The sequence below is a fragment of the Streptomyces caniscabiei genome (genome assembly GCF_014930365.1).
Classification (GTDB): Bacteria; Actinomycetota; Actinomycetes; order Streptomycetales; family Streptomycetaceae; genus Streptomyces; species Streptomyces caniscabiei.
In genome coordinates this window covers 435375-493045 of record NZ_JABXWI010000001.1, presented here as the reverse complement: position 1 = coordinate 493045, position 57671 = coordinate 435375, and the positions used below count along the sequence as shown (strand labels likewise).

The 57671-nt window shown below is 72.5% G+C and carries 48 protein-coding genes; 18 read left to right on the top strand and 30 right to left on the bottom strand.

From position 1 onward, the window contains the following. Positions 1–198 precede the first annotated feature (198 nt). Entirely contained in the window at positions 199–1779 is a 1581-nt protein-coding gene (locus HW837_RS02505; protein WP_177261993.1) for a carbohydrate-binding protein, read from the top strand. On the opposite strand, the gene HW837_RS02500 is transcribed toward HW837_RS02505, so the two are convergent. The 4 genes from HW837_RS02500 to HW837_RS02485 all read right to left on the bottom strand — a co-directional run bounded on the left by HW837_RS02500 (position 1766) and on the right by HW837_RS02485 (position 4481). Next, a complete protein-coding gene (locus HW837_RS02500) occupies positions 1766–2608 on the bottom strand; it encodes an alpha/beta fold hydrolase (protein ID WP_193379418.1) in 843 nt (280 codons plus the stop codon). The genes HW837_RS02505 and HW837_RS02500 overlap by 14 nt on opposite strands. Before the next feature lie 123 nt (positions 2609–2731). Beyond that, a complete protein-coding gene (locus tag HW837_RS02495) occupies positions 2732–3145 on the bottom strand; it encodes a VOC family protein (protein WP_045558700.1) in 414 nt (137 codons plus the stop codon). Between the two features lie 110 nt (positions 3146–3255). After that, entirely contained in the window at positions 3256–3603 is a 348-nt protein-coding gene (locus HW837_RS02490; RefSeq protein WP_234442590.1) for a substrate-binding periplasmic protein, read from the bottom strand. 632 nt (positions 3604–4235) lie between these two features. Next, positions 4236–4481 carry a type II toxin-antitoxin system antitoxin gene (locus tag HW837_RS02485; protein ID WP_093790735.1) on the bottom strand — a complete coding sequence of 82 codons (246 nt, stop codon included), beginning with the start codon at positions 4479–4481 and terminating at the stop codon, positions 4236–4238. Between the two features lie 20 nt (positions 4482–4501). Between HW837_RS02485 and HW837_RS02480 the strand changes: the two genes are divergently transcribed. The 5 genes from HW837_RS02480 (at position 4502) to HW837_RS02460 (ending at position 10012) form a co-directional block, all read left to right on the top strand. Beyond that, on the top strand, positions 4502–5806 hold the full coding sequence (locus HW837_RS02480) for an RNA-guided endonuclease InsQ/TnpB family protein (RefSeq protein WP_093790734.1): 1305 nt from the start codon (positions 4502–4504) through the stop codon (positions 5804–5806). Between the two features lie 26 nt (positions 5807–5832). Then, positions 5833–6234, top strand: coding sequence for an ArsR/SmtB family transcription factor (locus HW837_RS02475; RefSeq protein WP_234442591.1), 402 nt, complete (start codon positions 5833–5835; stop codon positions 6232–6234). Positions 6235–6543: 309 nt separating this feature from the next. Continuing rightward, entirely contained in the window at positions 6544–8943 is a 2400-nt protein-coding gene (locus tag HW837_RS02470) for a sensor histidine kinase (protein ID WP_237269834.1), read from the top strand. After that, positions 8940–9623, top strand: a complete 684-nt coding sequence (locus tag HW837_RS02465) for a response regulator (protein ID WP_045558702.1) — start codon at positions 8940–8942, stop codon at positions 9621–9623. Before HW837_RS02470 ends, HW837_RS02465 begins: the two co-directional genes overlap by 4 nt. Before the next feature lie 47 nt (positions 9624–9670). Beyond that, positions 9671–10012: an SCO4225 family membrane protein gene (locus HW837_RS02460; RefSeq protein ID WP_196788727.1), complete on the top strand. Its 342-nt coding sequence runs from the start codon at positions 9671–9673 to the stop codon at positions 10010–10012. A gap of 18 nt (positions 10013–10030) precedes the next feature. Here the strand turns inward: HW837_RS02460 and HW837_RS02455 are convergent, their stop codons facing one another. The 4 genes from HW837_RS02455 to HW837_RS02440 form a co-directional block, all read right to left on the bottom strand. After that, positions 10031–10627 carry a tellurite resistance TerB family protein gene (locus tag HW837_RS02455; RefSeq protein WP_045558704.1) on the bottom strand — a complete coding sequence of 199 codons (597 nt, stop codon included), beginning with the start codon at positions 10625–10627 and terminating at the stop codon, positions 10031–10033. Positions 10628–10761: 134 nt separating this feature from the next. Then, the gene (locus tag HW837_RS02450; protein WP_045558705.1) at positions 10762–12453 is read right to left on the bottom strand and encodes a DEAD/DEAH box helicase; all 1692 of its coding nucleotides are present in this window, start codon (positions 12451–12453) and stop codon (positions 10762–10764) included. A 96-nt stretch (positions 12454–12549) separates the two neighbouring features. Continuing rightward, positions 12550–12753, bottom strand: coding sequence for a cold-shock protein (locus HW837_RS02445; protein ID WP_005483357.1), 204 nt, complete (start codon positions 12751–12753; stop codon positions 12550–12552). 315 nt (positions 12754–13068) lie between these two features. Continuing rightward, a complete protein-coding gene (locus HW837_RS02440) occupies positions 13069–13887 on the bottom strand; it encodes a hypothetical protein (protein WP_045558706.1) in 819 nt (272 codons plus the stop codon). A gap of 165 nt (positions 13888–14052) precedes the next feature. Between HW837_RS02440 and HW837_RS02435 the strand changes: the two genes are divergently transcribed. Continuing rightward, positions 14053–15000 carry a hypothetical protein gene (locus tag HW837_RS02435; protein ID WP_193379419.1) on the top strand — a complete coding sequence of 316 codons (948 nt, stop codon included), beginning with the start codon at positions 14053–14055 and terminating at the stop codon, positions 14998–15000. Positions 15001–15210: 210 nt separating this feature from the next. Here the strand turns inward: HW837_RS02435 and HW837_RS02430 are convergent, their stop codons facing one another. Both HW837_RS02430 and HW837_RS02425 read right to left on the bottom strand, forming a co-directional pair. After that, the gene (locus HW837_RS02430; protein WP_193379554.1) at positions 15211–16647 is read right to left on the bottom strand and encodes an APC family permease; all 1437 of its coding nucleotides are present in this window, start codon (positions 16645–16647) and stop codon (positions 15211–15213) included. A gap of 345 nt (positions 16648–16992) precedes the next feature. After that, positions 16993–17508, bottom strand: coding sequence for a TetR/AcrR family transcriptional regulator (locus HW837_RS02425; protein WP_237269922.1), 516 nt, complete (start codon positions 17506–17508; stop codon positions 16993–16995). Positions 17509–17767: 259 nt separating this feature from the next. Here HW837_RS02425 and HW837_RS02420 point away from each other — a divergent pair, with 259 nt between their 5' ends. Together HW837_RS02420 and HW837_RS02415 are read left to right on the top strand one after the other, a co-directional pair. Beyond that, positions 17768–18790 (top strand): aldo/keto reductase, encoded by a 1023-nt coding sequence (locus tag HW837_RS02420; RefSeq protein ID WP_193379420.1) that lies wholly within the window; start codon positions 17768–17770, stop codon positions 18788–18790. 155 nt (positions 18791–18945) lie between these two features. After that, positions 18946–21555: a SpoIIE family protein phosphatase gene (locus tag HW837_RS02415; protein WP_045558711.1), complete on the top strand. Its 2610-nt coding sequence runs from the start codon at positions 18946–18948 to the stop codon at positions 21553–21555. Positions 21556–21597: 42 nt separating this feature from the next. Here HW837_RS02415 and HW837_RS02410 read toward each other — a convergent pair whose 3' ends face one another. Then, positions 21598–22260 carry a DUF2637 domain-containing protein gene (locus tag HW837_RS02410; protein WP_234442593.1) on the bottom strand — a complete coding sequence of 221 codons (663 nt, stop codon included), beginning with the start codon at positions 22258–22260 and terminating at the stop codon, positions 21598–21600. Positions 22261–22545: 285 nt separating this feature from the next. On the opposite strand from HW837_RS02410, the gene HW837_RS02405 reads away from it, so the two are divergent. The 4 genes from HW837_RS02405 (at position 22546) to HW837_RS02390 (ending at position 27375) form a co-directional block, all read left to right on the top strand. After that, positions 22546–23796, top strand: coding sequence for a serine hydrolase domain-containing protein (locus HW837_RS02405; protein WP_045558713.1), 1251 nt, complete (start codon positions 22546–22548; stop codon positions 23794–23796). A gap of 317 nt (positions 23797–24113) precedes the next feature. Next, entirely contained in the window at positions 24114–25073 is a 960-nt protein-coding gene (locus HW837_RS02400; RefSeq protein WP_045558845.1) for a YihY/virulence factor BrkB family protein, read from the top strand. An 85-nt stretch (positions 25074–25158) separates the two neighbouring features. Further along, positions 25159–26223 carry a right-handed parallel beta-helix repeat-containing protein gene (locus HW837_RS02395; RefSeq protein ID WP_045558714.1) on the top strand — a complete coding sequence of 355 codons (1065 nt, stop codon included), beginning with the start codon at positions 25159–25161 and terminating at the stop codon, positions 26221–26223. A 156-nt stretch (positions 26224–26379) separates the two neighbouring features. Then, positions 26380–27375, top strand: a complete 996-nt coding sequence (locus HW837_RS02390; protein ID WP_045558846.1) for a methyltransferase — start codon at positions 26380–26382, stop codon at positions 27373–27375. Positions 27376–27442: 67 nt separating this feature from the next. Here the strand turns inward: HW837_RS02390 and HW837_RS02385 are convergent, their stop codons facing one another. The 9 genes from HW837_RS02385 to HW837_RS02345 all read right to left on the bottom strand — a co-directional run bounded on the left by HW837_RS02385 (position 27443) and on the right by HW837_RS02345 (position 35423). Continuing rightward, complete coding sequence (locus HW837_RS02385; protein WP_045558715.1) at positions 27443–27775, bottom strand: TcmI family type II polyketide cyclase; 333 nt, start codon at positions 27773–27775, stop codon at positions 27443–27445. Between the two features lie 19 nt (positions 27776–27794). Further along, positions 27795–28274: an SRPBCC family protein gene (locus HW837_RS02380; protein WP_045558716.1), complete on the bottom strand. Its 480-nt coding sequence runs from the start codon at positions 28272–28274 to the stop codon at positions 27795–27797. A 1-nt stretch (position 28275) separates the two neighbouring features. Next, positions 28276–28533, bottom strand: coding sequence for an acyl carrier protein (locus tag HW837_RS02375; RefSeq protein WP_045558717.1), 258 nt, complete (start codon positions 28531–28533; stop codon positions 28276–28278). A 99-nt stretch (positions 28534–28632) separates the two neighbouring features. After that, positions 28633–29892 (bottom strand): beta-ketoacyl synthase N-terminal-like domain-containing protein, encoded by a 1260-nt coding sequence (locus tag HW837_RS02370; protein WP_045558718.1) that lies wholly within the window; start codon positions 29890–29892, stop codon positions 28633–28635. After that, complete coding sequence (locus HW837_RS02365; protein WP_193379421.1) at positions 29889–31157, bottom strand: beta-ketoacyl-[acyl-carrier-protein] synthase family protein; 1269 nt, start codon at positions 31155–31157, stop codon at positions 29889–29891. Before HW837_RS02365 ends, HW837_RS02370 begins: the two co-directional genes overlap by 4 nt. Then, a complete protein-coding gene (locus HW837_RS02360) occupies positions 31154–31609 on the bottom strand; it encodes a cupin domain-containing protein (RefSeq protein WP_045558720.1) in 456 nt (151 codons plus the stop codon). Before HW837_RS02360 ends, HW837_RS02365 begins: the two co-directional genes overlap by 4 nt. Positions 31610–31650: 41 nt before the next feature. Further along, positions 31651–32805, bottom strand: coding sequence for a SchA/CurD-like domain-containing protein (locus tag HW837_RS02355; RefSeq protein WP_045558721.1), 1155 nt, complete (start codon positions 32803–32805; stop codon positions 31651–31653). 279 nt (positions 32806–33084) lie between these two features. Further along, positions 33085–33501, bottom strand: a complete 417-nt coding sequence (locus tag HW837_RS02350) for a hypothetical protein (RefSeq protein ID WP_093790724.1) — start codon at positions 33499–33501, stop codon at positions 33085–33087. 191 nt (positions 33502–33692) lie between these two features. After that, on the bottom strand, positions 33693–35423 hold the full coding sequence (locus tag HW837_RS02345) for an FAD-dependent oxidoreductase (protein WP_390623557.1): 1731 nt from the start codon (positions 35421–35423) through the stop codon (positions 33693–33695). Between the two features lie 218 nt (positions 35424–35641). Here HW837_RS02345 and HW837_RS02340 point away from each other — a divergent pair, with 218 nt between their 5' ends. Beyond that, positions 35642–36055 (top strand): hypothetical protein, encoded by a 414-nt coding sequence (locus HW837_RS02340; protein ID WP_193379423.1) that lies wholly within the window; start codon positions 35642–35644, stop codon positions 36053–36055. Here HW837_RS02340 and HW837_RS02335 read toward each other — a convergent pair. Next, entirely contained in the window at positions 36028–36303 is a 276-nt protein-coding gene (locus HW837_RS02335; RefSeq protein WP_237269832.1) for a hypothetical protein, read from the bottom strand. The two genes, HW837_RS02340 and HW837_RS02335, sit on opposite strands and share 28 nt — an antisense overlap. Before the next feature lie 376 nt (positions 36304–36679). Between HW837_RS02335 and HW837_RS02330 the strand changes: the two genes are divergently transcribed. Continuing rightward, complete coding sequence (locus tag HW837_RS02330) at positions 36680–38311, top strand: transposase (protein ID WP_193379424.1); 1632 nt, start codon at positions 36680–36682, stop codon at positions 38309–38311. Positions 38312–38813: 502 nt separating this feature from the next. Here HW837_RS02330 and HW837_RS02325 read toward each other — a convergent pair. The 3 genes from HW837_RS02325 to HW837_RS02315 all read right to left on the bottom strand — a co-directional run bounded on the left by HW837_RS02325 (position 38814) and on the right by HW837_RS02315 (position 42155). Further along, positions 38814–40118 (bottom strand): sugar ABC transporter permease, encoded by a 1305-nt coding sequence (locus HW837_RS02325; RefSeq protein ID WP_371271459.1) that lies wholly within the window; start codon positions 40116–40118, stop codon positions 38814–38816. Continuing rightward, positions 40109–40885, bottom strand: a complete 777-nt coding sequence (locus tag HW837_RS02320) for an ATP-binding cassette domain-containing protein (RefSeq protein WP_234379487.1) — start codon at positions 40883–40885, stop codon at positions 40109–40111. Before HW837_RS02320 ends, HW837_RS02325 begins: the two co-directional genes overlap by 10 nt. Positions 40886–41033: 148 nt before the next feature. After that, positions 41034–42155 carry a sugar ABC transporter substrate-binding protein gene (locus HW837_RS02315; protein WP_193379425.1) on the bottom strand — a complete coding sequence of 374 codons (1122 nt, stop codon included), beginning with the start codon at positions 42153–42155 and terminating at the stop codon, positions 41034–41036. 138 nt (positions 42156–42293) lie between these two features. On the opposite strand from HW837_RS02315, the gene HW837_RS02310 reads away from it, so the two are divergent. Together HW837_RS02310 and HW837_RS02305 are read left to right on the top strand one after the other, a co-directional pair. Next, positions 42294–42542 (top strand): hypothetical protein, encoded by a 249-nt coding sequence (locus HW837_RS02310; RefSeq protein WP_045558728.1) that lies wholly within the window; start codon positions 42294–42296, stop codon positions 42540–42542. A 135-nt stretch (positions 42543–42677) separates the two neighbouring features. Next, positions 42678–44210 (top strand): SDR family oxidoreductase, encoded by a 1533-nt coding sequence (locus HW837_RS02305; protein WP_093790723.1) that lies wholly within the window; start codon positions 42678–42680, stop codon positions 44208–44210. A gap of 37 nt (positions 44211–44247) precedes the next feature. Here the strand turns inward: HW837_RS02305 and HW837_RS02300 are convergent, their stop codons facing one another. After that, entirely contained in the window at positions 44248–45180 is a 933-nt protein-coding gene (locus HW837_RS02300) for a nuclear transport factor 2 family protein (protein ID WP_193379426.1), read from the bottom strand. Between the two features lie 312 nt (positions 45181–45492). Next, a complete protein-coding gene (locus tag HW837_RS02295) occupies positions 45493–46263 on the bottom strand; it encodes a DeoR/GlpR family DNA-binding transcription regulator (protein ID WP_045558731.1) in 771 nt (256 codons plus the stop codon). Positions 46264–46776: 513 nt separating this feature from the next. Between HW837_RS02295 and HW837_RS02290 the strand changes: the two genes are divergently transcribed. Next, positions 46777–47400: a hypothetical protein gene (locus HW837_RS02290; RefSeq protein ID WP_045558732.1), complete on the top strand. Its 624-nt coding sequence runs from the start codon at positions 46777–46779 to the stop codon at positions 47398–47400. Between the two features lie 44 nt (positions 47401–47444). Here the strand turns inward: HW837_RS02290 and HW837_RS02285 are convergent, their stop codons facing one another. From HW837_RS02285 to HW837_RS02270, 4 genes are all read right to left on the bottom strand, one after another. Continuing rightward, the gene (locus tag HW837_RS02285; protein WP_193379428.1) at positions 47445–48350 is read right to left on the bottom strand and encodes a ChuX/HutX family heme-like substrate-binding protein; all 906 of its coding nucleotides are present in this window, start codon (positions 48348–48350) and stop codon (positions 47445–47447) included. A gap of 2 nt (positions 48351–48352) precedes the next feature. Further along, a complete protein-coding gene (locus HW837_RS02280) occupies positions 48353–50128 on the bottom strand; it encodes a diflavin oxidoreductase (RefSeq protein ID WP_234442596.1) in 1776 nt (591 codons plus the stop codon). Continuing rightward, a complete protein-coding gene (locus HW837_RS02275) occupies positions 50125–55641 on the bottom strand; it encodes a glutamate synthase-related protein (protein ID WP_193379429.1) in 5517 nt (1838 codons plus the stop codon). The genes HW837_RS02280 and HW837_RS02275 overlap by 4 nt, the downstream gene beginning before the upstream one ends. Positions 55642–55873: 232 nt before the next feature. Beyond that, positions 55874–57391, bottom strand: a complete 1518-nt coding sequence (locus HW837_RS02270) for a hypothetical protein (RefSeq protein WP_193379430.1) — start codon at positions 57389–57391, stop codon at positions 55874–55876. Between the last annotated feature and the right edge of the window lie 280 nt (positions 57392–57671).

The window sequence follows — 57671 nt, the reverse complement described above, 5'->3', positions numbered from 1 at the left end:
TCCGCTCCCTGAGGCGGCTACCCGCAGGTCAAGACGTTCTGCGGCAGCCCCGCCGTCCACCTTCAGTTCATCCATGTGAACAAAAGTCTGCGCGTTCTCTTGACGTGCTCAGTTCACCCCCGGACACTCCCTCCAGGGAAAGCGCTTTCTGCATGCACTTCGGACCACATTCTGGATCTCATCCCTGGAGACCGAACGATGCAATCGACGCACGTGAGAACCGTCATGGCGACGGCGAGCGCAGGCCTGGTGGCAGGGCTGCTGGTCGCGCTGTCCGGCACGGCGGCGCAGGCCGCGACCACCCGGTACGAGGCCGAGTCGGCACCCGCCGTCTGCACCGGGACCATCGACTCCGACTGGGCCGGATACTCGGGCAGCGGATTCTGCAACGGCACCAACGCCGCCGGCGCCTACGCGCAGTTCACCGTGACCGCACCCGCATCGGGCACGGCGACCCTGTCCGTCCGGTTCGCCAACGGCACCACGGCCGTACGGGCCGCGAGCGTCACCGTCAACGGGACGACCGCCGCGACCACGTCCTTCGAGAGCACCGGCACCTGGACGGCGTGGACCACCAAGACGCTGACCGTGCCGGTCACATCGGGCACCAACGTCATCCGGATCAACCCGACGTCCGCCACCGGGCTCCCCAACATCGACTATCTCGACGCGAACGTGCCCGAGGGCGGCGGCACCACCCCGCCGCCGTCGAGTTCCGCCCTCTACGTCGCGCCGAACGGCACCGACGGCGCGGCCGGCACCGTCTCCGCCCCCACCACCCTCACCTCGGCCATCAGCCGGATCACGGCCGGCGGCACGATCTACCTGCGCGGCGGCACCTACGCCCAGGCGTCGACCGTCACGATCCCGGTCGGCAGCTCCGGCACCTCCGCCGCCCGGACCACCCTGACCGCCTACCCGGGCGAGACGCCGGTCCTCAACTTCTCGGCGCAGAGCGAGAGTTCGTCGAACCGGGGGCTCCAGCTCAACGCCTCGTACTGGCACGTCAAGGGCCTCGTCGTCGAGCGGGCCGGGGACAACGGCATCTACGTCGGTGGCAGCAACAACGTCATCGAGCGCACCGTGACCCGCTTCAACCGTGACACGGGCCTCCAGCTCGGCCGTATCGCCTCCACCTCGCCCAGCAGCGAGTGGCCCGCCAACAACCTCATCCTGAGCGCCGAGTCGCACGACAACGCCGACTCCGACGGCGAGGACGCGGACGGGTTCGCGGCGAAGCTGACGACCGGGCCCGGGAACGTGTTCCGGTACGCCGTCGCCCACAACAACATCGACGACGGCTGGGACCTCTACACCAAGACCGACACCGGGCCCATCGGGCCGGTGACCATCGAGGACTCCCTCGCCTACGAGAACGGCACGCTCAGCGACGGCTCGCAGGCCGGCAACGGCGACCGCAACGGCTACAAGCTCGGCGGCGACGACATCGCGGTCAACCACATCGTCCGGCGCAGCATCGCCTACGACAACGGCAAGCACGGTTTCACGTGGAACAGCAACCCGGGATCCATGGCGGTCTCGGGCAACGTGAGCATCGACAACACCGAACGGAACTTCAACTTCGACGGCGGTACGTCGGTGTTCCGTGACAACACCTCGTGCCGGAGCGGGAGCGGGACGAACGACCGGATCATCGGCAGCTCCGACAGCTCCAACCAGTTCTGGTCCGGGACGAACGGCTCCCGGTGCTCCTCGTACTCCGGCGGGCTGCACTGGTCCTTCGGCAGCGACGGCAAGCTGAACGTCAGCTTCGGCTGAGGGACGCGCGTGCCGTGCCGGTCGTCTCGACGAAGGCCGTCACGGCACGCGCGTACGTCTCCGGGTGGGTCACCTGGGGGATGTGGCCCGCGCCGTGGAAGGTGTGGGTGACCGCCCGCGGAAGGGCCTCGGCGAGCCGCGCGGTCACCTCGGCGAACCACGGCGGGCCGGTCGTGCCGCCGGTGAGGAGGACCGGGCCCGTGAACGCGGAGAGGCGGGGGAGGTCCAGGTCCGCCCCATGCGGGTCGCCGTGTTCGTCGAGGAAGGTGGGGGCGTTGGCCAGGAAGGTCTGCCGGACCATGGGAGGGAGCCGGTCCCAGGTGCCGGGGCCGACGGCGATCTCGTCCGTGAACCGGCGGGCCGCCGCGAGGCGTTCGTCGGCGCGGAGGTGGGCGAGGACCGACGCGAACCGCTCGGCGACGTCCTTCAGCGGCGGTGGGGTGGCGGGCCCGTCGGACACGATGCCCGTCAGCGGCGGGTCGTGGGCGATCAGGCCCCGGAGGAGACCGGGGCGGCGGGCGGCCAGGCCCAGGGCGGTGGAGGCCCCGAAGGAGTTGCCCGCGACGTACGCCGGGGCGAGGTCCAGGGTCTCCATCAGGGCGGCGAGGTCCTCCTCGTCCTCACGTCGGCTCCCCTGTCCCGGTGGACGTTCGCTGCGGCTGTGGCCGCGGCGGTCGTAGACCAGGACACGGAAGCGTGCGGTGAGGGAGGGGAGGACCGGGAGCCAGGTGTGGTGGTCGCCCCAGGAGCCGTGCACCAGGACCAACGGGTCGCCGGACCCGGCCAGTTCGTAGAAGAGTTCGACGCCGTTCGCCTCGACCCTGGGCACCTTCGGTCTCCTCGTCCGTCGGGTCCGCGTGCTCCACCGGACGGTGGTGCCGTGGACTCAACGAGACGCCGCACCCGTGGGTTGTGCGCGCGGACGCGCTCAGCTCCCGCGACCCGTCGGCGCTCAGCCCCGCGGCTCGCTGATGTTGACCATCCACGGAACGCCGAAGCGGTCCGTGCACATGCCGAAGACGTCGCCCCACATCTGCTTGTCGAGCGGGACGGAGACGGTGCCGCCCGCGGAGATCTTCTCCCAGTAGCCGCGCAGCTCGGTCTCGTCCTCGCCGCTGAGGCTGACGGAGAAGCCGCCGCCGCCCTGGTACTCCATGCCGGGCGGGGTGTCGGCGCCCATCAGGGTGAAGCCGTTCGGCGCCTCCAGCATGCCGTGCATGATCTTGTCGGACTCCGGGGCGTCGGGCTGGCCGAAGCTGCCGAAGGTGTGCAGCGTCAGCTCGCCGCCGAAGACCTCCTTGTAGAACTCCATCGCCTGCCGGGCGTCGCCGTCGAAACTGAGGTAGGGGTTGAGCCGCGAGACCATGAGGACCTCCCTGAAACGGACAAACGGGCATACGGTCGGTTGTCCGGAGACTAGCCCCCGGCACTGACAACGGCATGCCGGGAGCGGTGGCGGGGGAGGCCTGGGCGAGGTCAGACCTTCGTCGGTTCCAGGTCCGTGCCGGCGATCTGGGAGGCCAGTTTCGGGCGGACCGTGAGGAGGTCGGCGGCGATCGGGTCGTGGAAGTACTTCCGGTAGAGCTTGACGTAGGTGCCGTCGTCGATCATCGCGTCGATCTGCGTGTCGAGGTCCTTCACGAGCCGCGGGTCCCCGTTCTTGCGGAGCGGGAAGGCGCTGCCCTGGAGGCTGTCGAGTTCCACGGCGACCCGTACCGGATGCTGCTTGGCGTACTCGTCCGCGTCGGCGCCGCCGAGGACGACCGCGTCGATGCCGCCGGAGAGGAGCTGGGTGATCAGGGCGGTCTGGTCCTTGAACTTCACGAGCTCCGCCTTCCCCATTTCCCGGTAGGCCACCGGCGGCGATGAGGTTGTGGCCGCAGCCGTGGCCGATGCCGGGGAGGGCGTCGTACTCGAGGATGAGGGCGATGGTGGGGGCGCCGGGTGCGGTGCCGGTCCCGGCGTCTCCGCTCGCGGCTCCCCGGTGGGTGGCGATGAACGCCGTGGGGAAGCCCACCCTTGTCGACCTCGAAACCGGCGGTGGCGAGACGGCCGGCCAGTTGCTCGACGGCGTAGTGCTCCTCGAAGCGGGTCTCCGGGATGCCCTTGGACCGGGTGCTGGAAGAACAGGCCCAGCGGGAAGGGCTGTTTGAGGCGGCGGAGCGGCGGTCGACGGCCTGGTCGGAGCTGGCGCGCAGGCTGCTGCACGCGCCGGAGTCACTGCGGACGGATCTGCTGGATCTGCTGGACCGAGCCGCGCGGGCACTGGAACCCGACCTGGCGCGGGCCGCCCGGGCGATCTCGGGTCTACTGCCGGGGCTGCGCAGGGCCGTCGCGCACGACGGCCCCGGCCGGGCGCTCGCCGCCCTGGACCCGGCGGGGCCTCGTACCGGGACGGACCGCCACGCGTGGTTTTCCACAAGTTCTACCGGGTTTCCGGGCAGGGGCCCGGTCCTTCAGGGCTGGGGGGAATGCCCGCTCCCGCGGAGCGGGGCAGGGGTAGCCGGGTCGCCGTCAGGGCGATCCGGCGTACCGGAGGACTCAACCGCTTGCCGCAGGTACCACAGCATCTGTCCGTGGGCGGAGCGTCCGTCACGCTCGGCTGCGGCCTTGATGGCGGCGTGCAGGTCATCGGGGAGACGGAGATTGAAGTTCACCATGCACCCAGAGTAGACCCGGAACGGGTTTTGACTTGGACCCAAAGTGCACCCATAATGGGTGCATGAGTCGTTTTCGGATGTACCCGACGCCCGCGCAGGCAGAGCAGTTGCTCTTGCACTGTGCGCACGCCCGGTATGTCTGGAACCTCGCCGTTGAGCAGCACTCGCACTGGAAGCGTGGCAGGAAGGCGGCGCCCGGTTTCGCCGAGCAATGCCGTCAGCTCACCGAAGCCCGGCGTGAGAACGAGTGGCTGGGCGCCGGAAACGCTGACGTGCAGCAGCAGGCGCTGAAGGACTTCGCCAAGGCCAAGAACGCACGCTTCACCTCGGGGTTCGGTGAGCCGAGCTGGCGCAAGAAGTTCGTGCACGAGGGCTTCCGCGTCATCGGTACCGACCGTGTACCCGAATACGACACCAACGGCTCGCCGAAGCTGAACGCCAAGGGCAAGCAGGTCATGGGTCGCTCGGTCGTCGTGCAGAAGCTCAACCGCCGCTGGGCGCAGGTGAAGGTGCCCGGTTGCGGATGGGTCCGCTTCCGCCTCACCCGCCCCGAACTGGCGTCCGCGAAGACGTTCCGCGTCACTCTTCGCAACGGCCAGTGGCACATCGCCTTCGCAGTCATCCCCGAGCCCGTCGACGCGCCCAGTACAGGTGAGGTCATCGGCATCGACCGGGGCGTGAAGGTCACCGCCGCCCTCTCCGACGGGCGCACCCTCAACTGCCCTCAGCTCACCGTCAGGGAACGTGCCCAGGTCCGCAAGCACCAGAGGCGCGCCGCCCGCGCGAGGAAGGGCAGTCCCGAGAAGACCGCCGAGTACGCGAAGGTCGCCCGCCTCAAGGCCCGCGAAGCCGACCGCCGCAAGGACTGGTGCGAGAAGACCAGCACCATGCTCGCCCGCACCTACGACCTGGTCCGGTTCGAAAAGCTGAACATCAAGACGATGACGGCCAAGGCCAGGGCCAGGCCGGACCCCGACCAGCCCGGCCAATACCTCAAGAACGGCCGGGCAGCCAAAGCCGGACTGAACCGGGTGATCCTCGCCCAAGGGTGGGGGCTGCTGCGGCAGCGCACCGAGCACAAGGCCCCCGGCCGGGTCGAGGACGTACCCGCCCCCTACACCAGCCTGCGGTGCAGTGCCTGCGGATGGATCGACAAGAACTCACGCAAGAGCCAAGCCGAGTTCGTCTGCTCGTCCTGCGGCTTCACTTGTAACGCGGACACCAACGCGAGTATCAACGTCGCGGCAGGACAGGGCGGGATCCCCCGCCCCAGGCGCTCAGCCTGTGCCGGAGGGACGACACTGCCCACCAAGCGGTCGAGCGTCCGTGAACCTCAACCCCGATGGGTTGGAATCCCCCTCTTTTAAGAGGGGGAGGATGTCAACACGGCATCGTGAACGTCGCCACGACCCCCGTCCTGGTCGTGCCGTCGGTCTTCGGCGGCCCGCACCTGCTGGTCAAGCACGAGCCGGGGTTCGCGGCGGTCGTGCAGTACCCGCTGCTGCCGGAGAGCGACGACCAGCCCGGGTACGCGACCGTGCACCGGCGGCTGGAGGTGCTGCGGGACCCCGGCCGGCAGCGCATCGCCCGGGCCATCGCCCGCGAGCCGCTCACGCCGTCCGAGCTGGCCACCCGGAGCGGGATGTCCCTGCCGCAGGTCTCCCGGCACCTGGCCCGGCTGCGCGAGGCCGGACTCGTCACGGTCGAGCGCGACGGCCGCCGCGCCTACTACCAACTCCACCTGGAACGCGTACGCCGCCTCGGCGACGACCTCCTCACGGCCCTCTTCCACTGACCGCCGCCCACGACTCCGGCTACTCCCACGACTCCCTCGGCGTCGGCAACTCCCTTACGGACACGCGCAGTTGAGACCGCCACCACGGCGCCCGACCGCCACGCGCAGGCCACGGCGCCCGACGCGTGCAGGGGACGGCATCCATCGCGCGGCCACAGCACCCGCGATCCGTCCACAGCCTGTGGACGACGCCCGCCCCCTCCCGCACACCCCAGGCACCCCCGTCCCGCCTATAACCCAGGTACGACGCGGACCTCGGTCTTCAGCCGGACTCGGGGCGGGCGGGGTCCGGCCTAGCCTGGTGGGGCCATGATGCGGACAGAGGACGACCGGCTGCTCCCGGTCCTGCTGATCGTCGCCCAGGCCGTGGTGTGGCCCGGGGCGGCGCTGGTGCGCGGGGCCGTCCCGAACGGGTCGGACCTGCTGGTGGCGACCCTGGTCGCCGGAGTCGTGACGGCCGCGCTGACGCTGCGCCGCAGCCGCCCGGTGGTCGCGCTCGTCGTGGTCGCCGTCGCGTGCGCGCTGGGCGCCGGCCCGCTGCCCGTCGGCGCGACGGCCGTGCTCGGCACGGCGGGCGTCGCGCTGGCCCTGTACACCGCGGCGGCCGAACGCGACACGTTCACCGCCGTGTTGTGCGTGGTGGCGCTCGCCGCCTGGCAGTTCCTGCAACAGATCAGCCTGCACGGCCTCAGCGACCCCGCCGGCCTCGATCTCGTCCTCACCGCCCTGCTGTACGCCACCGCCTGCGGCACCGGTCTCCTCGTACGACGGTCCCGGCGCGCGCGGTGGGCGGCCGAACAGCGGCTGAAACGCGCCGAGACGGAGCGGCATCGGCTGCCGGCGGTCGAACGGCGGCGTATGGAGCGGGAGTTGCACGACGTCAGCGCCCACCACCTGACGGCGGTCGTCGTCACGGCGGGTGCCGCGCTCGGCCTGCGCGCACAGCGGCCCGAACTGGCCGGAGAGGCACTGGAGTTCGCCGTCGAGACGGGACAGGAGGTCACCCGCGCACTCGGTGCCGTACGGGCACCGGCGCCCTCCCGGGAGGACCTGCCGTCGCCGGAGGAACGGCTGCTGGACCTGGTCGCCGGGTTCCGCCGGCTGGACCAGCGGATCGACTGCGAGATCGACCCCCTGCCGGACGGTGCCGTCGCGGACGCGGCGTACGGCATCGTGCGCGAGGGCCTGACCAACGTGGCCCGGCACGCGCCGGGCGCGCACACCCGGGTGCGGGTGCGCTACGGCGACAGCCGCACGGACGTCGTGGTCACGAGCGCGGCCCCGCCCGCCGGGACGACGGCCCACGCCTCGGGCCTCGGGGGCGGACGCGGCCAGGGTTTCCTGCGCTCCCGGGCGCGCGAGGCGGGCGGCACGCTGACCAGCGGGCCGACGGGGGAGGGCGGCTGGGAGATCCGCGCGGCGCTGCCCGGCCGGACCGCCGCGCCCGTGGAGGCGACGTTCCCGCGCGGCTACCGGGCGGCGCAGCTGGTGGCCGCGGCCGGCCTCGTCCTGCAGCCCCTGCTCCCGGCGCTGGTCATCCGCCCGGACACCGTGACGACCTCCTCGCAGGCCTCGCCCGGCACCCTCTTCGCCCTGCTCGCCGCGGCCCAGGCGCTCACCCTGCTCTGGCTGCCCCGGGCTCCCCGGACGGCCCTCACCACCCTCCTCGCCCTGCCCCTCCTGTGGCCCCTGGCCATGACCACGGCCCACTACACCGGCCCGGCCCTCCTCCCCCCGGCCCTGAGTCTCCTCGCCACCTGCGCGGCCCTCACGACCCGAACGGCCCGCAGGGTCGCGGAGGCAGGGGGACTCACTGCGGACGGGACCGGCCCGGAGGGGCGGACCGTGCGGCGTCCCCCGGCCTGGACGCGCGAGTCGGTGGTGCTCCCCGTCGCGGCCGTCCTCGTGCACAGCCTCGCCGGGGTCGTCGCCGTGCTCGGGCGGGGAACGGCGGTCTCCGGATGGGTGGTCGGGGCCGGGGTGAGCGCCGGGGCTGCGCTGGTGGTGGCGGCCGCCGTCCGGGGCGGGGTGCTGCGTGGACGGCGGGAGAGGGGCGACCGGGGGCTGCGGGACGAGCGCGTCGCCGTGTGGACCGAGGAGGCCGTGCGGGACGCGTGGGCCGAGCGGCGGCGGATCGCGGCGGGGCTGGAGACGACCGTGCTGTCCCGGACCGCCGACATGGTCGTGGAGGCACGGGCGGGCCGGCTCGACGCGGTCGCGGACCGTGCCCGCGAGGCCCTCGCCGCGATGCGCGCCCTGCTCGACACCGTCCGCGACGGCGAACACGACGCGGGCCCCGGACGCCGTCCGCAGCCCACCCTCCAGGCCCTCGACCTGCTCGCCCACCAGTCCCGGGCCACCGGCCGCGACGTGCGCATCCGGCTGACCGACCGGGTGCCCGAACGTCTCCCCACCGCCGTCGACCTGGCCGCCTACCACGCCGCCGAGACGATCCTCGCCGTCGGCGGCGACCACCCCGCGATGCTCGAATTCGACGCGGACGACGGTACGTTGACGCTCACCGCCACCGGGGTGCCGCGCGCAGCGCGCACCGCCGTACGGGAGCGGCTGACGGCCCGCGTCGCGCCGCTCGGCGGCACCCTGACCACCGGCGGCCCGGACACGGTCCACCTCCGACTGCCGCTCGCGGCGGTACCGGTTCCGCAGCAGGGCGACGCGACAGAGGACGAAGAGGGAAGTGACGGATGAGCCTCAGGGTGCTGGTCGTCGACGACCAGGGCATCGTACGGGCGGGGTTCGCCGCCGTGATCGACGCGGAGGAGGACATGACGGTCGTCGGTGAGGCCGCCGACGGCGCCGAAGCGGTGCGGCTCGCCGAGGAGTTGGCACCGGACGTCGTCGTCATGGACGTACGGATGCCGCAACTGGACGGCATCGCCGCGACCCGCATCATCACCGGCCGGGACGACGCGCCCCGTGTCCTGGTCCTGACCACCTTCGACCTCGACGCGTATGTCTTCGACGCCCTGCGCGCGGGCGCCTCCGGCTTCCTGCTGAAGGACGTGCACGCCGCCGAACTGCTGGCCGGGATCCGGGTGGTGGCCGCCGGCGAGAGCGTGCTCGCCCCGTCCGCGACGCGTCGCCTCATCGGCCACTACGCCTCCGGCACCGGGCCGGGGACGACGGACAGCGGCGCCCTCCGCGCCCTCGACGCCCTCACCGGCAGCCAGCGGGGCGTTCTCTCCCTGCTCGCCACCGGGCTCACCAACGCGGAGATCGCCGAGGAACTCGGCATCACCGTCGGCACCGTGAAGTCCCACGTCAACGCGCTGCTCCGCAAACTCGGCCTGCGCGACCGCGTCCAGGCCACGATCCTCGCCTACGACCTGGGCCTGGCCCGCCCGAACCCCCCGGGCCCCCACCTCTGAGGCCCACCGCCCCGAGACAACACCCCCGAGACGACCAGGACCACCCCATGACCACCGAGGAACCCACGCCTCCCGCGCCGCGGCGGGCCGCACCGCCCCGCCGCCGGCCCGGCCCCGGCGATCTCCTCGCCCTCGCCTACCTCGTGCTCTGCGTGGGCCTGTTGGTCTGGGCGACCGCGCAGAGCTCCGCCGACGGCTCGGGCGGGTCCATGGCGATGGTCGTCCCCGTCCTCGCCACGGCCCCGGTCAGCTTCGTGTGGCTCGCCCTGCCGGACGGGGCCGCGATGGCCGTCGTCGCCGTACTGCTCGGCGCGCCGGCCAACGCGGCCGTCATCGTCTGGTGCGGCCGCGCCCTGCGCCGGGGCAGGCGGGCGAACCCGCTGCCCTGAGCCAGCGCACCGCCGGTGTCAGAGGCCGAACTCCTGCGGGGACAGGCCGAGCGTGGCGCAGGCCTCGCGGAGGACCTGCTCCTCGGTCTGGGCGATGTACCCGTCGGCGCCCGCCACCACGAAGCCGGTCTGGACGACGGCCCGCGCCTCGGTCGGCTTCTTCGCGGCCTTGGCGATCTCCGTGAGAGCCTCGGCCTTGCCCTGCTGGAAGTTGCGGGAGAGCTGGTCGACGTGCCGGTTGAAGCGCTGGCGCAGCTGGTCCGCCGGGAAGTTCTGCAGGACGTCGTTGTTCAGGATCAGCGACTCCACGTGCTGCCGCTCGGCCGGGTCCACGTTCCCGTCGGCGGCGGCGACCAGGGCGCACATGGCCATGCTGGCGTCCCGGTAGGCACCGCTCTTCAGCTCCGTCTTCAGGGAGGTGAGCTGGGACTTGAGCGCGCTCACCAGCTGGGCCTTGGAGCCGCCGGAGGACCGCCCGGACCCATGGGACCCCGCGGCTCCCGCGGAGCCCATGGGCCCCGCCCCCGGCTGCCCGTGCCCGCTGCCGCCCCGCGCGCCCTGCGCCTGCTGCTGCAGACCCTTGGCCTGGTCCTTGATCCGATCCCACATCGCCATGCGTGCCACCTCGGCTTCAGCCCGTGTCGTGCCGGTCGTTCCGGTCGTCCGCGTGCGTTCCGCACGTCTCCCTGTGAACGCCCGTCACCCCCGTCGGAGTTCCTCGACCCCGGACATCGGCCGTACCGGCGGGCTCAGCGGCCGTTCCCCTTCGCCGGGGCGCGGCGGCGGCCCTGGGACGGGCGGCTGCGGCGGCCGCGTGACGACGAGGAGGGGCGGGCGGGCGCCTGCTGGGTGACCGGCGGGGTGAGGACGACCGGGACACCGGAGGGTGCCTGCGCGCCGGTGATGCGGTTCAGTTCGGCACCGCCCGAGCGGACCGTCGTGGTGGTCGGGGTGATGCCGGCGACCGCCATCAGCCGGGTGACGTCACGGCGCTGGTGCGGCAGGACGAGCGTGACGACCGTGCCGGACTCGCCCGCGCGGGCCGTACGGCCGCCCCGGTGCAGATAGTCCTTGTGGTCGCCCGGCGGGTCGACGTTGACGACGAGGTCGAGGTCGTCGACGTGGATGCCGCGCGCCGCGACGTTCGTGGCGACCAGGGCGGTCACGTCCCCGTCCTTGAACTGGCTGAGGGCCCGGTTGCGCTGCGACTGGGACTTGCCGCCGTGCAGGGCGGCGGCCCGCACGCCGACCGCCAGCAACTTCTTCACCAGCCGGTCCGTCGCGTGCTTGCTGTCCAGGAACATGATCACGCGCCCCTCGCGGGCGGCGATCTCGGTCGTGGTGGCGTGCTTGTCGTCGTCCTCGATGTGCAGCACGTGGTGGTCCATCGTGGTGACCGCGCCCGCGGACGGGTCGACGGAGTGGACGACGGGGTCGTGCAGGTAGTCGCGGACCAGCCGGTCGACGTTGCGGTCCAGGGTGGCGGAGAACAGCAGCCGCTGGCCGTCGGGGCGCACCTGGTCGAGCAGCGCGGTGACCTGTGGCATGAAGCCCATGTCGGCCATCTGGTCGGCCTCGTCCAGGACGGTGATCGCGACCTGGTCGAGCCGGCAGTCGTCGCGGTCTATGAGGTCCTTGAGCCGGCCGGGGGTCGCGACGACCACCTCGGCGCCGCCGCGCAGCACGCTCGCCTGCCGTCCGAGGGACATGCCGCCGACCACGGTGGCCAGCCGCAGCCTGAGGGCGCGGGCGTACGGGGTGAGGGCGTCGGTGACCTGCTGGGCCAGTTCGCGGGTGGGGACGAGGACGAGGGCCAGCGGCTGCCGGGGCTCGGCGCGCTGTCCGGCCGTACGGGCCAGCAGGGCGAGGCCGAAGGCGAGGGTCTTGCCGGAGCCGGTGCGCCCCCGGCCGAGGACGTCACGGCCGGCCAGCGAGTTCGGCAGCGTCGCGGCCTGGATGGGGAACGGCGCGGTCACCCCTTCGGTCCGCAGCGTCTCCAACACCTGCGTGGGAAGCTTCAGTTCGGCGAACGTCTCTACCGCGGGCAACGCCGGCGTGATGGTGACGGGCAGCGCGAACTCGCCGCCGGCGGCGGGCGCCGTGACGGTCCGCCCGCCACCCCGCCGACCACGGCCGCTCTTCGCCGCACCGGACCTGGCGGAGCCGCTGCGGCCCGCGCCGCCCTTGTTGGTGCCGCCCTTGCCCGCGCCACCCCTGCCCTGGCCGCCCTTGGCGGCGTCCCCGCGGCTCGCGGTGTTCTTCGCGGCCTCGCCACGGCTCGTGGTCTTCTTCGCGGCGTCCCCACGGGAAGGAGCCCCCTGGTCGCCTGCTCCCGTGCCCTGCGCGCGGGCGCGGTTGCCCCGGGACGCGCCCGTGCGGGCGGAGCCCTCCGTACGGGGACGGGCGGAGGAGGAGCTGTTCGTACGAGCCGTGCGGTTCATGGGGACCTTTTTCTCGATGCGGCGGCGCCTGTCGCACACGAGCCGGGGCCCGCACCTTTCGGGCGCGGGCCCCGGCTCATGCGTTACGCGTCAGCGTCAGGCGGGAACGATGTTCTCGGCCTGGGGGCCCTTCTGGCCCTGCGTGACGTCGAAGGTCACCTTCTGGCCCTCCTGAAGCTCACGGAAGCCGGAGGTGGCGATGTTCGAGTAGTGGGCGAAGACGTCGGGGCCGCCACCCTCCTGCTCGATGAAGCCGAAGCCCTTTTCCGAGTTGAACCACTTCACGGTGCCGGATGCCATGCTGAAACTCCCTTGATGCAGTGCCCGGAGCCCACACTTTGCGGACCCGGTGTCGCAGCAACGGTTCGACCCGACGGGAAATGAGAAAGTCCCGGAAAGCCCCGGAAACAACAAAGAGTGCTCGTCGACGGAAGGTCGAAGAGCACTCAGAAGCCTCTGGTAACCAAAACTGCCACTTCATGTCAAGGTAGCACAGGCGAGGGGTGCCCGCAGCGTGACACGCGTCGCGTTTCCGCCGCGTCGTGTCCGCTCCGTCGTGTTCCGTGGGTCTTCGTCGGGCACCGCTCGACCTGAGGCCGCACCCCGAGGGGCGGGTCAGCCCTGGGGTGCCGTCGGCGGAGCCGGGGGCTGGGCCGGCGGGAACGCCTGGGCGGCGGGCGGGGCGGGCGCGGCGGGAGCGCCTCCGGGCGGGGTCTGCCAGGGCTGCGGGGTCTGCCAGGGCTGTGGGGTCTGCGCGGGCCCGGGGTGGGCGCCGGCGGGGTGGCGGCCGGCGAGGACGGTGGTCACGGTCGCGCCGAGGGCCAGCAGGAAGGCGACGGCCAGCAGATAGAAGCCGGCGCCGAAGGTGGTGGTCCGGCCGTCCCCGTCCCACTGGGTGTCGTTGAACGCCTCCGTCAGCACCGACAGCGTCGTGCCGAGGAGCAGGACCGCGCCCCCGACGGTGAGCCCGGCGCCCAGCGGGAGCCTGCGGCCGCGGCCGGTCAGGAGGAGCACGGCGGCGGCGACGGCGACCAGGGCACCGAAGAGCAGCAGGAGCCCGGAGAACTGCGTGACCGACTCCGTCTTCCCGCCGATGTCCCCGCTGGTGTACGACCACGCCTTCGCGACGGTCTCGTAGACCGGCTGCTCCTCGGCCTCGTCGACGTACTGGACCGACTTGTCCAGGGTGGCGAACGAGGAGCCGACGGCGAGGACGGCGCCGAGTATCAGCAGCGCGCCCGAGGTGCGGTCGGCGGTCGCGGCCGGGTCGCCCGGCGGCGTGGCGGGTCTGCCGTGACCGGCGGGCGGTGTGGCCGCGTACGGGTAGGGGGCTCCCTGCCGCGGGGGCGGGGCCCAGCCGGGTGCGGGAGCCGTCGGCTGGTGCTGAGGCGTGGGCGGGCCCGTGTACGGGCCGGACTGTGTCGGTTCCGTCATCTTCCGATACTAGGGAGTGGAGATCGTGTGCATAAGGTGAAGTGCCCCTCGAAGTAGGCGAGTTGGGGCTACAGTGCTGGCCTTCCTCTGCCGGTCGGGATATCGGATCGGCATACGTCCATCTCGAATCATCACTGTGCGACCAAAATTCGTTACTCTCCGGCCATGGCTCTCCTCGGTCGCCGGCGCGGCACGACCAGAATCGCCCCCGAACTCGACGACGCGGACCTCGGGAAGGTACGCAAACGTCTGGTGGACAGGGGCAGTTCGGGTGGCCGCAGTCTCGCGGTCGCCATGATCGAGCAGCTGCTGCGCGACACCGGCCGTGACTGGGACCGCAGGGCCCACCGGTTGAGCGTCCTCGCGGAGTCGTCCTCACCCGCCCTGCAGCGTTCCTGGGCGGAGGAGCAGGCCCAGGACCCGGACGCCCAGCTGCTGTTCGCGTGGGGAGTCCTGCTGCGGGCGCGCTACGAGGAACAGCCGGTGCCGGGGGAGACCCGGGAGGCGCTCGACGCCTGCGAGCACGCCGCCGCGCTGCGGCCGGAGGACCCCACCCCCTGGGTGGTGCGTCTGGGTCTGCTGCGGCTGTGGCGCCGGCCGAGCCAAGAGGTCTTCCCGCTCTGGGACGAGATCGTCCGGCGTGATCCCTGGCACCGCGAGGCGCACTTCCAGATGCTCGGGTATCTCTCCCCGTGGGAGTGCGGCTCGCACGCGCAGACCGTCGACTTCCTGGACCGGGTGCGCGCGGGGGCGGCGCCCACCGCGCCGACGGCGGGTCTGGAGATCGCCGCGCTCGTCGACCTCTACCAGGGCACGCTCGACCAGGGCGGTCTGGAGGCCCTCACCGCCGTGCACCTGTGGAGCCGGCCGAACGCGGTGGCTGCGCTGGGCCGGGCGATGGCGGACTGGCCGCGCGCCGGGTATCTGACCCACGCGGCGGCCGTCGCCGACCTCAACCTGCTGGCGTACGCGCTGGTGCAGGCGAAGCGGGCCGGGGAGGCGGGGGAGGTGTTCCGGGCGATCGGGGGGCTGGTGACGGCGTATCCGTGGGCGCTGGAGAGCGGGGACCCGGTGGCGACGTTCGGGGCGTGGCAGCAGCGGGCGGTTGGGTGACCGGTGCGCATAGTGGGGTGGGGGGTGCGGGTGCGTCGGCGGGTGCGGGTCCGGTGGGGCTTCTCGCGCAGTTCCCCGCGCCCCTGAAAGACCAGGCCCCTGCGGGCCTGAAAAGCAGGGGGCGCAGCCCCTGCTTTTCAGGGGCGCGGGGAACTGCGCGACCAGCCCCCACGCACCCGCACCCCGCAACGCACCCGAGCCCGCCCCTGCCTACCTGCCTCTCGGTGATCCCGCCAGCCGCGGCATCGCCATGCCGGCCAGCAGTGCCCCCGGCACCGCCAGGGCCAGCCACACCGCCGTGGTGGTGTCGCCGCCGATCAGGGTGGTGAAGTTGGCGATGATCAGCCAGATCGCACAGGCGATGCCCGCGGCGCCCAGGGCGGGGGCGATCAGCGTGTTCCAGAGCCGGGTGTCGCCGGACCGCTCGTGGCGGAAGTACACGATGACCGACACGGACGTCAGCAGGTACAGCAGCATGATCGCCAGCACGGCGAGACCGCTGAGCCAGGAGAACAGGGTGAGGACGGGGTCCTCGCCGGCCAGGGCGAAGGGGAAGACGAGCAGCGCCGCGATACCGGTCTGCACGACACCCGCGAGCCACGGCGACTGGCGGCCGTTGAGCGTGCTCAGCCCACGCGGCAGCAGCCCCTCCCGGCCGAGGGAGAACAGGTAGCGGTTGGCGGAGTTGTGGAACGCCAGGATGCTGGCGAAGAGCGAGGTGGCCAGCAGGATCGGCAGCGCGTCGCCCGCCCACGCGCCGAGTTCGGCGGCGACCGGCGCGGCGACGAAGCCCGCGCCGTCCCCGGCCTCCAGCGCCTTGCCCGCGGCGGCCGCGCTGGCGGAGGGGCCGTGCGCCGAGATCAGCATCCAGGACGTGAAGGCGAAGAACACGGTGACCAGGACGACCGCGAGATAGGTCGCCCGGGGGACGGTGCGGTGCGGCTCGCGCGCCTCCTCGCCGTAGATCGCGGTCGCCTCGAAACCGAACATCGACGCCACGGCGAACATCAGCGCCACCCCGGGCGCGCCGTCGAGCGCCGCCGACAGGGAGAAGGAGGAGCCGGGGGCCAGCCCCTGGGGACCGCCGCCCTTGAAGAGCATCACCACGCCGAAGACCAGCAGCAGACTGATCTCGGCGAGCACGAACACGGCGAGCACCTTGGCGCCCACGTCGACACCGGTCGCGCCGAGCCCCTGCACGATCACCATCGTGAGGAGCGCGAACAGCCACCAGGGGACGTCCGTGTCCAGGTACTGCAGCGCCAGCCCGTTCATCACGGCCCCGAACAGCCCGTACACCGCCGCCTGGATGGCGTGGTACGCCAGCAGCGCCACCCCGGCGCTCCCGGCGGCGGCCGTACCGCCGAGGCCCTTGCCGACGTACGAGTAGAAGGCGCCCGCGTCGACGACGTGGCGGCCCATGGCGACGTAGCCGACGGAGAAGAGCAGGACGACCACCCCGGCCACCACGTACATCGCGGGGACGCCCGGGCCGTTGCCGATTGCTATCGCCACGGGGGCCGCTCCGGCGACACCGGTCAGCGGTGCCTGTGCGGAGAGCACGAAGAAGAGGATGCCCAGGACGCCGAGCGCGTTCTGTTTGAGGGAGCCGGTGGACGCGTAACCGTCTCCGGCCGCGTGCCGCATTCTGGACGCACTTGTAGACATGCCTCACCTGTCGTGCGGAGGGGAAGAAATTGGTTTCGGCTCAAACGAGCTGCCCCATGTTTGCCCCAACGCGCCGGGCTGGCAAGGGAGTGACACGTGTAGGGCCACAGATTGTTCGGGTACTTACGACGTTCCGTGTGCGCCGGGCGGCCGGACGTCTCGGGGCGCGGTGAGGGTCTGTCGGGCGCCTGCTCCGTGGTGCGGTGGGCGCGGTGGATCGTCTGCCTCCTGGAAGGACAGCTCACGGGCGGTCCTGTTGGAGGAGCGAGGGCACCGGCCGGGGAGGTCACAACTACGTTCGCCCGTAATGGAGTTGACCGGCCGTCACTCCGTGCGCCGCAGGCCCGCCACGAGGACGGCGACCAGGCGGCCGGCGTCGTAGTCCGGATCGTTCTCGGCGCCGATGCACAGGTTGCCGACGCCCCGCATGAGTTCGAGGGCCGTGAGGTCGGACCGGATCTCGCCGGACGCGGCGGCGGCGTCGAGCAGCTGGGCGCAGACGGGGACGAGCCGGTCGAGGAAGTGGGCGTGCAGGCTCTGGAACCCGGCTTCGTCGGACTGGAGCGCGGCGGCGAGGCCGTGCTTGGTGACCAGGAACCGCACGAAGTGGTCGATCCAGTGGCCGAGGGCGGCGTACGGCGTGGGCCCGGCCGCCAGTAGCGCGGGACCGGCCTCGGCGCAGGCCTCCACCTGGTGCCGGTAGACGGCGACGACGAGGTCCGCGCGGGTGGGGAAGTGCCGGTAGATCGTGGCCGTGCCGACGCCCGCCCGGGCCGCGATGTCGCGCACCGGCGCTTCCACGCCCGCCTCGACGAACGCGGCGGCGGCCGCGTCGAGCAGCGTCGCCTGGTTGCGCCGGGCGTCGGCCCGCTTGGGCCTGACGGCCTGCCGGCCCTGCCCCGTGCCGCCCTCGCTGCCGTGGTGCCCGGCCTTGCCGCCCTCGACGTCCCCGCTGCCGTCCGTCACTTCGCCTCCTCCGCCGTCTGGCGTGCCAAACCTACCGGGCTTGTTAAACGGGACAGTGTTCCGTATCGTCGAGCCCAGGAAGCGGGACAGCGTCCCGTTTATCGTGGCACGGAGACGTGGAGGGAACACGGTCATGCAGTACCGCACCTTGGGCCGCACCGGTGTACGGGTCGGCTCGCTCGCGCTCGGCGCGATGAACTTCGGCCGGATCGGACACACCACCCAGGACGAGGCCACCGCCCTCGTCGACGCCGCCCTGGAGGCGGGGGTCAACCTCGTCGACACGGCCGACATGTACGGCGACGGGGAGTCGGAGGAGATGGTCGGCAAGGCCATCGCCGGCCGCCGCGACGACATCGTGCTGGCCACGAAGGCGGGCATGCCGATGGGCGAGGAGCTCAACCACCGGGGCGGTTCCCGCCGTTGGCTGGTCAGCGCGCTCGACGACAGCCTGCGTAGGCTCGGCGTCGACCACGTCGACCTCTACCAGCTCCACCGCTGGGACCCGGACACCGACGACGAGGAGACCCTGTCGGCCCTCACCGACCTGCAACGCGCGGGAAAGATCCGCTACTTCGGCTCCTCGACCTTCCCCGCCCACCGCATGGTCCAGGCCCAGTGGTCCGCCCGCGAGCACCGCCTCGGCCGCTACGTCACCGAGCAGCCCAGCTACTCGGTCCTCCAGCGGGGCGTCGAGGCCCATGTCCTGCCCGTGGCCGAGGAGTACGGGCTCGGTGTCCTGGTGTGGAGCCCGCTGGCCTCGGGCTGGCTGTCGGGCGCGGTCCGCGAGGGCAGGGCCGTCGCCACGAGCCGGTCCGCGTTCCTGCCGGACCGCTTCGACCTGGCCCTCCCGTACAACCGGACCCGGCTCGCCGCGGTGGAGCGGCTCGCCGTGATCGCCGACGAGGCCGGCCTGACCCTGATCCAGCTCGCCCTCGGGTTCGTGACCGCCCACCCGGCCGTGACCGCCGCGCTCATCGGCCCTCGCACCCTGGAGCACCTGCACGCGCAGCTCGCGGCCGCCGACACGGTTCTCTCCGCCGACGTGCTCGACGCGATCGACGCCGTCGTCGCCCCCGGCACCGACCTGGCCCCGCACGAGAAGTACGACACGCCGCCCTCGCTCCTCGATGCGTCCCTGCGCCGCCGCCGCTGACCGCCCGGGGGCCGGAGCCGATGTCCATGCCCACCCGGCGGTCACGGAAGAGTGTGAAAGGGGCGCAATGGGACATACCGAAAGATAGGGGTGCGGGCCTCGGTGGGGAGCGGCCTTGCCGGGTGCGAGTCTCGGTGAGAGCGAGATGAGCGGACATGGAGCGGCGTGTCGTCGACGCAGCGGGAGCGGGCCCCGGCCCGGAGACCCTCGGTGAGGCGCTCACCGCGCGGGCCACCGTCGACGAACAGGGCACCGTCACCGGCTGGAGCGCCGGTGCCGAGCGCCTCCTCGGCTACACCCCGGCGCAGGTCCTGGGCCTGCCCGCGGCCTCCCTGCTCGCCGGGGAACCCCCGGCGGGGGACCTCCCGGACCTCGCCGGCCTGCCACGCTGGCACGGCACCCTCGTCCTCAGGCACCGCGACGGCCGCCGTCTGGAGGTCAAGGTCCTGGCCCACCACCGCACCTCCTACGGCGGGGTCCGCGACTGGTTCCTGGTCTCCGCCCTGACGGGGGCACGGCCCCGCCCGGGCGACGCCACCCTCACGCTGCACGGTCTCCTCGACTCCCCGTGCTGCTCGACCTCGGTGCACGACACCTCCCTGCGGTTCCGCGCGTCCAACCGGGGCTCGCGCGAAGCGCTGGGCCTGGACGACGAGGACCTGCGCGGGCTGCGCATGTCGGAGGCGCTGGACGATCCCGCCGCCGGGGAGGTCGAGCGGCTGATGCGGCTCGCCCTGGAGACGGGCGAACCGCAGCACCTGGAGAACCACGCGCGGGCCCCCGGGGAGACCCGCGAGCACGCCTGGTCGGTCGACCTCTACCGGCTGCAGGACGAGAGCGGCCGGGTCCTCGGCGTGGCGACCACCGGGCACGACATGACCGAGCAGTACTGGGCCCGCAGACGCCTCCAGCTGATCGCCGAGGCGGGCCGGCGCATCGGCACCACCCTCGACGTGACGCGGACGGCCCAGGAACTGGCCGACGTCGCGGTCCCCGACCTCGCCGACTTCATCAGCGTCGACCTGCTGGCCTCCCTCGACGACGGCACCTCCCCCGTCCTCGCGGCGGCGGGGGAGTACGGCCAGGTCCCACGGCTGCCCGCTGCGGGCCGCCCCCTGGCCCTCAGGCGGATCGCCCACCGGTCCGTCCACCCGGGGACGCCCGAGGCGGTCGTCGCGCCCGGCGAGGTCGACGAGTACCCGGACGGCTCCCCGCCCGTGGAGAGCCTGCGGTCGGGGCGTGCCGTGCTGTTCCAGGTGACCGAGCCCGCGATCGCCGACTGGGTGGCCGAGGACCCGCAGCGGGCCGCCACCATCCGGGACTTCGGGTTCCACTCGGCGATGACCGTGCCGCTCTCCGCGCGCGGCACCACCCTGGGCGTCGCCGTCTTCGCCCGCCACCGGCACCCCGACCCCTTCGAGCAGGACGACCTCGTCCTCGCCGAGGAACTGTCGGCCCGGGCGGCGGTCAGCATCGACAACGCCCTGCGCTACACCCGCGAACGCGGCACCGCCGTCACCCTCCAGCGCAGCCTGCTGCCGCAGAGCCTGCCCGAGCAGGCCGGTGTCGAGGTCGCCTCCCGCTACCTCCCGGCCGGCGCCCGCGCCGGGGTGGGCGGCGACTGGTTCGACGTGATCCCGCTCTCCGGGGCCCGGGTCGCGCTGGTCGTCGGCGACGTCGTCGGCCACGGCATCCACGCCTCCGCGACCATGGGCCGGCTGCGCACCGCCGTCCGCACCCTCGCCGACATCGACCTGCCCCCCGACGAACTCCTCACCCACCTCGACGACCTGGTCGCCCGCCTGGCCACCGAGGCGGAGGCGGCGGAAGGGTCCGCCGAGGCGGCCGACCGCGCGCGGGGCCGGTTCACCGGCGGCGGCACGGCCGGCACGGGCTCATCCATGGGCGCATCCATGGGCTCCGGCATGGGCTCCGGCCTGGGCTCAGGAGGCGTGGCCGGTATGACCCCCGGGATCGTCGGAGCGACGTGTCTGTACGCCGTCCACGACCCCGTGTCGCGGCGGTGCACCCTCGCGCGGGCCGGGCATCCGCCGCCGGTCGTGGTGGGTCCGGACGGCACCGCCGCCCTGCTCGACCTCCCGGCGGGGCCCCCGCTGGGCCTGGGCGGGCTGCCCTTCGAGTCGCTGGAGACCGAGCTGCCCGAGGGCGCCCTGCTCGCCCTCTACACCGACGGCCTGATCGGATCCCGCAGCGGTGAGGACGACGGCGTCCGCGTCGACATCGACGACGGCATCGCCCGCCTCTGCGAGGCCCTGGACAGCCCCGCCGCCACCTCCCTGGACGCGCTGTGCGACCGGGTCCTGGGCTCCGTACTGCCCGAGCGGCCCACCGACGACGTGGCCCTGCTCCTCGCGCGCCCCCGTGCGCTGGACCCCGGCCGGGTCGCCACCTGGGACGTGGCCCCCGACCCCTCGGCCGTCGCGGAGGCCCGCAAGAACGCGCTCGGCCGGCTGGAGGCCTGGGGTCTGAACGACGCTGCCTTCGTCACCGAGCTGGTCGTCAGCGAGCTGGTCACCAACGCCATCCGGCACGCCGAGCCGCCCGTCCGGCTGCGGCTCATCCACGACGAGAGCCTCATCTGCGAGGTGTCGGACGGCAGCAGCACCGCGCCCCACATGCGCCGCGCCCGCAGCTACGACGAGGGCGGCCGGGGTCTGCTCCTGGTCGCCCAGCTCACCCAGCGGTGGGGCACCCGCCCGACCGCGACGGGCAAGACGATCTGGACGGAACAAACCCTCGGCTGACCGCACTCGGCGCCCCACCGCCCACCACCTACCGCCTGCCGCCTAGTGCCGGCCCTGCTTGGGGGTGGCGAGGGCGTCGGCGGCGTGCCGGGGGCCGGGCGAGGACGAGAACTGGCCGACGAGTTCACGGAAACAGACCAGCGCGGTGATCGGTGGAATGCCGACGATCGCCATGGCCAGCACGGAACTCGCGGACTGGCCGATGCACAACGCCACCGCCGTGCCGGACGAGATCAGCATCACCGCCCAGGACCGCCGGGCGGTGCGCTGTTGCACCGCGGCCCGGACAATCGACAGACCCGCCAGAAGCCACGGCCCGTACACGGTGAGCGGCCACCAGCGCGCGAGATGCTCCGACACCACCAGCAGCGCGATGTCGCGCAACTGAATGTATGAATAGGAGACCGACCAATAAAGCATGGTCAGTGCGCACACGGCGATGGTCGTAATCAAGAACGCGACGGGGACGAACCGCGGGTTCCTGGCGAGGAACTGGGTCCCCGGGCGGGGCCGCCGCCTGCTGACCGGGCGGCGCGGCAGGTCACGGACCTGGGCGAGCCTCGGGTCGGGGGCCAGGCTGTGCGCGGCGTACGCCATCTGGATCAGCTCGGCGTCCGGGTCCCACACGTCGGAGGAGGCACGCGGGCCGGGGAGCCAGATGGGCTGCGTGTCGATCTGCTGAACCCCGTCAGGGTTTTGATCCACCGAATCATAATCGGTTCTCATTTTGAATCCTGCTCCATGGGGGGATCAGCTTTTCCGATCGGCACGAGGGAGGTCGAGCCCGATTTTTGGCATTCGGGAGAATAGCGATCGGCGATGATTTTCGCGAGGAGCGAACCGCGATGGATGGTCTTTGAAATGGTGAGCTCCGGCCCGGCTCCGAACGAGTGGAATCGCCGGAACGTGTACGGGGCAGAGGCCTTTGCCCAGAGCTCGGGCGGTGACGCTTGCCCCTTCGAGACCCTGCTCCCGTGAAGGCGCCCCGACATGCGACGCACCCCCTCCCGCCGTCCGCTCGCCGCCGCACTGCTGGTGGCGTCCGTACTGGCGCCGATCGCGACGGCTCCCGTGACGGCCGTGCACGCGGCGGCCGGCCGGTATGACGAAGACCGGTACGACAAAGGCAGGTACGACAAGGACCGGTACGACAAGAACGACTGTCCGCGCGGCGGTATCGGCCCCGAACTGACCGCCCGTCTGGACGAAGCCGTCGAGGGCGTCCGCCGGGAGGCCGGCATCCCCGGGGTCACCGTCGGCCTGTGGATGCCGGACCGGGGCTGCTACGTCCGGTCGGCCGGGGTCGCCGACACCGTCACCCGCCGGCCGATGACGCCCGACCTGTTCATGCGGATCGGCAGCGAGACGAAGACCTTCACGGCCACCGCGCTGCTCCGGCTCGTCGACGACCGCCGGGTCCGCCTGGACGACCCGATCTCCCGCTACGTCAGGGGCGTGCCGAACGGCCACCGGATCACGTTGCGTCATCTCGCGCAGATGCGCAGCGGCCTCTTCCCGTACAGCGCCGATCCGGGCTTCGTGCACGACCTGTTGAGCGACCCGAGCCGCTCGTTCACGCCCCGTGAGCTGCTCGCGTACGCCTTCCGGCACCCGAACGTGTTCGCGCCGGGTGAAGAGTTCCAGTACTCCAACACCAACTTCGTCCTGCTCGGTCTGGTGGTCGAGAAGGTCGGCGGCAAGCGCTTCGCCGATTTCCTGCGCGAGCGGGTGCTCCGCCCGGCCGGGCTGCGCCGCACGCTGTTCCCCGAGGGGGCCGGGAGCCGCCGGTTCCCCGAGCCGCACGCGCGCGGCTACACCGACCAGACGCTCAGCGGTGAGATCGAGGACGCCACGGACTGGAACCCCAGCTGGGCCTGGGCGGCCGGCGCGATGATCTCGGAGCTGCGCGATCTGCGCCGCTGGGCCGAGGTCGTCGCCACGGGGACCCTGCTCAGCCCGCGGGCCCAGCGCGAACGGCTGATGACGCTGCCGACGGGCTTCCCCGGCACCTCCTACGGCCTCGGCATCCTCGAGACCGGCGGCTGGATCGGGCACAACGGCTCCATCCCGGGCTACCAGAGCGTGACCGTCCATCTGCCCGCCCGGAAGGCGACCCTGGTGCTGCTGCTCAACACCGACGTGCCCCACGAGGGCCAGGAGCCGTCCTCGCTGCTCGCCCGTGCGATCACGGAGATCGTCACCCCGGACAACGTCTACGACCGCCCGGCGTCCCCACGCTGAACGATTTGCCGTGAATGCGGATGTATGAGCCGTGCCTGGCCGGTTACCCGCCCGGCATGATGCGAACGCTGAAACGGCACAGAGGGCAGGGAAGGCACGGTGTGCCCCCCGGCGACGGCGGGCACACCGACCGGTTCGAGCGCGACGAGGAGGTCGAGCGCGAGGTCGGGCGGGACGAGGAGACCGGCCGCCACGGCGAGCCGGACCGCCACGGAGAGACCGACCGCTACGAGGAGGGTGGGCGGTACGAGGAGGCCGGGCGCGGTGACGAGGGCGGGGCCGCGCGGGCGGCGCCGGCGGTCGGGCCGGACGAGGACGTGGAGCGGCGGGCCCCCGACAGCCCCACCGATCTGCCGAGAAGCTCCTGGTGGGCGGTGCTGAAGGGCACCCTGAAGGAGTTCAAGAGGGACGAGCTGACCGACCGGGCGGCGGCGCTGACGTACTACGGGATCCTCGCCCTGTTCCCGGCCCTGCTGGCGCTCGTCTCCCTGCTGGGGATCGTCGGGCGCTCGGCGACGCAGCAGGTGCTGGACAACATCCAGCAGCTCGCCCCCGGCGCCGCGCGGGACATCCTCACCAACGCCGTCCGGCAGATGCAGGGCAACGCAGGGCTCGGCTCGATCATGGCGATCGTGGGTCTGGTGCTGGCGGTGTGGTCGGCCTCCGGCTATGTCGCGGCGTTCATCAGGAGCGCGAACGCGGTGTACGACGTCCCCGAGGGCCGTCCGGTGTGGAAGGTGCTGCCGGTCCGGGTCGGGGTGACGGTGGTGCTGATGGTGATGGCCGTGATCAGCGCGCTGATCGTGGTGTTCACCGGCGCCCTCGCCAAGGAGGTGGGCACCGCCCTCGGCGTCGGCGACACGGCGCTGACCGTGTGGTCGATCGCGAAGTGGCCGGTGCTGGTCCTGCTGGTCACGATCATGATCGCGGTCCTGTACTGGGCCACCCCGAACGCCAAGGTGCGTGGCTTCCGCTGGATCACCCCCGGCAGTCTGCTCGCCCTGCTGATCTGGCTGGTGGCCTCGGCGGGCTTCGCGTTCTACGTGGCCAACTTCGGCTCGTACAACCGGACCTACGGCGCCATCGCCGGCGTGATCATCTTCCTGGTGTGGCTGTGGATCACCAATCTGGCGATCCTTCTCGGCCTGGAGTTCGACGCCGAACTGGCGCGTCAGCGGGCCCTGGCGGGTGGCCACCCGCCGCACGAGGAGCCGTACGTCGAACCGCGCGACACCCGTGCGTGGGACGAGGAGGACCGACGGCGCCTCGGCGGCTGAGAGGGACCGGCGGGCGCGGCGGGGACACGCCGTCGGATGGACCATCGGACCGGTTTGCACGGTTCATGGTCATATCTTGCGGAATATGAAGAAATGGCATATTGGTCATCTGGCATGCGTCGCGGCGGTCATCGGGGTGGGGCTCGGGGCCGCCCCGCAGGCCGTCGCCCACCACCCGACCCATGTGGTCTTCCCCGGCGAGTCCATCCAGCAGGCGGTCGACGCGGCGGCGCCCGGGGACACGGTGCTCGTGGCCTCCGGCACCTACCGCGAGAGCGTCAAGGTCAGCACCCACGGCATCACCCTGCGCGGCATGGGCCCCCGTACCGTCGTCGAACCGGCCGTGACGAAGGCCGCCGACGGGTGCGGCGACGCCGGCAACGGCATCTGTGTGACCGGGACGAAGGACCACAAGGTCGAGGACGTCACCGTCGCCAACCTGACCGTGACCGGGTTCACCGGCTCCGGGGTCTTCGCGCAGGACACCGACCGGCTGACCGTGCGGCACGTGACCGCCGTGAAGAACGGCGTGTGGGGCATCGCCCAGGAGCGTTCGGTGCGCGGCGTGTTCCGCAAGAACACCGCACGGGACAACGGCGACGCCGGACTGTTCCTCGCGAACACCGTCAAGGCCGAGCAGGGCGCCACGGACAGCGGCGGCACCGTCGTCGCCCACAACCGCCTGGAGGGCAACCGGATCGGCCTGACCGTCCGGCGCCTGCGCAACCTCACCGTCGCGGACAACCACGTCACCGGCAACTGCGCGGGCGTCTTCGTCGTCGGCGACGAGAACAAGCCGAGGGCCGGCGCCCTGACCGTGCGCGACAACCTGATCGACCGCAACAACAAGTCCTGCCCGAAGACCGCGCGACTGGACGCCCTCCAGGGCACCGGCATCGTGCTGACCGGCGCCGAGGACACCCTGGTCACCCGGAACCGGATCACCGGCAACGCCGGCGCCTCCCCGCTGTCGGGCGGCATCGTCGTGTGGAAGAGCTTCGTGGGCACCACCAGCGAGCGGAACCGGATCACCGAGAACGTGCTGGAGAACAACGCCCCGGCGGACATCGTCAACACGGACACCGCCGGCAAGGGCAACACCTTCTCGGGCAACACCTGCGCGGCGTCCAAGCCCGCCGGACTGTGCTGACCGGCCCAGGTCGTCCATGAACTCGACAAAGGAGGGCGTCGTATGACGACCGCTCAGACCAGACCGGCGGGGGAGCCGTCACCCACCGCCCGCACCACGCGCACCCAGGCCGTCCACACGGTCGGCCAGGAGAGCCGCACCGCCCCGCCGCCGCCCATGCGGTTCAGGGAGCTGGTGTTCGGCGCGGCCGTCGCCGGCGCCCTGCGCGCCGCCGCCCGGCTCGGCGTCGCCGACGTCCTCGGCGACACCCCGCTGCCGGTGGAGGACCTCGCGGCCGCCGTGCGGGCCGAACCCGGGCCGCTGCGACGGCTGTTGCGGGCCCTGTCCTGCCACGGAGTGTTCACCGAACGGCCCGACGGGACGTTCGCGCACACCGACATGTCCCGGCTGCTGCGCGAGGACGACCCGCACAGCCTGCGCGCCATCGCCCTGTGGTGCACCGAACCGTGGACCTGGGACGCCTGGCCGAAGCTGGACGAGGCCGTGCGCTCCGGCCACAACGTCGTCGAGGACCTGTACGGCAAGGAGTTCTTCGTCTACCTCAACGAGGACGCCCCGGAGTCCGCCGACGTCTTCAACCGGGCCATGACGACCTCCAGCACCCAGTCCGCGCGGGACGTCGCCGACTTCCTCGACCTGTCGGGGAGCGCGTCCGTCGCCGACATCGGCGGCGGGCAGGGCCACGTCGTGGCGAGCCTGTTGGAGAAGTACCCCTCGCTGCACGGCACCCTGCTCGACCTGCCGCGCGTGGTGGACAACGCCGACCCCCGGCTGCGGCCGGGCGGCGCGCTCGCCGAGCGCACCCGCGTCGTCCCCGGCGACTGCCGTGAGGCCGTCCCGGTCCGGGCCGACACCTACGTCATCAAGAACATCCTGGAGTGGGACGACGACAGCACCGCCCGGCTGCTGCGCAACGTCATCGGGGCGGGCGGCCCCGGCACCCGGGTCGTCGTCATCGAGAACCTCGTCGACGACTCGCCGTCGATGCGGTTCAGCACCGCCATGGACCTGCTGCTGCTCCTCAACGTCGGCGGGGCCAAGCACACCACCGCGAGCATGACCTCCCGGCTTTCGGCCGCGGGGCTGGTCATCGACGACGTACGGCCGGTCAACGCCTATCTGCACGCGTTCGACTGCCACGTGCCCGGGTGACACACGGGTGAGACGGACAGGCCGCCGGGCACGCGCGACGCGCGTGCCCGGCGGCCTGTGGTCGCGGTCAGGAGCCGCTGTCCCGCTCCCAGCGGTAGAAGCAGTTCGCCATCGCGTCCTTCGGCGAGCGCCAGGTCGCCGGGTCGTACGCGCTGACGTATGCCGACAGCCGTTCGCTGATGGACCGGAACTCGGGGTGCCCGGCCAGCTTCATGATGGCGGGCGTGGGGTCCCGCTCGGCCTCGACGAGGTGCATGTACACGTCGTCGAACTGGAAGAGGCTGCGCCGGGAGACCCCGATGAGGTGCGGCAGCTCCCCCCGGTCGGACTCCTCGAAGATCTTGGCGATGTCCGGGGCGGCGCCCGGGGCCATCCGGGCGACGATCAGGGACTGGTGCATGGGGGGTTCTCCGTCCGGCTCAGTCGGTCAGGCCCGGCGCGGCGCCCTGTTCGGCGGCGGCCTTCTCGATGCGGTCCCGGATCAGGGCCATCTGGACCTTGGAGTTGCGGTTGATGTTGTCGGTCATCCAGTCGTCGTCGACCGGCGCGTCCGGCTTCATGGAGAAGTCCTGCGTCCACGCCATCCGGGTGCCGCCCGGGACCTTCTCGTACTCCCACAGGATGTTCATGTAGGCGAAGGGGCCGGTCTCCACGCGGCGGGCCTCGACGGTGAGCGTCTCGCGGTCCGTCTCCCGCTCCGAGACCCAGCTCCAGACCTTGCCGTTCTCGTCGGGGTGCATGGTCAGCCGGAACGTCACCCGGTCCCCCTCCTCGGAGAGGATCTCGGCGCTGGCGTACTCGCTGAACAGCCGGGGCCAGTTCGCGACGTCGTTGGTCATGTCCCAGACCAGGTCGACGGGCGCGGCGATGGTGATCTCGTTGTGCGTGTGTCCGGCCATGTCAGGCTCCTGCCATCAGCGCGCCGTTGACCTGCGCGAGGAACTGCTTCGGGCTCTTGCACTTCTCCGCGTCCGGCGGCATCGGCGTGCCGTACCGGTTCTCCAGCTCGCCGACGATGCCGAGCAGGCCGAGCGAGTCGATGCCGAGGACGTCGAAGCCCGACTCGTAGCGCTGGCGCAGCTCCTCCGGGGTGACGGTGACCCCGGCGGCCTTCTTCATCAGCTCGGACAGTTCTTCCACGGTGATGCGGTCACTCATGCGGTTCTCTCCTTGATGCGTCGGGGGTGCGTTCGTGCGGGTGGTCGGGGGCGGCGGTCGGAGGGCGGTCGTCAGGTGGGTGGTGTCGGGCGGGTGTGGTCAGGAGGTGTCGCCGGGGCCGAGCCGCAGCACCAGCGCCGAGTTCGACCCCATGAGGCCCCGGCTGAGGACCAGCGCCGTGCGCGGCTCGGCGGCGCGGGCGCGGACGGTGACGAGGTCGAGGTCGTGGCAGACGTCGAAGACGTTCGGGGTGGGCGGGATGACGCCGTGCTCCATCGCGAGCACCGCCGCCGCCACGTCCAGCACGGCCGCCGCGCCGTTGCCCCGGCCGACGGCGGTCTTCGGCGCCGTGACGGGGACCCGGGTGCCGTGCGCGCCGAGGGCGTCCGTGATCGCCAGCGCCTCGGCGCGGTCCGCCTCCGGGGTGCCGAGGGCGTCGGCGAAGACCACGTCGATCTCCTCCGGGGCGCAGCCCGCCTCCTCCAGGGCGCCCCGGATCGCTTCGGCGAGGCCCGCCCGGGACTCCGCCCAGCGGGAGGCGCCGGTGAACGTCGCCGCGTGGCCCGCCAGGTGGGCCCGGACGGCCGCGCCGCGTTCCCGGGCCGTGTCCTCGGCCTCCACGACCAGCATGGCGCCGCCCTCGGCCGGCACGAACCCGCAGGCCGCGGCGGTGAAGGGACGGTAGGCGCGCTCCGGGTCGGCCACGGTGCTCAGCTCCGGGTAGCCGAGCTGGCAGACCACCGAGTAGGGGGCGAGCGGCGCCTCCGTCGCGCCGGTCACCATCACGTCGGTGCCGCGCCGCACGGCCCGCGCCGCGTACGCGACGGCGTCGAGACCGCCGGCCTCGTCGGAGGCGATCACCCCGCAGGGGCCCTTGAAGCCCCGGCGGATGGAGATCTGGCCGGTGCTGGCGGCGTAGAACCAGGCGATGGACTGGTAGGGGCCGACGAAGCGGCTGCCCTTGGACCACAGCTGTTGCAGCTCCCGCTGCCCGAACTCGCCGCCGCCGGAGCCGGCCGCGGTGACCACGCCCACCGAGTACGGGGCCGCGTCGGTCTCCGGCCGGTCGAGGCGGGCGTCGTCGAGCGCCTGGTCGGCGGCGGCCATCGCGAAGTGCGTGAACCGGTCCGTCTGGACGAGGTAGCGCTCCTCGACCGCCGAGGGCGGGTCGAAGTTCCGGACCTCGCCCGCCACCTTCAGCGGCAGGTGCTCGCAGCCCTCGCGGGTGACCCGGTCCAGGACGCTGATGCCCTCCCGGGTGGACTTCCAGAACGTCTCGGTGCTCGTTCCGTTGGGCGCGACCACGCCGATTCCGGTGACGGCCGCGCGCCGGGGACGCCGCTTGCTCCGTTCGCTCATCGTGTCTTCTCCCTCGGCAGGCTCATGACCACCGCGGACTGGAACCCGCCGAACCCGCTGCCCACGGAGAGCACGTTGGTCAGCTTCCGCTCGCGGGCGACGCGCGGGACGTAGTCCAGATCGCACTCGGGGTCCGGGGTCTGGTAGTTCGCGGTGGGCGGGACGACCTGGTGCGCCAGGGCCAGCGCGCAGGCGACGACCTCGATCGCGCCGATCGCGCCCAGCGAGTGGCCCACCATGGACTTGATGGAGCTCATGGGCGTGTCGTAGGCGTGCGCGCCGAGCGTGCGTTTGACGGCGGCCGTCTCGTGCCGGTCGTTCTGCTTGGTGCCCGAGCCGTGCGCGTTGACGTAGTCGACGGCCGTACGGTCGATCCGGGCGTGGTCGAGGGCGTCCTCGATGGCCCGCGCCATCTCCAGGCCCTCCGAGGTCAGACCCGTCATGTGGTAGGCGTTGCCGAAGGTGGCGTAGCCGCCGATCTCGCAGTACACGTGCGCGCCCCGGGCCCGGGCGTGCTCCAGCTCCTCCAGCACGAGGACGGCTCCGCCCTCGCCCATCACGAAGCCGTTGCGGTCGGCGTCGAAGGGGCGGGAGGCGTGGGCCGGGTCGTCGTTGTCGGGGGAGGTGGCCTTGATCGCGTCGAAGCAGGCCATGGTGATCGGGGAGATCGGCGAGTCCGACGCCCCGGCTATGCAGATGTCGGCCCGGCCCTCCTCGATGGTGTGGAAGGCGTACCCGACGGCGTCGAGGCCCGAGGTGCAGCCGGTGGAGACGGTCTGCACCGGCCCGCGCGCCTCGAAGCGTTCGGCGACGGTGGAGGCGAGGGTGCTGGGCGCGAACGCCCGGTGCAGATGCGGACCGGCCTCCCGGTGGTCCACGTCCCAGCGCCGGCCGCTGTGGCTGACCAGCACGTAGTCGTGCTCCAGCCGGGTGGTGCCGCCGACCGCGGTGCCCAGGGACACCCCGACCCGCCAGGGGTTCTCGGCGGCGAGGTCGAGACCGGAGTCCCGTACCGCCTCCTCGCCGGCGACCAGGGCGAACTGGATGTACCGGTCGCAGCGGGCGATCAGGTCCGCGTCCAGTCCGTGGGCCGCCGGGTCGAAGTCGCACTCGGCGGCGATCCGCGAACGCAGCCCGGACGGGTCGAAGAAGGTGATGCCGCGCGTCGCCGTACGGCCGCCCGCCAGGAGGTCCCAGAACGCCGGGACGCCGATGCCGCCGGGGGCGACGATGCCTATGCCGGTGACCGCCACGCGCCTGGTCATGAGCGGACCTGGGCGCGTTCGGCCGTCCGCGCGGCGTGCGCCGCCTCCACCGGGATCGGTACGCCGTTCGCGTCCTCGGTGTCGACGTGGCCGAGCGGCGGGCTCGGGGCCAGCGGGCCGAGGTGGAAGACCATCCGGGCCTCCACGTTGCCGACGTTGCGGAAGCGGTGGCGCATGTGGGCCGGGATCAGCAGCCCCTGTTCGGGACGGAGTTCGTGGGCCTCGCCGTCGAGGTCGACCTCCAGCTGCCCGCAGATGACGTAGATGAACTCCTCGGAGTACGGGTGGTAGTGCTCGGCGATGCGGTCGCCGGGCGCCACGATGGCCACGCCCATGAAACCGCTGGTCGAGCCGACGGTGGTGGGGGTGAGCATGGCGCGCAGATCGCCGCCGCGCCGTGTGTTGGGCTCGACCTCGCTGACATCCACGACTCTGGGATGGCGATTGATCACGACGTTCCTCCGAACGTGAGCTGCGGACAGGTGAGAGGTGGTCAGGCGTCGGGCGCCCGGCGGTCGGTGACGAGGTCCATGCGCGCGACCGTGAGCAGCCGGGCGGGGGCGCTGTCCTGCGGCGAGCCGTCCGTGCCGAGGGCGTCGCCGTCGAGGAGTGCCGTCAGCTCGGCCGCGCGGGCGCGGTCGGTGAGCCCGAGCACGGGGCCGGGGTCGGCGTCGATGCCGCCGCGCACGTCGACCAGCCGCACCACGATGTCGTCGCGCTGGAAGATCGTGCTGCGCAGCACCGGGCCCCGCGGGTCGTCCGCCGCCGCCTCGTCCTGCCGGGCGAGCAGCTCGGCCAGCCGCAGCCCGCAGCCCTCACGGGCCGGGTAGTACAGCGCGTGCCGTACGGCGTCCGGGCTCTCCTGGCCGGCCGTCACATGGTGCACGGCGGGCAGCGCCGCGCGGGTGAAGAAGACCCGGGCCGAGTCGGGGTCGTCGAGGTCGCGGTCCTGCTCCAGATAGGGGTTGATGGCCTCCTCGACGGCCCGTACCTCGGGCTGCCGGGCGACGTGCCGCAGCGCGGCGAGCAGGTCGCCCCGCACCTCGACGGCGCGGACCACCCGGTTGCCGTGCATGAACAGGGAGGTGCGGCAGAGCCGGGTGGTGTCGTCGACCCTCGGCTCCGGCGCGGCGTAGTCGGCGAGGATCTTGGCGACCTTCTCCTCGCTGCCCGGCTTGACCGTGAAGGTGAGCGCGTGCCGGATCAGGCCGTCGCCGATCCGCGGCGAGGTCTGCAGCCGGCGCTCGCCCGCCTCGGCCTCCACCGCCGGGCCGCCGGTCTCGCGGACGATGTGGAAGCGCAGCGAGCGGGTGTCCCGGACGCAGTCGTGCAGCGGCCGCACCATCTGCACGTGCTCCTCGCTGTTCACCCAGGTGAGGAAGGGCGGGGCGCTCTCCCACTCGCTGGTGATGAGCCATTGGGAGGGGTTCTCGATGGACTGGCAGAGCTGGTCGCTGACGTGTCCGGGGACGGACGCGACCTGGTTGCACAGCTGCTCGTACGCCTCCAGGAACTGCTGCTGGGCACCGTCGTAGACGTCCACGAGGAGGACGACACGGAGCCGGGAGCCGTCGAAGACGGACTGCGAGACACGCTGCGACACCTGCCGCTGCAGTGACTCGGAAACACGTTCGGACGTGGTGGTCATCCTGCGCACATCTCCTCGGTGGGGGGCAGAGAAGGGCCGTACGTCGGCCGGACCGGCGTGACGTCGGCGTGCCTCGATCCTGAGCCCGGCCCCCCGGCCGCGCGACTCGTATGCACTGCGCGGGTGACCGGTCCACCGGGCGGGTGACGGGGGTTCGCGCGAGGGAGGGGCTCCGGGTCGGGGAGGGTGCTACGGGTCGGGGAGGGGGCTTGGGGCCGGTGACCGGCCGGGCCGTCGTGCGGCGCGGCCGGTCACGGCGGCTATCGCGCCCGCCACGGGTCAGGCCACGCCGGCGGCGGTCTTCTTGCGGCGTGCCGCGTACAGGCCGGTCCCGGCGACGGCCAGGACGGCGAGCCCGCCCGCGGTCACGGCCGGGGCGGCGAGGCCGCCACCGCCGGTGTGCATCCCGCCGCGGGGCTTCTCGTGGCCGCCGCCCCAGGACTCCTCGTCCTGTCCGCCGGCGTGGGAGCCGTCCTCCTGCTTGCCGCTCCAGGAGCCGCCGTCCTGCTTCCCGCTCCAGGACCCCTCGTCCCGCTGGGCGTCCCCGGCGGCCGGCTTGTCCTGCCCCTGGGCGTGCTCCCCGCCGGTGGAGGAGTCCGAGCCTTCCCAGCCGCCGGACGCGTACGCCACGGGCGCGCCGAACGCGAGGAGGGCGGAGGCCGCCCCGGTGGCCATGAGCAAACGAACTGAGCGCATCTGACGATCCTTCCGTCGGCGGGGCGGGCAGCCGACGCCTCGTCAGCTGTGGTGACCCGCCCCCGACGTGATCCACCGTCAGACAGCACCTCCGCCCCCACCACTCAAGACGATCACTCGGGTGAACCGGCCCTCCCATCGGGCGAGTTCACGGGTGGGGCGGGCTCAGGTCCGCGGCCGGGGGAACGGGCTCAGGCCTTCGCCAGCAGCGTGGTCAGGGCCTCCCGCAGTGTCGCCTCGGCGTCCGGGGCCGGGCCCGCCGCCCGCCAGGCCACGAACCCGTCGGGCCGGACGAGCACGGCGCCGCCGGGGGCCGTCCCGTGGACCGCCGCCCAGTCCGCCTCGCCCGCGGGCGTCAGATCGGCGGCGGGCCCGTCGCCGATCCGGTACGGCGTCAGGGGCACGGACAGCGTCTCGGCCAGCCGGAGGGCGGCCTCGTGCCAGCCGGCCGACGCGCCGTCCGCGCCGGCGTCGCTGAGCAGGACCAGGGAACGCTCGTAGAGGTCCAGCGTGGAGATGTGCTCGCCCCGGTGCCGTACCTCCATGTGGGGCGCCCTGCTACCCGGTGCGCCGGACAGGTCGAGGCGTTCGGGGACGACCGGGGACGCGGGGTCGGCGCCGAGGACCGCGCCCCGCGGATAGCGGTAGCCGAGGGCCACGTTGAGGATGCCGCGCTGCGGGCCTCCGCCGCCACCGCCGCCGACGCCGGGGGGCGGGGCGAAGCCGGGGTGGCTGTGCTCCACGGACCGGGCGGCGGCACGGGCGCTGGTCGCCTCCGCCACCGGGCGGCGCTCGGCGTCGTAGGTCTCCAGCAGGCCCTCCCCGGCCCAGCCGCCGAGCACGGCCGCCAGCTTCCAGGCGAGGTTGTGGGCGTCCTGGATGCCGGTGTTGGAGCCGAAGGCCCCGGTGGGGGACATCTCGTGGGCGGAGTCGCCGGCCAGGAAGACCCGTCCCGAGCGGTAGCCGCGGGCGACGCGCTGGGCGGCGTGCCAGGGGGCCTTGCCGGTGATCTCGACGTCGAGGTCCGCCACCCCGATCGCGCGGCGGATGTGCTCGACGCACCGCTCCTCGGTGAACTCCTCCAGGGATTCGCCGTGTTCGGGGTGCCAGGGCAGATGGAAGACCCAGTTCTCCCGGTTGTCCACGGGCAGCAGCGCCCCGTCGGCCTCGGGGTCCGTCAGGTAGCAGACGATGAAGAGGCGGTCGCCGACGACCTCGGCGAGGCCGCGCGAGCGGAAGGTGACGCTGACGTTGTGGAACAGGTCGCCGGGGCCGCTGTGGCCGATGCCGAGCTGCTCGCGGACCGGGCTGCGGGGGCCGTCGGCGGCGACCAGGTAGTCGGCGCGGACGGTGGTGTGCTCGCCGGTCTCGCGGCTCTTGACGATCGCGGTGACGCCGGAGGAGTCGCTCTCGAACGACAGCAGTTCGGTGTTGTAGCGCAGGTCGCCGCCGAGCTGTCCGGCGTGCTCCCGCAGTACCGGCTCCAGGTCGTTCTGGCTGCACAGGCACCAGGAACTCGGGCTGAACCGGGCGAGTCCGCCGCCCGCGTCGATCTCCTTGAAGAGCCACTCGCCCGCGTCGCCGACGAGGGTGGGCGTCTGGAGGATGCCGTGGTTGCCGGAGAGGGTGGCGGCGGCCCGGCGGATGCCCTGCTCGACACCGGCCGTCCGGAACAGCTCCATCGTGCGGACGTTGTTGCCCCGGCCGCGCGGGTGGATGGAGGTGCCGGCGTGCCGTTCCACCAGGATGTGCGGCACCCCCAGGCGGCCCAGGAACACCGAGGTCGACAGGCCGACGAGGGAGCCCCCGACGACGAGGACCGGGGTGCGGTGGGTGGGGGTGCCGGTGGGGTCGTGTCGATCGGGCCTCTGCCGCGTCTCGGGGCTCCGCCCCGTCTCATGGCTCTGCTTCATCGCGTTCATCTCTTCGCTCAACTCCAGCGCGTCGTGTCCGCCGACTCGTCCGGATGGGGTCGGGGGCTTCATCCATGCCCCGCACACGCCTCGCACCGGGAGAAGGGGACCGGGCTTCACCCGCTTAGGGCCCTACCGACGGCCCTGGGGCGGACCGCTCATGTACTCGGGTGGAGCTGAGTACGCGCGCTCTGGGGGGAGGAGAACCGTGCCGGGAGGCTGGGCCCATGAGCGAACGACTCCGCAAGACCGCCGCCCCGCTGCTGCCGACCCTCGTGACGGCCGTGTCCGCCCTGGCCCTCTGGGCCCTCTGGCTGGGCTGGGACCAGCACCGTGATCTGCATCCTGACGGTTCGTCGACCGGCCCGTACGAGGCGTGGCAGGTGATCGGCCTGGTGCTGACCCTGCTGGGGCCGGTGTACTGGGTGGCGTCCCGCCGGCACATCACGAGCGCGGTGGCCGGCACCACGGCCGGCCTGACCGTGGCCTCCTTCCTGGACTGGTCGGACGACGCCAGCGGCCTCTACGGCGTCGGCGTGACGATGGTGATGCTGGGGACGATCGCGGTGACCACCGGGGTCTCGTTCCTGATCGCGGCCCTCAGGGGGCGGCCTCAGCCGACGGTGCCCGTGGTGTCGTAGGCGGGGCGGGTGTCGTAGGCCTCGGGGTCGAAGTGGGCCAGACGGCGGCGCATCCGGCCGGTGGACCAGGGCCAGCTGAAGCTGTTGACGCCGTTGACGTCGAGGTAGTAGCTGGAGCAGCCGCCCGCGTTGTAGACGGTGGACGGCAGGGCCTGCTGGACCTCGGCGTGGAAGGCGGCCTGCACCTCGGGCCGTACGTCCATGCTGGTCCAGCCCGCCGCGTGGAAGTGCCGTACCGCGCCCGCCACATACGCCAGTTGGGCTTCGAGGACCGCGTACGCGGAGGAGTGCCCGGTGCCGAGGTGCGGCCCGAGCAGGACGAACGCGTTGGGGGTCGGAGAGCAGCGGTTCGTGCCAGGGTCCGGCCGCCGAAATCAGGAAGCGGGTGGTCCAGGACCGTCAGGCGGCGTCGGGGGTGTGGAACTGCTGGCGTTGCGGTGCGTTCAAGAGCGTTCGGGTGAGCGGAGGCGAGTGTGGATGGCCTGTGTCGAGTCGCGCTCATTGCTTGTGATGCCGGTTTTCTGCGGGGAACTGACGTTCTCTCATCGAATGCGTGACCTTCATCGGTTGTGCTCGTTTCCAGGGCGACGGTGTATTCGAGTCGGGCCGGGCGGAGGTGGCGGGGTGGGTGAGCTGAGGAGCATCGCGGCGCCGTTCGTCGCGTCCGGGCCGTCCGGTGTGGCAGTCCGGACCCGTCTGAAGCAGCTGACGCCGGGTGATGAGAAGGTGCTGCGTCTGGTGGGGGCGCATCTGGGGTCGCTGGCTTCGCGGGACCTCAAGGCGCGCTGCCGGGACGGCCTGGAGCACTCCGGGCAGGCGTGGGCGGTCCGCAAGCGGGAGCTGACACCTGCCTCGTCGTCGCGGTGGGCGGGCAGTATCACCAAGGCCACGCACGATCAGTGGGCGCTGGCCCGCCGCTGCCAGCTGGCGCACATCCAGAACCTGGAAGCGGGGATCCGCAGCATCGAAGCCCGGCTGGCGCTGCCGGTCGGGCAGAGGGCGAGCAGGAAGGCGCCGGGGGGTTATCGGTCGCGGCGGGAGTGGCATGCGAAGTCGCGGCGGCTGCGGGTGCTTCAGGACCGGCTGGCCGCCGCGCGGGCCGACCGCGAGGCCGGTGTTGTGCACGTGGCGCGCGGTGGTAAGCGCCTGGCCCGCGCCCGGCAGAACCTGGAGGCGGCTGGGCTGACGGAGTCCGGGTGGCGTGGGCGGTGGGAGGCGGAGCGCTGGTTCTGCCAGGCGGACGGGGAGTCCGGCAAGCGCTACGGCAATGAGACGATCCGCGTCAGCCCCGAGGGCGAGGTGAGCATCAAACTGCCCGCACCGCTCGTGTATCTGGCGAACGCTCCGTACGGACGGTACGTCCTGGCGTGCCGGGTCGCGTTCGCGCACCGAGGCAGTGACTGGGCGGACCGCGTCGAGGCGAATCGGGCGATCGCTTACCGCATCCACCTGGATACGGGTCGGGGCCGCTGGTATCTGACCGCGTCCTGGCAGATCCCGCCCACCCCCGCCCTCCCGATCGAGGCGGCCCTCGCCCACGGCGTGATCGGCGTCGACATGAACTCCGACCACCTGGCCGCATGGCGCCTGGACACCCACGGCAACCCGACCGGCAGCCCGCGCCGCTTCTTCTACGACCTGACCGGCACCGCCGAACATCGGGACGCGCAGGTCCGCCACGCCCTGACCCGCCTCCTGCACTGGGCCCGCAGCTGTGGTGTGCAGGCGATCGCGGTGGAAGACCTGGACTTCAGCGCCGAGAAGACCCGCGAGAAACACGGCCGCCGCACACGCTTCCGGCAGCTGGTCTCCGGCATGCCCACCGGCAGACTCCGCGCCCGGCTGGCCTCGATGTGCGACGCCACGGGGATCGCGGTCATCGCCGTCGACCCGGCTTACACCAGCCGATGGGGTGCCCAGCACTGGCAGAAGCCCCTCACCACGACAACCCGTAAGACGACTCGCCACGAGGCTGCTGCCGTGGCGATCGGAAGGCGCGCCCAGGGACACCCGGTCCGGCGACGGACGGCACCGCCCCCACACGACCGGAGTGATCGTGCGGGGCATCGGACCGTCCAGGCCGGATCAGGTGTTGCCGGGCGTGAGGGAACCCGCCCCCGCATTCCCGGACCACGGACACGATCCGTGCCGCCCGGACGCGGAGCGAACGCGGGCAACCAGAACGCCCAACACCGTCCGGGGCGTTCGGCCGAGCACGAGACCTGGCAACAGGACTCACTCCCGCTCAGTCTTTAGAAACGGTCCATGAAGTTGCCGCCCATCACCTCCAGGTCAGCGGGGCGGGCTCGATCCGGACGACCCGGGTGCCCGTCGCCCGCAGCGCGGCGCACTCCGCGTCGAGCGTGCGGGGCATCACTCGCCGCCGCAGTGCCTCCGCCCGACCGAGCCGCGGCGCGGTCTGGGGGCGCGGGAGCTCGTCGGCGCGACGACGTACACCTCGGCGAGTCCGCGCGGGACGAGCGAGTCGGCGGAGGCGGTGGAGAAAATGCCTCCGTCGGCGTACCGCCGGCCCGCGACGCGCACGGGCGGGAACGAGCCGCACCGCCCAGGACGCCCGGAGCGCGTCCCGCAGGGCGGTCGGGCGGGTGTCGGGGTGCCCGAAGACCGTACGGCGGTCCGTATCGAAGTCGGTCGCGACCAGCCAGGTCGCCGGGTGCGGGACCCACTGGCCGGCGGGGGCGAGGGAGTCCCGCGTGGACGGGTGACCGGCCGACGGATCACCGGGCCGACGGGTGAGTCAAGCCCGCCCCCGGGTCTCCGCCGCGCGGCGGGCGAGGGAGTCGAAGACGACGGCCACCAGCAGGACTCCGCCGGTGATCATGAACTGGACGGCGGGCTGGACGCCCAGCAGGGCCATGCCGGACGCGATGGACTGGATGATGAGGACGCCCAGCAGAGCGGACCAGGTCGAACCCCGGCCGCCGAAGAGGCTGGTGCCGCCGATGACGGCCGCGGCGATGGCATTGATCAGCAGCATCCCGGAGCCCGGGACCTGGGTCGCCGAGGTGAGCCGGGACGCGACGAACAGACCGCCCACCGCGGCCAGTGTCCCCGACACCACGAACACGGCGATCCGTACGTGCGACACGTCCACGCCGGACCGCCGGGCCGCCTCCACGCCACTGCCCAGCGCGAGGACCTGACGGCCGTGGACCGTGCGGCGCAGGAAGAGGTCCGCGGCGATGACGACCCCGAGGAAGATCAGCAGCGCCAGCGGCAGGCCCTCGAAACGGTCCAGGACGTAGACGGTGGCGAGCGCGACCAGCGCGAGCAGCGCCGTCCGCACCCAGATCCCGCCCCTCGCCCGGTACGGCATCCCGGCGGCGGCGCGGCGCCCGCGGTCGCGGAGGCAGAGCAGGAGGTAGACGAGCGGACCGAGCGCCGCGAGGCCGTAGGTGACGGCGGCGGAGCCGAAGGAGCGGCTGGTCAGCTCGGCGACCAGGCCGTCGTCGCTGAAGCTGATGGAGCTCTCCGGCCCCAGGAGGTAGAGCATCAGGCCGTTCCAGGCCAGCAGGCCCGCGAGCGTGACGACGAACGCGGGTACGCCGATCTTGGTGAACACGAACCCGTGGAACGCCCCGGCCGCCGCGCCGCAGGCCACCGCGACGAGCACGGCGAGCCCCTCCGGCATGCCGTGGTTGACGTTCAGCGCGGCGAACAGGGCGCCGGAGAGGCCGGCCAGCGACCCCACCGAGAGGTCGATCTCGCCGATCAGCAGCACGAAGACGACGCCGACGGCGACCAGACCGGTGCCCACGATCTCGACGCTGAGGACGGAGAGGTTGCGCGGGGAGAGGAAGTTCTCGTTGAGGCTCTGGAAGACGATCCAGGTCACGGCGAGGGCGAGCAGCGCCGGCACCGGGCCCAGCTCGCCCTCGTGCACCCGGCGGCGCACGGCGTCGGCGTACGCGCGGGTGCGCTCGCCGTACCACCGGCGCCCCATGTGCGTCCGGCGCCCGGTGTGCGCCCGGTGCGCGTCGTCCTGCGGGCCTTCCTTCCGGGGGTCCCGGGAGCTCCCCTCTCCGTTCCCCCTCACGGCCATGTCTCCTCCGGGTCGGTGGGGTGGTGGCCCGCCGTGTTGTCCACCGCGCCGGTGATGGAGGAGATGATCTGTTCCTGGGAGGTCGTGCTGACGTCGAAGAGGCCGTTGTTGCGGCCGAGGCGCAGGACGGCGATCCGGTCGGCGACGGCCTTGATGTCGCCCATGTTGTGGCTGATGAGAAGCACCCCGGTGCCCCGGTCGCGCAGTTCCTCGATGAGGTCGAGGAGCTGGTTGGTCTGTTCGAGGCCCAGGGAGGCGGTGGGTTCGTCGAGCAGCAGCAGCCGGGGGGCGCTGACGAACGAGCGGGTGATCGCGACGACCTGCCGCTGCCCGCCGGACAGCGTGGCGAGCGGGACCCGTACGTCGGGGATGCGGATGGAGAGGGTGCGCAGCAGCTCGTGGGTCCGGCGCTCCATCTCCACCTCGTCGAGGACACCGAAGCGGTGGATCTCCCGGCCGAGGAAGAGGTTGCCGACGACGTCGAGATGGCCGCACATCGCGAGGTCCTGGTAGACGGCGGCGATCCCGAGGAGCTGGGCGTCCTGGGGGCGTCGGATCTGGACGGGTTCGCCCTCCCACTCGATGACGCCCTTGTCGGGGGGCCCGACGCCCGAGATCACCTTGACCAGCGTGGACTTCCCGGCGGCGTTGTCGCCGACCAGGGCGACCACCTCGCCGGCCCTGATCTCCAGTTCGACGTCCACCAGCGCGTGGACGGCGGCGAAACGCTTGGAGACGCCGCGCAACGCCAGCAGGGGCTGGACCACCGGGTCACCTCCTGGACGGGGTGGACGGGACGAACGGGCTGGACAGGACGGATGGGGCCGCTGAGGCTCATCCGGCTGACAGGGCCGCTGGGGCTGACAGGGCTTGCGGGGTTCACGGGCCTCACGGGCCTTACGGTGCTCACGGGCCTCACGGGGTGAGTCCGGCCTTGTCGCACGCGGGCCGGAGCTTCGGGGTGCAGATCTGGTCGATGGTGTACATACCGTCCTTGACCACAGTCTCCTCGATGTTGTCGGCCGTCACCGCGACCGAGGGGAGCAGGACGGCCGGGATGTCCTTGTCGGTGGGGCTGTCGACGGTGCCGGTGGCGATGGAGTCGACCGACTCGTCGCGCCCCAGCGCGACGGCCATCTCGGCGGCGGCGTCGGCCGCCGGCTCGAACGGCTTGTAGATGGTCATGTGCTGGCTGCCCTGGACGATGCGCTGGATGGCGACGAGGTCGGCGTCCTGGCCGGTGACCGGCGGCAGCGGCCGTACGGCGCTGGCGTTGAGGGCGGAGACCACCGCGCCGGCGAGGCTGTCGTTGGCGGCCAGGACGCCGTCGATGTTCTCGGCGCCGAGGGCGGAGATGGCGCCGCTCATGTTGACGTAGCCGTTCTCCGGGCGCCAGCCGACGGTGTCGTACGACTTGCCGATCTTCACCTCGCCCTCCAGGACGGAGAGCGCCCCGCGCTTGTACCAGCCGGCGTTGGGGTCGGTGGTGGCGCCGTTCATCATGACGATCTGGCCGCCGTCGGCCTTGTCGCCCATGGCCTTCAGGAGTTCCTCGGCCTGGAGTCTGCCGACGGTGTCACCGTCGAAGGTGACGTAGCCGGAGATGGGGCCCTGGGCGAGCCGGTCGTAGGCGACGACCGGGATGTCGGCCCGCTCGGCGGCCTCGACCGACGAGCGCAGCGCCTCGGGGTCGACGGCGGCGACGATCAGGACGTCGACGCCTTTGGTGATCATGGCGTCGAGCTGTTGCCGCTGGACGGCCGGCTCGGCGGTGGCGGCGACGGTCGCCGCCGGGCAGCCGGGGCACAGCTCCTTCAGGCGTTTCTCGATCAGGGGCCGGTCGAACTGCCCGAAGCGGGAGGCTCCGCCGCCCGGCAGCAGCACGCCGACGCTGAGGTCGTCACCCCCGCTCCCGCCACCCCCGTCCCCGCCGCCACACGCCCCGGTCAGGATCAGCCCGACGGCGACCACGACCGCCGCGCCCGCCCGCCCGAGGGCCTTACGTTTCACGGCCGAAAGGCCGACACCGAGACCCATGTTCGGTTCCTTAGGGAAATTGCCCGCTCTTGCCCCGCTATGGACGTCTTTCCTCCAGCGTAGCCAAGCGCGGGGAACAGCGGCCTCCGCACGGTCGGCGTCCGTGTCCTGCGGGCCCGGAGGGTCGTTGGGGCGGGCGTGAAGAAGATCATGATGCTGGCCCTGCTGCCCGCCGCCGCCCTCGCCCTCGCCTCTCCCGCTCACGCGGACGCCTCCGCCGAGAACGACAGCAACTTCGGACCCGGGGTGAACGCCGCGAACAACTGGAACTTCAGCGCCGCCGCCGTGTGCTTCCAGGAGCTCGCCGTCGTGCCCGTCGGCGGGGCGTGGAGCGGGAACACCGTCAACCACTGCACCAACGGGAACGTGCTGAACCACGCCCGCTGACGGGGGCCGGCCGGGGGTGTTGCGCCGAGTGGGCGGCCGGGCCTCCGGGGCGCGGCCGGCTTCGTGGTGAGGTTGCGGTGCCCGCGTCCGGCGCTGAGCATGGGCCGAGGGGCCGCGACGGAGGTCGGTGCCTGTATGAGCGCGAACCGTGCGTACGGCGATGACCGCCCTCCGCGCTGTCTGGTCACCGGGGCCACCGGGTACATCGGGGGGCGGCTCGTGCCGGAGTTGCTGGACGCCGGGTACGAGGTGCGGTGTCTGGCGCGTTCGCCGGGGAAGCTGCGGGACCATCCGTGGGCCGGGCGGGCGGAGGTCGTGCGCGGGGACGTGACCGACGGGGTGTCCGTCGGGGCGGCCATGGAGGGCGTCGACGTCGCGTACTACCTCGTGCACGCCCTGGGCACCGGGCGGGGGTTCGAGGAGACCGACCGGCGGGCCGCCGAGGTCTTCGGGGAACGGGCGCGCGCGGTGGGCGTACGGCGGATCGTGTATCTCGGCGGGCTGACCCCGGCCGGGGTGCCCGAGGACGAGCTCTCGCCCCATCTGCGGTCCCGCGCCGAGGTCGGCCGGGTGCTGCTGGCCTCGGGCGTGCCGACCGCCGTGCTCCGCGCCGCCGTGATCATCGGCTCCGGTTCCGCCTCGTTCGAGATGCTCCGCCATCTCACCGAGCGGCTCCCCGTCATGGTGACGCCCCGCTGGGTGCGCACCCGCATCCAGCCGATCGCCGTCCGCGACGTGCTCCGCCTCCTCGTGGGCTGCGCGCGGCTCCCGGACGACGTGAACCGCGCCTTCGACATCGGCGGGCCGGACGTCGTCACGTACGAGCGGATGATGCGGCGGTACGCCGCCGTCGCGGAGCTGCCGAAACGGGTCATCGTGCCCGTGCCGCCGCTCACCCCCTGGCTGTCCAGCCTCTGGGTCGGGCTGGTCACCCCCGTGCCGGGCGCCCTCGCCCGCCCGCTCGTCGAGTCGCTGCGGCACGAGGTGGTCTGCGGCGAGCGGGACATCGTCCGCTACGTGCCCGACCCGCCGGAGGGGCCGGTCGGCCTGGACCAGGCGATCGCGCTGGCCCTGCGGCGGGTGCGGGACGCCGACGTGGCGACCCGGTGGTCCTCCGCCGCGACGCCCCGCGCCCCGAGCGACCCGCTGCCGACCGACCCCGACTGGGCGGGCGGCAGCCTGTACGAGGATCGCCGGGAGCGTGTGGTGGCGGCTTCGCCGCGGGCGCTGTGGCGGGTGGTGGAAGCCATCGGCGGCGAGAACGGCTGGTACTCCTCGCCCCTGGCCTGGTCCCTGCGCGGCTGGGCGGACCGGCTGGTCGGCGGGGTCGGCCTGCGCCGGGGCCGCCGCGACGCCACCCGGCTGCGCGTCGGCGACAGCCTCGACTTCTGGCGGGTCGAGGAGATCGAGCCGGGCCGGCTGCTGCGGCTGCGCGCGGAGATGCGGCTGCCGGGGCTCGCCTGGCTGGAGATGACCGTCGACCGGGACGAGGAGGGCCGTACGGTCTACCGGCAGCGGGCCCTGTTCCACCCGCACGGTCTCGCCGGGCGCGCGTACTGGTGGAGCGTGGCTCCCTTCCATACGGCGGTCTTCGGCGGCATGGCCCGCAACATCGCCGCGGCGGCCGAGAGCACCGTCACCGCCCACGAATCGGCCCGTACGCGCTGACGTCCGTGCACCGGTTCGTGGGCGATTGCGGCTTCGCTCAGAACATGGTGTTGTCGTTCGCCGAGGTCTCGGGGACGTTCTGGGTCACGTCCCAGTGCTCGACGATCTTCCCGTTCCGTACGCGGAACAGGTCGACGACGGCCTGGCCCCGCTCGCCGGGCGCGTTGACGTAGTGGGCGTGGACCGCGACCAGGTCACCCTCGGCGACGACGCGCTTCCGGGTGATCGTCAGCTGCGGGAACGCGTTGAAGTACCCGCCCAGCCCGGTCTTCACGCCCTCGGCGCCGTTGGGGACGTACGGGCTGTGCTGGGGGTACTCGGTGTTCCAGTACCGGTCGATGGCGGACAGGTCCTTCCGCACCAGCAGTTCGTCGAAGGCCTTGGTGACCAGCTTCTTGTTGTACGCGGTGAACCGGCGGTCGCCGGGCTGCTCGGTGCGCGGCCGGCTGAGGGTCGAGAACATGTCGTTGCCGTTGACGGTCGTCTCGGGGACCTCCTGGCCGGTGTCCCAGTGCTCGGCGAGCTTCCCGCCCTGGAAGCGGAAGATGTCGAAGACGGCCCAGCCGCGCGTGCCGGGGGTGAAGACGAGGTTGGAGTGCACGACGACGAGGTCGCCCTCGGAGATCACCCGCTTGACGTCGTACTTCGCGTCGGGGAACTGCTGGGGGAACGTCTGGGCGAGGTTCTTCAGCGGCTCCTTGCCGTCGGGGGCCTGCGGGTTGTGCTGGATGTAGTCGGACCGTACGTAACGGTCCACGACCTTCGTGTCGCCCTGCTCGAACACGCCCTTGAGGACCTGGACGGCGACGCTCTTCTGGTACGCGAGGCGGGCGTCCTCGCCGTGAGTGGCACGGGCCGCGACGGGCGAGGAGGCGGCCGCGGTGGCGGGCACGGCCGCCGCGGCGGCCGTGAGGGCGCCGGCCACGAGCGCGGCGGCGAGGGTCCGGCGGAGACGCGCGGTGCTGGTCATGGGATTGCTTTCCGATCCTGTGGGGGACGACTCGGCGGCCGGCTCGACTCCGAGCCCGGCGCAAGATCTTGAAAGTTAAAGGTAACGTTTCCCAGAGGAAAGCATCAACGGGCGGTGAGCGTCAACGGGGGGCTTCCGGCGGTGACGCCGTCAGGTGTCTCACGGCCACGGCCGAGACGAGCCGAGTGGCACCCTCGGACAGAGGTGGGGGTGGGGCGCGGGCGTGCGCGGGATCTCTTCGCGCGTTCAGTGGCATTTTCTTTTGCCGGAGGGGAGTTGGTCGCTTTCGACATCCTCGACGTAGCTGCTGTGTCAGCCGCTGGCCGAGTCCGGAACCACCGGGATCACCCTCACGCCGGCCTCACGCAGGGCCCCACAGGTCGCGTCGTCCTTTGACGCGTTGGTGATGACCACATCCAGGTCTTCCGGATCGCAGATCTTCACCATGCCCGTTCCCGGGAACTTGCTCTTGTCGGCCAGGAGGGCCACCTTGTCGCTGGCGCGAATCATGGCGCGTCTGGCGGGCACCTCGGCCACGGTGGTGTCCATGACCTGGCCGCCAGGGCGAAGGCCGCAAGCTCCCATGAACAGCCAGTCGGCATGCACTTGCCGGAGGTTGTCCTCGGTCACGAAACCGTCCAACATGCGTGACTCGCGGATGACCATGCCTCCGAGCAACATCAGGTCGATGTTGTCGTCATCGATGAGCTCGTCGTAGACCGCGAGGTTGTTGGTTATCACCGTGAGTCGGCGACCATGCAGCTGAAGCGCCAGCCGGTGCACCGTCGTTCCGCTGTCGAGAATGACCGACTGACCGTCCTCGATCATCGTGGCCGCCTGGGCGGCGATCGCGTCCTTCTCTTTCACCTTCACCGCGGCGGCCTCGTCGAAGGGCGGCTGGTCCTCCTCGACCACCGCTCCGCCGTGCACCCGGGTGAGCAGCCCGTCCCCCTCCAGTTTGAGGAGGTCACGACGGATGGTCGCCGCACTGGCACCAAGCTGCCCGGCGAGGTCGGTCACGGACGCGGTGCCACCCGAGCGCAGGGCTTGAAGGATGAGTTGGTGTCGTCGTTCAGCCAGCACGCACGGGACACTACCCGTCGGCAGTCAGCGCAACCTGACGAATCGCAGCCGCAGTTGACCCGTGGAGCGATGGTGGGAGGCGGCCTGGACGTCGATGAGGTCGCGGACGGTACCGAGGCCGGCGAGGGCACGGGCCCTGGTGGTGCGTGGTGTGCCAGCCGCGCGCGGTGAGGCCGGTTGTGAGGGAGGTGACGATCTCGTCCATGGGGGCGGGGGCCGTCGCGTCCATGCGTCCGGTGTCGCTGGGGGGCACGTGCCGGCCCAGGGCACGGGTTCCCCGTCCTCGTACGACCCGGATCGGCTCCGGCGCGGTATCCCAGGCACCCGTGTATCCGCAGGTCAGATGGGCTGGGATGGTTCCAGGGTGCTTGAGGGGCCGTCGGCTGTTGCGTCCGGTCGGGGGGACCGCTGATGCTTCTGGTGTCGCACCGAGCAGGGCCGGACCAACGACCAGCCGGTCTCCTCGGGGCGTTCATGTCCACGCATCAGTCACTCATTCTCGGGGGAACACCCATGTCCATGCGCATCCGTACCAGCGCTCTCACCGCACTCGCCGTCGTCGCCCTCGCGGCGGGCTCGGTGCTGACGGCGCCGGCCGCCGGCGCCGCGTCGAAGGCGGCCGCGCCCAAGTTCCTGTCGGCGTCGCAGCTGCCGCCGCACCCGACGTCGTCCTGGACCGCCGGTCCGGTCGCCGAGGGGGTCCCGGCGTCGCTCGACCTCTGCTTCCACACGGAGAACGTGCCCGACTACGACTACCGGCACCGGGAGTTCCGGACCGACGTGGACACCGGCGCCGTGCAGCTGACCGTCGTGGCGAGCACACCCGCTCTGGCCAAGGGCCTGGCGAAGCACTACGACGATCTGTTCCGCACCTGCGCCGACCGTCTTGAGGCGGGCTCGCCCGACGTGGACGCCGAGGGCCGGGACTTCGGCACGCTGCCGGTCGAGGAGGGCGCCCGCGTCCGCGGCGTGAACGTCGAGACAGCGGGGGGCAGCACCGACGTCGCCCTGATGTCGGTGGGACGGGACGGCAGGACCGTCACCGTCGTTCAGTGGCAGCAGCTGGGCGACTTCACCGGTGCGCCCGTGGCCGCCTTCAAGAAGACCACGACCACGGCCGTCAACAAGCTGTACTGACCGGCCGGCCACCGATGACAGGCGCCGGGCCGTGGCGGGCGCTCCTACGGCAGTGCTGCCGTCAAGTGCTCCCACGCCCCGTGCACCTGTTCTCCCACGATGCCGAACTGGGTGAGGACGGCGACGCAGTCGCCGTCCTCGTCGTCGAGTTCGAGGGAGGACGTGGGGCCGTGGGCGGCGGGGGAGCGGACGAGGTGGCAGGAGTGGACGGCGGGGAGGTCCAGCTCCAGGGAGGCGTTCGCCACCGCCGCGTACACGCGTCCTCCGACCGTGCGGTCGGTGACGTGGACCGGGCCCGCGCACGCCTGCATCGCCGACGGGGCGAACACCGCGACGCCGATGGGCAGGCCGACCGAGCAGACGTGGTCCAGGACGGAGGGGACGAGGGCGGGATCCACCTCGCGGTGCTCTCCGCCGTAGCGGGTCATCGCCGTACGCCGGGCGGAACCGCCGTCCGTGAGGATCGCGTCCAGCTGGGCGAGTTGGTCACCGTTCTCCCAGGTGGGGACGGGGGGTGACGGGGCCGCCCCCATCCCGGACCCCGGCTCGATCGTCCCCGCGAGTCCGACCAGGAGGCGGTCCCCCTCCGACAGCAGGCGCCCCTCGTGCACGGCCCGGCCGTACGTGTCGAGCAGGCGTATCGAGACCGCGTCCTCGGCGTCCCGGGTGACCACGGCCGAGGTCACCCCGTCGGCGTCCAGGCGCAGCGCGATCGAGCCCGAGCCCGACCCCGAGCCCGGATGGACGGCGAACGCCTCGCCGCGCAGGCTCGGTACCGCGTAGCTGCCCGCCTGGTCGAGGCGGGCGACCGGGCCGCCGGTGACCGCCTGGACGTGGCGGAAGAGGGTCAGGCTGCGAGCCAGTTCCGGCATCCGGGGGTCGATCAGGCGTGCGGTGCCCGACCGTCGGCCGCAGCACGCGTCGAAGCCGCAGCCGTGGTGGTCGGTCATGGTCAGTACACGTCCCGGACGTAGCGCTTCGCCCGGCGGAGCGTGGCCAGGTACTCCGCCGCGTCGTCGTCGCCGCGGCCGCGCTGCTCGGAGATGACGCCCAGCAGGGCCGCCTCGACGTCCTTCGCCATCCGGGAGGCGTCGCCGCAGACGTAGACGTGCGCGCCGTCCTCCAGCCACGCGTACAGCTCCCGCGACCGTTCCCGCATCCGCGTCTGGACATAGACCTTCTTGGCCTGGTCGCGGGAGAAGGCGAGGTCGAGTTCGGTGAGGACGCCGCGTCGGCGGAGGTCCGTCAGTTCGTCCTCGTAGACGAAGTCCGTCTCGCGGTGCCGGTCGCCGAAGAACAGCCAGTTGCGGCCGGAGGCCCCGCGCGCGGCCCGCTCGTGCAGGAAGCCGCGGAAGGGGGCGACGCCCGTGCCGGGGCCGATCATGATCATGGGGGAGTCGTTGTCGGAGGGGACACTGAAAGAGGCGTTCGGCTGGAGATAGACGCCCACCGTGGCGTCCGCGCCGACCCGGTCCGCGAGGTAGGTCGACGCGACGCCCCCGTGGCGGCCGTAGCGGACGGAGGCGACCGTGAGGTGGACGCTGCCCGGGTGGGCCAGCGGGCTCGACGAGATCGAGTACTGGCGGGCCTGCAACGGCCGGAGGAGGGGCAGGAGTTCGGCCAGGGACGGTGCCTTCGGGCCGGAGTCGCGCAGCAGGTCGAGTACGTCTCTGCCCCAGAGCCAGGAGTCGAGGTCCGAGCGGTCGCCGTGGGCGACGACCGAGGCCAGCTCGCTCGTGGGGGCCCGCTCCACGAGGTCGGCGATCAGTTCCTTCGACGGGATGCGGATCTCCCGCTCGGTGCGCAGGAGTTCGGCCGTCTCCGCGTCGCCGACCTCGCCCAGGTGCTCCAGCAACGCCCCGACCAGCGCCTCGTCGTTCAGCGGTACGACCGCCAGCGCGTCGCCCGCCTCGTAGGTGATGCCGCTGTCGCCGAGGTCGAACTCGTAGTGGCGGATCTCCTTCGCGCTGTGCGGGGAGGACAGGAGCCGGTTCGTGGTGAGTCGGGAGGGGTACGGGGTGCGCTTGTTCCACGGGGAGCGGGGGCGTGCGGGTGCCTCCGGTGCCTTCGACGCGGGCGTACCCGTACCCGTGGCCGTGCCCGGCGCGCCGGTCTCCGCGACCAGGCGCTCCAGCACCGCCGTCGTCCACTCCGCCGCCGGCTCCTCGAAGTCCACGTCGCAGTCGACGCGTTCGTGCAGCCGGGTCGCCCCCAGCTGCTCCAGCCGGGTGTCGATGAGCTTCGCGGCCTGGCAGAAGTCGTCGTAGCCCCGGTCGCCGAGCCCGAGGACGGCGTAGCGCGTGTTCTCCAGGCGGGGCACGGTGTCGGACTGCAGCGCCTCCCAGAACAGGCCGGCGTTGTCGGGCATCTCGCCCTCGCCGTACGTCGAGGTGACGACGAGGACGTGGGACATCGCGGCGAGCGCCTCGGGGGTGACGTCGTCGAGCGCGGTGGTCCGGCCGCCGAGGCCGCGGGCGCGGGCGCCGGCGACGACGTCCTCGGCGACCAGCTCGGCGTTGCCGGTCTGGGTGCCGATCAGGACGTCGATCGTCGCCGTGGGCGCGTCGGAGCCCGCGCCCTGCCGGCGTCCGGCGGCCGCCACACCGGCGAGGAACCCGGCGAGCCAGGCCTCCTGCTGGGCGGAGAAGGGCGCGTCGGCCGGGATGAGGGAGCCGGTCGGGGGAAGGGCCGAACCGGTCGCGGGCAGGGCCGGGGGCAGGAGGGTCACGCGGTCACCGTCTCGGTCGGGGCCTGCGGGGCGAGGCGCGCGGCGAGGTCGTCGAGCGCGGCGTTCGCGAGCAGTTCGTCGAACCGGGCGGCGCGCACGCGGCCCGCGTTCTTCGTCATCTGGTGGACGATCCAGCCGTAGGTGCCGGGCGCGTCCACGCTGAGGTTGTTGCGCTGCTTCAGCGCGCGCTTGTAGTCGTCGAGCCGCAGAATCGCGATGAGCGTGGCGAGTTCGCCGTCGTCGAAGCGGTCCAGCGTGCCGCGCAGGTACTTCACGACCCGCTGCTTGACGAAGAAGTCCTCGGTGAGGATCAGGTTCCGGACGGCCTCGGCGACCTTCGGGTCGTCCGGGCCGCTCGCGCCGGGCACCCGCTGGAGCGCGAGGTCCTGCGCGACGCCGAGCACCGTGTACGAGGACAGCAGGGAGAACATGTCGTCGCTGCCCTGGTCGCCGAAGGCGGGGGCCCGGCCGCCGAGGACGGTGCGGCGGTCGCGGTAGTCCACCTTGAACGCGCGGAGCTTGTCCGTCGCGATCGAGGTCGCCAGTTCGTCCAACAGCTCGTTGCGGGTCGCCGCCGCGAGGATTTCCCCCGCGTCCTGGTAGAGCAGCAGCGCGCGAGGCATCCCGCAGTACACGTGCTCCCGCTCGCTCGGCCAGTTCTCCAGCAGCCGGGCCGCGAGCGGCGAGCCGGTGGCCTCCACGTGCCAGGTCAGCAGCAGGCGTACGGCCTCCTCGTGGAAGGCACCGTGCGCGGTGTCCGTCACGGGGAAGACGAGGAGCGAGTCGGCGCTCACCCGGCCCGCCAGCTCGCCGGAGGGGTCGTACTGGTAGAGGAACCCGCCGCTCATGCCGTTGCCGAGGCCCTTGCCGAAGCCGCCCAGGTTGAGGACCGTGCCGCCGGTCATGTACTCGCAGCCGAAGTCGCCGACGCCCTCGACGACGGCCGTCGCGCCGGAGTTGCGCACGGCGAACCGGTCGCCGGCCTCGCCCTGTACGAAGGTCCGGCCGCCGGTCGCGCCGAACAGCGCGAAGTTCCCGACGAGGACGTTGCCGCCGCGTTCGGCGCTGCCGCCGCCGGGGGCGCGGACGACGATCCGGCCGCCGCTCTGGCTCTTGCCGACGCCGTCGTTGGCGGTGCCGGTGTGTTCGAGGGTGATGCCGTCGTTGCAGAACACGCCGTACGACTGTCCGGCCGAGCCGGTGGTGCGGATGCGGACCGCGTCGTCGACGAGGCGGCGGCGGCCGCGGTCGTCGGTGGTGACGGCGGGTACGGAGCCTTCGAACTCGTGGTTGAGGAGGCGCTCCACATCGATGCCGAGCTGGCCGCCCACCGACTTGTCGCTGTTGCCGAGGCGGACGCCCTCGACGAGCAGGGACGGCTCGCGCCGGTCGAGGAGCGCCTCGCGGACCCGCTCGATCAGGGCGTCGTCGGTGGTGAAGTCCTTCTCCAGGTACTCCGGGTGCTCGACGATCTTCTCCGGCACGCGGGCCAGCAGCCGCCGTACGTCGAGACGGCCGACGCTCGCCGGGTGGTCCAGGAGCTGGAGCAGGTCCGTACGGCCCCGGGCCTCGCGCAGTGAGCGCAGGCCGAGGCGGGCGAGGATCTGCCGGACGTCGTGCGCGATGTTGAGGAGGTACTGGGCGAGGGCGCGCGGGTCGCCCTCGAAGACCTCCGGGTTGGTGGTGAGCCCGGCCGGGCACTTCACGTTGCAGTTCTTCGCCATGACGCAGCCGAGCATCATCAGCGCCGTCGTGCCGAACTCGAAGCTGTCGCCGCCGAGCAGGGCCGAGGTGACGACGTCGCCGCCGGTCTGGTGGGCGCCGGAGCAGCGCAGCACGACCTTCTGCCGCAGCCCGTTGGCGACGAGCGCCTGGTGGACCTCGGCGACGCCGATCTCCGCCGAACGCCCGGCGTACTTGAGGCTGGTGACGGCGGCGGCGCCCGTGCCGCCGGTGTTCCCGGCGACGTTGATGACGTCCGCGCCGGCCTTGGCGACGCCGACCGCGATGGTGCCGATGCCCTCCGAGGAGACCAGCTTGACGATCACCCGGACGCGGGCGGCCTTGCAGTCGTGGATGAGCTGGGCGAGGTCCTCGATGGAGTACGTGTCGTGGTGCGGGGGAGGGGAGATCAGCTCGATGCCGGGGGTGCCGCCGCGCGCCGCCGCGATGTCCACGGTGACCTTCGGCGCGGGCAGCTGGCCGCCCTCGCCGGGCTTGGCGCCCTGCCCGATCTTGATCTCCAGTTCCTGGAGCATCGGGTCGGCGAGATAGCCCGCCCAGATGCCGAACCGGCCGGAGGCGAACTGCTTGATCCGGGAGCCCCGGATGGTGCCGTACCGGGTGTGGTGCTCGCCGCCCTCGCCGCTGTTCGACAGGGCGCCGACCATGTTGGTGCCGTGGGCGACGGCCTCGTGCGCGGTGGCCACGAGCGCGCCGTGGCTCATCGCGCCGGAGGCGAGCGAGCGGGTGATCTCGTGCGCGGGCTGGACCTCGTCGAGCGGGACGCTGTCGGGGGCGCTGTCGAGGAGGGCGAGGAGCCGGGCGGCGGTGCCGGAGGCGGTGACGACGACCCCGTCGGCGTCCGCGGCGACGGTCCGGACGTCACCGAGGCGGGCGAGGCCGTCGGCGAGGGCCGTATGACGCTCGGCTGCCTCGGGTCCCGGGGAGGTGAGGCGCAGACGGACGCCTTCCGCCGTGACCGTCACGGCCATCCCGCGCACGGTGACGCTGGCGTTCCCGTCGGTGGAGAACCGTCCCAGCTCCCGGGCGAAGTCCTCGGCCGTACGCAGGCCCGTGACATCGGCGGGCAGGGCGAGCACGTCCCGCAGCGCGGCCGGGCGGCGGGAGCGCTCCTCGTGCGTGGTCCGCAGGAAGGCGCGGTAGCCGGGGGTGATCCGGAACGCGTCGATCTCGGCCTCGCTGAGCGCGTCGTACCCGGTGTTGCGGTACGCGGCGTCGGTGATGCCGAACGCGTCGTCGAGCTGGCCGAGGGTGAGCAGACGCAGCGCGTCGGAGTCGTCGGGCTTCCCGAACTCCGGCCGCTCCTCGACCATGTCGCCGAAGCCGCGCACGGCCGTGACGCCGAAGGAGTGCCCGGCGCCGTCCGACCGCTCCTTGAACAGCCCGAGCAGCGGGATCTGCTGGTCGGTCTCCACCGTGCGGGCCCGCTCGTGCCAGTCCGTGGCGGCCTGCGCGATACGGGCGAACCCGACGCCGCCGACCGGGGCCTCCATGTGCGGGAAGGTCCGGGCGAAGACGTCGTCGCGGGTGTCGAGGTAGTTGGGCTCGAAGAACTCGCCGCCGATGTAGCTCTCGGCGGTGCACAGACCGACGCGGCCCATGGTCTTGGCGAGGGACTTCTCGGCCGCCTTGCGGAACTTGGCGAGCGCCCGGTCGGTCTCGGTGATCTCGCCGGCGGGTGCCGCGGCGCTGGGGAACTTCTCCTCGGCGCGCAGCCGTGCGCTCAGGCTGTACACGGCGGAGGCGCCGAAGCCGAGCGCGGTCGCGACATGGTGCGAGGACGCCAGCTGGCCGCTCTCCACGACGAGCGAGACGCGCAGCCGCAGCCCGGTCTCGATGAGCCGCTGGTTGACGGCGGCGACGGCGAGGATCACGGGCAGCGGGGCGCGCGTGGAGGAGACGGCCCGGTCGGTGAGCAGCGCGATGCCGCCCTGCTCGGCGGCGAACCGCTCGACGTCGTCGCAGAGCCGGTGCAGGGCCGAGCGGAGCGCGTCGGCGTTGGCCGACTCGTCGCCCGCCACGGGCTCGTAGAGCATGGCGAACCGCTCCAGCGGCACGATCCGCTGGTCCCGCAGCCGGACCATGTCGAGATGCCCGAGGACGGGGGAGGAGACGACCAGCTGGCGGCCGTTGGTCTCGTGGGTGCCGTCGGGCTTCGGGCCGAGCGCGACCCGCATGCTCATGCCGTCGGCCTCGCGGATGCTGTCCAGCGGCGGGTTGGTGACCTGGGCGAACCGCTGCGAGAAGTACTTCGCCATGCCGCCCTCGGTGTCGCTGAGCGCGTTGATGGCGTTGCCGTAGCCCATCGCGGAGATCCGCTCCGAGCCGGTGGCGAGCATCGGGTCGAGCATGAACCGGAAGCTCTCCTGGTTCAGCGCGTACGCCACGTACCGGCCGGCGAGGCTCAGGTCGCCGTCGTAGCCGAGCGTGGTGGTGCCCCGGTAGTAGTCGGGGGCGGGCAGGTCGTCGAGGTGCACCCGGGCCGCGTCGAGCAGGTCGCCGTACGGGCGGCGCGCGGCGAGGGCGTCGAGGACCTCGCGGGTGCGCAGCACGCGTCCGGCGCGGTGGTCGACGACGAGCATGCCGCCGGCCTCGATGCGGCCGCGGCGCACGACCTCGTCGTCGGGGAACGCGACCTGGCCGGCCTCCGAGGCCACCATCAGGTACTCGGCCGTCTCGACCGTACGCAGCGGGCGCAGCCCGAGCCGGTCGAGGCGGGCGCCGACGACGTCGCCGTCGCTGAAGATGAGGGCGGCGGGGCCGTCGTTCTTCTCCTCGTAGAGCGAGAAGTACTCCAGCATGTCGCGGACGGGGGCGGGGAGGGTGCGGTCGTTCTCCCAGGCCGGCGGCATCAGGGACACGACGGCCTCGACGAGGTCCAGGCCGTCGTCGAACACGCGGCTCTGCAGGGTCTGGTCCAGGCGGCTGGAGTCGGACTGGCCCGGCGGACGCACGATGCTGCGGGTCCGGGCGCGGGCGAGGGCCTCGTCGCTGAGCCGGTTCTTGCGGTCGGTGTTCAGCTCGCCGTTGTGCGCCATCAGCCGGAACGGCTGCGCCATGGTCGGGTGCGGCTCGGTGTTCGTGGAGAACCGGGTGTGGAAGTACAGGGACCGGACGGAGTGCCGGGGGTCGGTGAGGTCGCGGAAGTACCCGACGATCTCACCGGAATTGAGGCGGCCCTTGAGCACCTGGGTCCGCGCGCTGAGCGAGAGCGGGTACAGCCCGGCGTACGTGTCGGCGTCGGCGTAGGCGACGGCCTCGACGGCGAGCAGCGCGCGGTGGGCGGCCGCGTCGACGTCCTCGCGGGACCACTCCTCCGGGGCGCGGAACACCCACTGCACGATGGGCAGTTGGTACTGCTCGGCGGCGGGCCGGGCCACACTGTGGTCGACGGGCACGTCCCGTACGAGCAGGGTCTCGAAGCCCTCCTCGGCGACGCAGCGGCCGACGAGGCCGACCGCGTGGGCGCGGCGGTCCGGGTCGGTCGGCACGAAGCAGTTGGCGACGCCGAAGTGCCCGGCGCGCAGGTCCTCGCCGGTGAGCGCGCCGAAGAACTCCACCGACAGGTCGACGCTGACGCCCGCGCCGTCGCCGACGCCCTCGGCGGAGGTGCCGCCGCGGTGCGGGATGGCGCGGAGCGCCTCGTCGCCCTTGCGGATGACGTCATGGCTCGGCGTCCCGTCGAGGCGGGTGAGGAAGCCGACGCCGCAGTCGCTGTGGTCGCGGGCGGGGTCGTACAGACCGATGGGCGTGGCAGATGCGTGATTCAAGGGCGGGTCCCGTGACGTGTGCCGGCTGGGGGTGCCTCCCAGGCCCTTGGGGCACCGGGGAGGAACGGCCAGGCTGCGTCGGTGGAGCGCTCGCCGCGGGCGGACCGGTGTGACGGCCGGGGCCCTGAGTGGTGCGATTGACCATAGTAAGGCGGGCCTAAGTTCCCGGCAAGGGTGTGCCGTGCACGTATGTGCCGGGCGGGTCCTGCGTGTGTGTGCCGGGCGGGCCCGGTCAGGAACCCTGGCGCTCGATGAGGGCGGTGCACTGCTCGACCAGCCGGCGGGTCGGCTCGTCGACGAAGGTGAACGGCTGGAGCTGGAGGGCGACGCCGCCCAGCCAGCCCGTCAGGTCCTCCGCCAGCGCCGCGGCCCCGGGACTGGCCGCGAACGTGGGGATCAGGGCGAGCAGCAGCCGCGCCCAGGAGCCCCCGAACTCGCGGAACCGCTGGTGCATCGCCTCGGCCTCCCGGTCCTGGGAGGCCGAGGCGAACAGACAGTGCGCCTCGCGCCCGAGGAGGCCGGCCGCCCGGGTGGCGGACGGGTCCGGATCGTCCAGCAGGCGGACGGCGACAAGGGCGAGCAGGGTCGCGAGGCCGGGCGCGCTCTGCGGCGGGCAGCGCAGGGAGGACGTCACGGTCGTGGCCCCGGCCGCCGGGTCGAACGCGAGGTCGCGCAGGACCGACGGCACCTCGTTCTCGCCGAGCAGGCGGACCGCGGCGGCGATCGCGGCGGAGTAGGAGGTGTGCAGGCGGCCCGGCCCGGCGCTCCGGCCGGTCAGCTCCTGCCACTCCCGCGTGGCGTCGGCCTCGACGGCGGGATCGATGCCGCGGGCCTCCCGGACGAGGTCGTTGCCCTCGGCCGTACGGCCCGCGACGCGGAGGTTGAGTCCGTGGCGGGTGAGGGCGGAGGCCAGGTTGGCGCGGTCGTCCGGCCCGTCCGGCAGTGCCATCACCCTCGCGCTGTGCACCTCCGTCGCACCGACCGCCAGGGCGATCTCGGCTCTGCCCTGCTGGGTGTGGACCCGCGCCGCGACAGCGGCGGCCTGCCGCAGGTACCGCCCGTGGGTGAAGGCCTCGGCGGGCGGGCCACCGTTGACGGTCCCGGCCTTGGCGAAGTAGTACCGGACGGCCCAGTCCGCAGCGCAGACGGCGAGGTCCCGGTCGCCGTACTCGTACAGCACGCCCGCGTGCATGCTGAGGACCCGGGCGAGGTCCAGGTTCAGGGGGCTGTCGCCGGAGTCGGCGCCGAGGTCCAGGTAGGCCATGACTGCCTGGTCCGACTCGACGACGGCGGACATACCGTGCCCCAGCCGGGTCAGCGCCTGGGCCTTGCGGGCGTGGACGTCCGCGAGGAGCGGCGCCATGCCGGACTCACCGGCGCCGGCGAGTGCCTCGTAGACGCCGGCGCACTCCGTGAGGACGGCGAGTGCCTGGTCCGGCTGGTGTGCGGCGGCCAGCGTGGAGCCCAGGCCGTACAGGAGGCTGCCGAGCATCCGCCGGGCCTCCAGGTCGTCCGGGTTCCGGTCGACCAGCAAGTGCATCAGCCGCCGGGCCTCCTGCTGAAGCGGCACGGCCTGGGGGGACAGGCCTTCGAGCATCCGTTCCTGCGCCTCGGAGAACAGCGCGCCCACGCGCTGCTTGACGTCGGCGTCGGGGTCCTCGCCGGCCGGGCCCGTGCCGTGCGTGGGGGAGGGCTCCGGCTCCGCACCGTCCGCGGAGGTCCCGGACTTCGGCCGACGACGCCACTTCACACGACCACCCCGCCCCTGTCCCGCCTTTGTCCTCCCCTCTCAACTCACCTGTAAACAGAGCGAGTTGTGCCGCAGGCGCGAGCGTGCGCCGGGGAAGGCGGGGGCGGCCCCGGACCGGATCGTGAGCGGGCGGGCCGGGGGCCGGACAACCGCCCGCCGAAGTGGTCCGAGCGACTCCGCATCGTGCTGCCCCCGGCGTACATCCAAGGCGGCGCCATGTGCGTCTTACAGGCAAGTCCGTTGCCCGAAAGGGAAGTTCAGCGGGAAGTTCACCGCCACC

What these genes read in the sequence shown, in the direction of transcription:
- HW837_RS02505 (WP_177261993.1), top strand. Translation starts at nt 199, where the DNA reads ATGCAATCGACGCACGTGAGAACCGTCATGGCGACGGCGAGCGCAGGC.
- HW837_RS02495 (WP_045558700.1), bottom strand. Translation starts at nt 3,145, where the DNA reads ATGGTCTCGCGGCTCAACCCCTACCTCAGTTTCGACGGCGACGCCCGG.
- HW837_RS02480 (WP_093790734.1), top strand. Translation starts at nt 4,502, where the DNA reads ATGAGTCGTTTTCGGATGTACCCGACGCCCGCGCAGGCAGAGCAGTTG.
- HW837_RS02470 (WP_237269834.1), top strand. Translation starts at nt 6,544, where the DNA reads ATGATGCGGACAGAGGACGACCGGCTGCTCCCGGTCCTGCTGATCGTC.
- HW837_RS02465 (WP_045558702.1), top strand. Translation starts at nt 8,940, where the DNA reads ATGAGCCTCAGGGTGCTGGTCGTCGACGACCAGGGCATCGTACGGGCG.
- HW837_RS02460 (WP_196788727.1), top strand. Translation starts at nt 9,671, where the DNA reads ATGACCACCGAGGAACCCACGCCTCCCGCGCCGCGGCGGGCCGCACCG.
- HW837_RS02455 (WP_045558704.1), bottom strand. Translation starts at nt 10,627, where the DNA reads ATGGCGATGTGGGATCGGATCAAGGACCAGGCCAAGGGTCTGCAGCAG.
- HW837_RS02450 (WP_045558705.1), bottom strand. Translation starts at nt 12,453, where the DNA reads ATGAACCGCACGGCTCGTACGAACAGCTCCTCCTCCGCCCGTCCCCGT.
- HW837_RS02445 (WP_005483357.1), bottom strand. Translation starts at nt 12,753, where the DNA reads ATGGCATCCGGCACCGTGAAGTGGTTCAACTCGGAAAAGGGCTTCGGC.
- HW837_RS02440 (WP_045558706.1), bottom strand. Translation starts at nt 13,887, where the DNA reads ATGACGGAACCGACACAGTCCGGCCCGTACACGGGCCCGCCCACGCCT.
- HW837_RS02435 (WP_193379419.1), top strand. Translation starts at nt 14,053, where the DNA reads ATGGCTCTCCTCGGTCGCCGGCGCGGCACGACCAGAATCGCCCCCGAA.
- HW837_RS02430 (WP_193379554.1), bottom strand. Translation starts at nt 16,647, where the DNA reads ATGCGGCACGCGGCCGGAGACGGTTACGCGTCCACCGGCTCCCTCAAA.
- HW837_RS02420 (WP_193379420.1), top strand. Translation starts at nt 17,768, where the DNA reads ATGCAGTACCGCACCTTGGGCCGCACCGGTGTACGGGTCGGCTCGCTC.
- HW837_RS02415 (WP_045558711.1), top strand. Translation starts at nt 18,946, where the DNA reads ATGGAGCGGCGTGTCGTCGACGCAGCGGGAGCGGGCCCCGGCCCGGAG.
- HW837_RS02405 (WP_045558713.1), top strand. Translation starts at nt 22,546, where the DNA reads ATGCGACGCACCCCCTCCCGCCGTCCGCTCGCCGCCGCACTGCTGGTG.
- HW837_RS02395 (WP_045558714.1), top strand. Translation starts at nt 25,159, where the DNA reads ATGAAGAAATGGCATATTGGTCATCTGGCATGCGTCGCGGCGGTCATC.
- HW837_RS02390 (WP_045558846.1), top strand. Translation starts at nt 26,380, where the DNA reads ATGCGGTTCAGGGAGCTGGTGTTCGGCGCGGCCGTCGCCGGCGCCCTG.
- HW837_RS02385 (WP_045558715.1), bottom strand. Translation starts at nt 27,775, where the DNA reads ATGCACCAGTCCCTGATCGTCGCCCGGATGGCCCCGGGCGCCGCCCCG.
- HW837_RS02380 (WP_045558716.1), bottom strand. Translation starts at nt 28,274, where the DNA reads ATGGCCGGACACACGCACAACGAGATCACCATCGCCGCGCCCGTCGAC.
- HW837_RS02375 (WP_045558717.1), bottom strand. Translation starts at nt 28,533, where the DNA reads ATGAGTGACCGCATCACCGTGGAAGAACTGTCCGAGCTGATGAAGAAG.
- HW837_RS02370 (WP_045558718.1), bottom strand. Translation starts at nt 29,892, where the DNA reads ATGAGCGAACGGAGCAAGCGGCGTCCCCGGCGCGCGGCCGTCACCGGA.
- HW837_RS02365 (WP_193379421.1), bottom strand. Translation starts at nt 31,157, where the DNA reads ATGACCAGGCGCGTGGCGGTCACCGGCATAGGCATCGTCGCCCCCGGC.
- HW837_RS02355 (WP_045558721.1), bottom strand. Translation starts at nt 32,805, where the DNA reads ATGACCACCACGTCCGAACGTGTTTCCGAGTCACTGCAGCGGCAGGTG.
- HW837_RS02350 (WP_093790724.1), bottom strand. Translation starts at nt 33,501, where the DNA reads ATGCGCTCAGTTCGTTTGCTCATGGCCACCGGGGCGGCCTCCGCCCTC.
- HW837_RS02345 (WP_390623557.1), bottom strand. Translation starts at nt 35,423, where the DNA reads ATGAACGCGATGAAGCAGAGCCATGAGACGGGGCGGAGCCCCGAGACG.
- HW837_RS02340 (WP_193379423.1), top strand. Translation starts at nt 35,642, where the DNA reads ATGAGCGAACGACTCCGCAAGACCGCCGCCCCGCTGCTGCCGACCCTC.
- HW837_RS02325 (WP_371271459.1), bottom strand. Translation starts at nt 40,118, where the DNA reads ATGGCCGTGAGGGGGAACGGAGAGGGGAGCTCCCGGGACCCCCGGAAG.
- HW837_RS02315 (WP_193379425.1), bottom strand. Translation starts at nt 42,155, where the DNA reads ATGGGTCTCGGTGTCGGCCTTTCGGCCGTGAAACGTAAGGCCCTCGGG.
- HW837_RS02305 (WP_093790723.1), top strand. Translation starts at nt 42,678, where the DNA reads ATGAGCGCGAACCGTGCGTACGGCGATGACCGCCCTCCGCGCTGTCTG.
- HW837_RS02300 (WP_193379426.1), bottom strand. Translation starts at nt 45,180, where the DNA reads ATGACCAGCACCGCGCGTCTCCGCCGGACCCTCGCCGCCGCGCTCGTG.
- HW837_RS02290 (WP_045558732.1), top strand. Translation starts at nt 46,777, where the DNA reads ATGTCCATGCGCATCCGTACCAGCGCTCTCACCGCACTCGCCGTCGTC.
- HW837_RS02285 (WP_193379428.1), bottom strand. Translation starts at nt 48,350, where the DNA reads ATGACCGACCACCACGGCTGCGGCTTCGACGCGTGCTGCGGCCGACGG.